Below are 47562 nucleotides of genomic sequence, written 5' to 3'. Positions count from 1 at the left end.
CACCGGCACCGGACGCATTCCCTCGTCCAGCACGTACACCCGCGTATTCCCCACCGGCTTCCCAATGGGCACCGTCAACCCCACGTCCTCCTCTGCTGCTACCCGGTGCACTGTCGTGAATGTCGTCCCCTCCGTTGGCCCGTACCCGTTGAGGAGGACGCCTCCACTCCTCACCCGCTCCTTCACCCGCCCCACCGACAGCACGTCTCCTCCCGCCAGCACCTGCCTCACTCCACTCAGCGCTTCCGGCTGGTACGTCTGCATCTGCTCGAAGAGGGCTGCCGTCAGCCACAGCGACGTCACCCCGGCCTCCTTCAGCCTCCGCCCCACCGCCTCCAACTCCAGCGGCCCCTCCGGGTACACCACCAGCTTCCCCCCGTGCAGCAGCGCGCCCCATACCTCCAACGTCGACGCGTCGAAGCCCGTTGGCGCCATTTGCAGCCACACCTCCTCAGGCCCGAAGTCCGCCACGCCGCTTCCCACCACCAGCCGCGTCACCGCACGCTGCGGCACCGCCACCCCCTTCGGCTTCCCCGTGCTTCCCGACGTAAACATCACGTACGCCAGGTTGCCTCCTCCCACTCGGACTCCCGGGTTTGTCTCCGGCTGCCTCGCAATCTGCGTGTCCCACTCCGTGTCCACGCACACCACCAACTCGCCACCCGACGCCACCTCGTCCGCCAGCCGCTCCTGCCCCACCAGCAGCGCCACCCCCGCCTCTCGCTTCATCCACCCCAGCCGCTCCAGCGGGTAGCTCGCGTCCAGCGGCACGTACACGCCCCCAGCCTTCAGAATCCCCAGCGCGCTCACCACCCACTCCAACGAGCGCTCCACGCACAAACCCACTCGTACCTCGGGGCCCACTCCCATCCCCCTCAGGTGGTGCGCCAACTGGTTTGCTCGGCGATTCAACGCCTCGTAACTCACCTGCTCCCCTGCCCACTCCACCGCCATCGCGCCCGGTGTCCTCTCCACCTGTGCTTCAAACAACTCCGCCAGCGACGCCTCCCTCGGGTACTCCTCTCGCCGCCCGCTCCACTCCTCCACCAGGACGCGTCGCTCCTCCACCGACATCAACGACAGCTCAGATAAAGTCCGGTGCTCCGAACGACACAGCTCGCGCAGGAGTTGCCGGGCCTGCGCGACCATCCGCTTCGCCGCCGACGCGTCGAAGCGCCTGGCGTCGTAGGTCAGGCGCAGCTGCCATTCACGCCCGGGGACGGCCATCATCGTCACCGGATGTGAGTCCACCTCGACGATGTACGGGTCGCGAACCACCAGCTCGTCCGACATCGTGGTGAGGCCCGCGTCCCGGGGGTAGTTCTCGAAGACGACCAGGCTCTCGAACAACGCGGGGCCAGGAGGAACCTCACTCCAGCGGCGCACCTCCACCAGAGGCGACGTCTCGTACTGCCTCGCCTCCTGGAGCCAGGCTTGCAGCCCCTTCAGCCAGGGGCCCACGGGGCTCGACGCGGGCAGGCGTACCCGCACGGGGATGGCGTTGATGAACAAGCCCACCATCGCCTCGATGCCGGCAAGCACCGGGGGCCTGCCGGAGACGGTCAACCCGAACAGGACGTCGTCCTCTCCGGTATAGCGCCACAGCAACAGGGCCCAGGCCGCTTGCAACAGCGTGCCTCCCGTGACGCCCTGCTGGCGCGAGAAGGCCTCCAGTGCCGCCGTCTCCTCCGCGCTCATCCGGAGCAGCACTTCCCCCAGGAGCGTCACATCACGCGGCGCCCTTCCGAGCTCCAAGCGGGTAGGCTCCGTGAAGCCCGCCAGCGCGGCGCGCCAGAAGTCCCGCGCGGCGCCCAGGTCCTGACGCCCCAGCCACGCGATGTAGTCGCGGTACGGCCGCACGGCGCTTCGTGCCAGCGTCACGCCTCGCCGCAGCGCCTCATACCGGGTGAGGACCTCCCGCAGCACCACCTGCGTGGACCACCCGTCCAGCAACAGGTGCGTCAGGCTGAACACCACGCGCCACACACGCGCTCCCGTGCGAAGCATCGTCAGCCGGAAGCCGGGCGCGCGGGTGAGCACCAGCCCCCTTCGGCGGTCCTCCTCGAAGAACGCGGCCAGTCGGGCCTTCTGGTCGGCCTCAGACAGGTGACGCAAGTCCTCGACGTCGACGGGAGGCAGCACCTCGCGCATCACCGCCTGGAGCGGCGTGTCCAGCCCCTCCCAGAAGAACGCGGTCCGGAGGATGGCGTACTGATCGGCGGCCTGCCGCCACGCTTCCACGAAGGCCCGCTCATCCAGTGGGCCTTCGAGCTCGAAGGAGATCTGATTGAAATACGGCTGGGTCTCGCTCTCCTGGAGATGGGAGATCAAGATTCCATGCTGGAGCGGTGACAGCGGGTAAAGGTCCTCGATGTCTTCCAGGTGGTAACCGTGCGCGGCCAGCCTCTTGGAGAACGCCTCCAGGCCGTCCGGGGAGAGACCCGACAACGGAAAGCCGGAAGCGGGCCCGGACGGAGGCTCCTCCGTGAGCTCGGGTTCAACGGTGGGAGCATCCCCCGCCACCGCCGCCAGCCCCGCCACGGTCGGGTGGTCGAAGAGCTGCTTCATCCGGAGGTGCAGCCCCGCCTGCTCAGCCCGCGAGATGACCTGGATGGCGATGATGGAGTCGCCCCCCAGCTCGAAGAAGTTCTCGTGGATGTCCACTCGCGGCCGGTCGAGCACCTGCGCCCAGATGGCCGTGAGTGTCTCTTCCTTCGCGTTGCGCGGCCCCTCGAAGACTCGCGCTGCTTCTTCGGGCAGCGCTGGCGGCGGCAGCGCGCGCCAGTCCACCTTGCCATTGGGTGTCAGCGGCAGGGCGTCCAGCACCATCAGCGCCGACGGCACCATGTGCCCAGGAAGCCGCTGCTGGAGGAACGCGCGCAGCGCCGCCGTGTCAGGCGCTGGCTGCGAGGTGGGCGTGGCATACGCCACCAGTCGCTTGTTTCCGGGCACGTCTTCGCGCGCCACCACCACCGCATCCCGGACCTCGGGATGCGCTCTGAGCACCGTCGCCACTTCCCCAGGCTCCACGCGGAAGCCCCGCACCTTCACCTGGAAGTCGACTCGGCCGATGAACTCCAAACGCCCGTCCGCCAGCCACCGCACCTTGTCTCCCGTGCGGTACATCCTGGCGCCAGGCTCCCCGCCGTACGGGTCCGGCACGTACCGCTCCGCCGTCAGCTCCGGATGCCCCAGGTACCCTCGCGTCACCTGGGCGCCTCCCGCGTACAGCTCCCCCGCCACTCCCACCGGCACGGGCCGCAGGCTCCCATCCAGCACGTACACCCGCGTGTTGCCCATCGGCCGCCCCAGCGGCACCACCACCGGCGACGTCGGCCGACGCGGCAGCTCCACGCGCCCCGCCAACACGCCCACCGTCGCCTCCGTCGGGCCGTAGTGGTTGTACACCTCGCACCCGGGCGCCAGCGCATGCACCTGCTCCAGTAGGCTCCATGACGCCGCCTCCCCGCCCACCACCAGCCGCTTCCTCGGCAGCACCAGCCCCGGCTCCGCGCCGCTCATCAGCGCCGCGAGGTGCGAGGGCACCAGCTTCACGCAGTCCACCCCATGCCGGGCGAAGTACTCCGCCACGCCCGACGGACTGCTCGCTCGCTCCTGCGTCAACACATGCAGCAGCCCTCCGGTGCACAGCGCCGGGAACAACACCGTGTTCCCCAGGTCCGCCGCCACCGTCGACACCAGCGCGAAGCTGGCGCAGTCGGCCAAACCCAACCTCTCAATGGCCGCCTGCACATAATTCGCCAACTGCCCGTGTGTGACCGCCACCCCCTTTGGCCGCCCGGTACTGCCTGACGTGAACAGCACGTACGCCAACTGCTCCGGGTGCACCGTCACGAGCGGCGGTGCCGCTGAAGGCCACTGCTCCAGCAGCGCGGCCTCTCCATCCACCACCACCCGGCGCGCGCGAGTCCCTTCGAAGATCGCGGCGTAGCGCGCCTGCGTCACCACCACCGGCGCGCCGACTTCTTCCACCAGCATCCGCAGCCGGGACTCTGGCTGCGAGGGGTCCAGCGGCACATAGGCGCCCCCTGCCTTCAGGATGCCGAGCATCCCCACCACCCACTCCACACCTCGCTCCAGGCACAGCGCCACGGGCACGTCCGCCCCCACGCCTTGCCCTCTCAACTGGTGCGCGAGCTGATTGGCACATGCGTCCAGCGCCCCGTACGTCACCTCCTTCTCCTCGCACCGGACCGCTGGCGCGTCCGCGTTGCGTGCGACCTGCGCCAGGAAGCGCTCCTGCACGCTGCCCCAGGGTGTGAAGCCGGTGCTCGTGTCGTTCCACGCCACGAGCACCTGGTGACGCTCGGCTTCGGAGAGCAGAGACAGCGTCCCCAGAGCACCGTCCGGCCTTGCCGCCATCGCCTCCAGCACGAGGCGAATTCGTTCGAGCTGTCCATCCGCGAAGGCCGCGGAGAAGCGTGCACGGTCGTACCGCAAGCACAGCGGAAGCTGGGAGCCGTTCGTCGAGATGAGCGTCAGCGGGAAGTGGTCCGCCTCGACCGCGCGAATATCCCGCACCGCCAAGGCCCTGGCGGAGGACGTGAGCTCGGCATCCAGCGGATAGTTCTCGAAGACGACCAGCGTCTCGAAGAGCGAGGTGCCAGCGGGCACCCCGCTCCAGCGCTGGACCTTCACCAGCGGCGCGTGCTCGTGCTGCCGCGCCTCCACCTGCATCTCCTGGATTTGCCGCAGCCAGGGCCCGAACGATGCACCGGGAGGCAACCGCACGCGCACGGGCTGGGTATTGATGAACAGCCCGACCATGTCCTCCACGCCCGCAAGTCCCGGGGGACGTCCGGAGACAGTGGTGCCGAAGACGACATCGTCCGCCCCGCACAGGTGACCGAGCACCAAGGCCCAGGCCCCCTGCACCAGGGTGTGCAACGTGAGCCCCTGCCTTCGCGCGAAGCGGCTCAGCTCCGAGGTGAGCGCCTCCGACAGGAACAGCTCCCGCGAGGCCTTGCCCTTCCCTTCCCCCCCACCGGGTTCGACGCGAGGATTCGTGGGCGCGTCGAAGCCTTCGAGCGCCTGCCGCCAGAACGACTCGGACACTGCCAGGTTCTGTTCGCCCAGCCACCCGATGTAGTCCCGATACGGCCGAGGCGCCGCGATGCGAGGCTGCTTCCCCGCGCACGCGCCCTCGTACAGGGCGAGGACGTCGCGGATCACCAGCGGCACGGACCAGCCGTCCAGGATCAGGTGGGAGTGGCTGAAGACGAAGCGATGCGCGTCTTCGCCGACGCGCAGCAGCGCCAGGCGCACCAACGGCGCCCAGGACAGGTCGAAGCCCTCGCGACGGTCCTGTGCCAGCAAGGCTTCCAGCCGGGACTCGCGTGCTTCGGGCGACAGGTCGCGCCAGTCCTCGATGCGGACCGGCAGGTCCACCTCGCGCAAAACGACCTGCATCGGCTCGTCCACGTCATCCCAGACGAACGCCGTGCGCAGCACCGGGTGCGCCGCGACGACCGTGTTCCACGCCTGGGTGAAGCGCTCCACGTCCAGGTGGCCGCGCAGCTCGCAGACGAGCTGGTTGAAGTACAGCCCCCGGCCGGGCTCTGCGATGGCATGGAACAGCATGCCGCCCTGCAACGGCGACAGGGGGTACAGGTCCTCGATGTTGTCGCTCATCGCGTCTTCTTTCCAAACCGTGCGGACAGCTTGTCGAGCTGCGCCTGTTTCACCTTCGCGAGCGGAAAGTCCGAGGGCGAGTGCCCTCCCGCATCCGGCGCGCGCGATGCGTGCACCAGCGCCTGGAGGCGCGCGAGGAAGTCCTCGGCGACACGCGTCACCGTCTCACAGCGGTGCACCGCCTCGCTGAACGTCCAGAGGACCACCAGTCGCCCGTCACGCACCATTCCCGTCACATCGAGCAGGTATGGCCGCCGCGCGCTCGGGGCTCGCTGCCGCAGGGCCGCCGCCTCGGGGGCGAGCACGAAGGGAGCCCCCTCGCCCACGACGCCATCGAGCTGCCCCAGGTGGTTGAAGCCCACCTCCGCCAACGGCAAGGCCGCCAGCGCCGCGTCCCTCGACACGTAACGGAGCAGCCCCCACCCCATGCCTCGTGACGGTACGGCGCGCAGCCCCTCCTTCACGGCGCGAAGTGCCTCGCCCGGCCCCGTCGTCCCCCTCAGGTCCAGCAGCGCGGGAAACACCCGGGTGAACCAGCCCACCGTGCGAGAGACGTCCACGCCCGGAAGCACCTCTTCCCGTCCGTGCCCCTCCACGTCCACCAGCACGACGGCCCCTCCCGCCCACGCGGTCAGTGCCTGCGCCAGCGCCGTCAGCAGGGGATCCTGAGGCTGCGTGTGCCAGGCCTTCGGGACATCCTGCAGCAACGCGCGCGTCTGCTCTGGCTCCAGCGTCACCTGTACCGTGCTCGCGGTGGCCTCCGTGTTGAGGCCCCCCGTGAAGTCCACGGGCAGCCGGGAGGCCTCGCGCCAGGGCCGCTCCAGCCACCAGTCCCGCTCCGCCGTCAGCGCCGGCGAGCGCGCCAGCGCCTCCAAGCCACGGGCCCACGCCTGGAACGACGTCGTCTTCGGGGGCAGCACCACGGCGTCCCCCGCCGCGAGCCTTGTGTACGCCGTCGCCAGGTCCTCCAGGAGGATGCGCCAAGACACCGCGTCCACCACGAGGTGATGCACCGCCAGCATCAGCCGCGTGGGATGGCCCGCGCCCCACTCCAGTAACACCGCCTGGACGAGCGGCCCTTCCAGCCGCAGCGCGCGTTGCGCCGCCTCCGCGTGCCGCGACAGCGCCGAGGGGCGCTCCGCCTCCGGCACGGCGGATAGGTCCGCGCGCGCCACCGTGACGCGCGCGCCTGGCTCGCAGATGGCCTGGTGCCAGCCGTCCTCCCCGCCCGCGAAGCTCGACCGGAGCGCGTCATGATGCGCCAGCAGGTGCGCCAGCGCGCGCTCCAGCAAGGCGGCGTCCAGGGAGGCTCTCGCCTCCAGCAGCAAGGACATGTTCCAGTGGTGTGGCGCCTCCAGTCCCAGCTCGAAGAACCAGTGCTGGATGGGCGTCAGCGCCACCGGCCCTACGACGGGGCCTTGCTCGGCCTGCACCGCCAGACGCGTTCCCGCGACCGAGGCGAGCCGCGCCACCGTCGGGTTCTGGAAGAGCTGCTTCGGGGACAGCTCGATGCCCTGCGCGCGCGCACGGGTGACAATCTGCAGTCCCAGGATGGAGTCGCCCCCCAGCTCGAAGAAGTCGTCGTGGATGCCCACGCGTTCGACGCCCAGCACCTCCCGCCAGAGCGACACCAGCGTGGCTTCCACCTCCGAATGAGGAGCGGCCGGCGCCGCCGCGGAGGCCGGGTCCGGCGTGGGCAACGCCCGGCGGTCCACCTTGCCGTGCCGCGTGCGCGGCAGCGCGTCCATCGCGACGAAGGCCGCGGGGACCATGTACGGCGGCAGGCGCGAACGCACCCACTCCTTCAGGGCCTGTGCGTCTGGTTTCTCACCTGGCCCCTCCGTCGCGAGCACCCCGTAGGCGACCAGGCGCTTCGGCCCCTTCCCATCCTCACGCGCGACGACGACGGCCTCCTTCACCGCCGGATGCGCGAGCAGCGCGGCTTCGACCTCACCCGGCTCGATGCGGAAGCCCCGCACCTTCACCTGATGGTCCACGCGGCCGATGAACTCCAGCGTCCCGTCCGCCCGCCAGCGTGCCACGTCGCCCGTGCGGTACATGCGCGCGCCCAAGCGGCCGTCGAAGGGGTCTGTCACGAAGCGCTCGGACGTGAGCCCAGGCTGGCCCAGGTAGCCTCGCGCCACGCCTGCGCCGCCCACGTACAGCTCGCCCGGTGCCCCCCGCGGCACCAGCCTGCGGTGCGCGTCCAGCAGGTACACGCGGGCCCCAGGCACCACACGCCCGATGGGCACGCGCCCCTCTTCGTCCACACGCACCCGGTGCACCGTGCTCCAGATGGTGGCTTCCGTGGGGCCGTACTCGTTGAACAGGGACACCGCGGGCAGTGCCTCATGATGCGCCCGCGTCAACTCCACGGGACACGGCTCACCTCCCACACTCACCGCGCGCAGGCCCCTCAGCCCTCCCACCGGCGCCGCCGCCAATATCTGCCCATAGAGCGAGGGCACGGAGACGAGGTGCGTGACGTGAGAGCGCGCGATCCGCTCGGCGAGCCGGCGCGGGTCCCCATGTTCCTCGGCGTCCGGGTAGCGCAGCGTGCCGCCTCCGAACAAGGACCACAGCAGTCCCGCGAGCGAGGCGTCGAAGGTGAAAGGTGCCAGGGACATCACCACCCCCGGCTCGCCGTACACGTCAGCGCGGGCCTGGGTCGCGGCCACCAGGTGCCGGTGCTCCAGCACCACGCCACGCGGCCGGCCGGTGGAGCCGGAGGTGTAGACGACACACGCCGCATCCGTCCCCTCCAGAAGGCAGCGCACGTCTTCGGACGCCTCGGGCAGGGAATCCAGGGGGATGACCGTCAGCCCCTCGCGCGAGGGAACCCGGGCACGGCACGACTCGGAGGCGACCAGCGCCTGGGCCCGTGTGTCCGCGAGGATGTCGGCCAGACGCTGCGCCGGGTGGTCCACGTCGAGCACCACCACGGCCGCACCCGCCCGGGTCACGCCCATCATCCCCGCGACGACATCCGCCGGCTGCGACACCGCGAGCGCGACGATGTCACCTCGCTTCACGCCTCGCGACACGAGGTGCCGGGCCAGCCGCCCCGACAGCACCTCCACCTCGCGATATGTGAGTGTCCGGACACCATCCTCCACCGCCACCCGGTCCGGCGTCCGTGACACCTGGGCCAGGAACCGCGAAGGCAACGTGTCCGCCAGAAGGTGCCCCGCCGTGGGCGCTGGATTCCACTCCACGAGCAACCGGTTTCGATCCGCGCGGTCCAGCAGGTCGAGCTGGGACAGCCGGACTTCCGGGCTGCCCGCGGCGGCCTCCAGCAAGCGCAGGAGCGAGCCCGACAGCCGGGCGATGGTCTCCGCGTCGAAGAGGCCGGTGTTGTACTCGATGCTGCCTCGCAGCCCCTCGGGCGTCTCGGTGACTTCCAGCGCGAGGTCCAGCTTGGTCGCACCCGCATGCACGGGACGACTGCGGAGCTGGAGCCCGACGAGCGACAACGCCGCGGCGGGCGTGTTGTGCAGAATCAGCATCGTCTGGAAGACGGGCGTGTGGCTGAGGTCGCGCGGCGCGTGCAGCACCTCCAGCAGCTTCTCGAAGGGCACCTCCTGGTGCGCGAACGCGTCCAGCGCCGTCCTTCGCACCCGCCCCAGGACCTCCGCGAACGAGGGGTCGCCGGACAGGTCGGCGCGCAGGGCCATGGAGTTGATGAAGCAGCCAATCAGCGGTTCGACCTCGGGCCGGTCGCGACCCGCCACCGGCGTGCCCACCGCGAAGTCATCCTGCCCGGTGTACGCATGCAGCAGGACCTGCCACGCGGCCATCAGCACCATGAAGGGGGTGGCGCCCTCCTTCCGCCCCACCGCCACCAGGGCGTCGGTGAGGGACTTCGGAACGGCGAAGGGCAGTTGCTCGCCCTCGTGCGTCTGCAACGGAGGACGCGGACGGTCCACGGGCAGTTGGAGCACGGGGACATCCGCCAGCACGTCGCGCCACCACGCCTGTTCGGCCTTCAGGGCGGCGCCTCGCATCTGCTCCAACTGCCAGAGCGCGTAGTCCGCGTACTGCACCGCCAGCGCGGGCAAGGAGACAGGCCGACCCGTCAGCTCGGCCTCGTACAGCCGAGCCATCTCATGCACCATCACCCCCGCGGACCAGCCATCCGAGATGATGTGGTGCAGCGTGATGAGCAGGACGTGCTCGGTACTCCCTAACCGCAGCAAGGTCGCGCGGAGCAGCGGTCCCCGCTCCAGGTCGAAGGGACGGCGCGCCTCTTCACGTGTCCAGCGGGCGACGTCCGCTGCACTGGCGCCCTCCGCCGCATCCAGGGAGATGGAGACCTCCAGCGACGGCGCGATGGTCTGCACCGCCTCGGTGCCCTCCATGGAGAACGTGGTCCGCAGGGCCTCATGCCGGCGCACCACCGCGTTCAACGCTCGCTCCAGGGCCGCGACATCCAGGGCGCCGCTCACGGTGAACGCGACGGCGTTGTTGTAGGCGACGTTGCCCGGCTCCAGCCGGTCCAGATACCAGAGCCGCTGCTGCGCGAAGGACAGCGGGAGCGGACGGCCACGGGGGACCCGGGTGATGGGCGCGGGTGCCTCGGGCTTCTTCGCCACGCCATCCCGAGCGCCCATCACCTTCGGGGGTGTCGGCCTGCCCTCCGGGACAGGCAGGGCGGGCAACAGCTCCAGCGAGCCATCCCGCTTGCGCCGCGCACGCCGTCCCGTGGCCATCCGCCTCGCGGCATCCGTGCTTCCAGCGAGGATGCGCACGGGGGTGGAGTCCGGCGCGTTCCAGAGCCCGCGAGGCACGCCCGCGCCCTTCATCACCAGCTCACCGATGACGCCCACCGGCACGGGCTGGCCGCGCCCATCCACGACGTCCCAGCGCGAGGCATCTCCTTGCGCGGAGGCGAGCGCCCAGGCACCCAGGCCCAGATGCCGGTGCGCGACACGCCAGGGCATTGCGCGCGCCAGGGATGCCGCCGCTTCTTCGGACGCGCCTTCCAGCCAGACGTGGCGGACGGGCCGGAGCGCCTCCGCCGCGTCGGGGAGCGCCAGCATCGAGCGCGCCAGCGCCGCGGTGCAGTGCAGGTGGGTGATGCCCGCCTCGCGCACGAGCGCCAGCAGGGCCTCCGCCGCACCCGGGCCTTCCCGCAGCGACGGCATGGGGACCGCGAGTCCAGGCTCCGGGGAATGGCGACCGCGCAAGGCGTCGAGGTGCCGCAACCCCTCCAGGGTCGCCTCCACCTCCACGCCGAAGTCCACCAGGCAGGCGATTTCGTCCACGTCGAGTTGCTGGACACGCTCCACCATGGGACCGCAGGAGTCCGGCGTACCGAAGAGGCCGCCGCTCTCCACGTACCGCTCCACGCCGTGCGCCAGCAGCACATCCATGTCCGCGGGCGTCAGCGAACGTGGGTCCATGTCGAGCCCCATGCCGGCCATGAAGCCCGTGGCGATGTCCACGGAGCTGCGGAAGTAGTCGAGCAGCGGCTGACGCGCCCTCCGCCGGACCTCGGCCGGGTCGTCGCCGAGATACGCATGCAGCATCAAGCTCACGTGTCCCCGTCCCGCATGGCCATGTTGCCGCCAGGCGTCGCGGTACAGCGCCACCTTCCCCTCCAGGTCCTCCAGGTGCTGGCCCATCAGGTTGGTGAGCACGTAGGCCCCCAGCTCACCCGCCAGCCGGAAGGTCTCCGGGTTTCCGGCAGCGGTGAGCCAGATGGGGAGCGTCTTCTGCACCGGGCGTGGCCGCAGTGAGAGCGCCACTTCGGCGCCCGCGCCGTTGCGCCGGCGCACCGTCCCGCCTCGCCACAGGGTGCGCACCTCCTCGATGCCGCAGTGCATGACCTCCTTCCGGCGCGCGTACCGGTCCGGCGCGAACACAAAGTCATTCGCGTGCCAACCCGAAGCGAAGGACACGCCCACGCGGCCATCGGACAGGTTGTCCAGCACGGCCCACTCCTCCGCGACGAGGATGGGGTCGTGCAACGGCAGCACCACGCTCCCCGCGCGGATGCCCAGGCGCTGCGTCACCGTGGCCACCCCCGCGCCCACCACCGCCGGCCTCGGGTACAGGCCGCCGAACGCATGGAAATGCCGCTCCGGCGTCCACACCGCGGAGAAGCCATTCGCATCCGCGAACTTCGCGGCGTCCAGCAGCAGGCGGTATTTGCGGCCGCCCAGCGAGTCCTCGTCGTTGGCGAAGAACGACAGGCTGAAGTCCAGGCGCCGTCGAGAAGGCTCCGCGCCAGCCCCCACCGGCGTGAAGCGCGCGCGCTCCGCCGGCAACACCACCCGCAGCCCGCGTGTCAGGGCCCAGAGGACCTCCAGCCCGGTGCCGGGGCCCTGCGGCTCCTCGGCCGCGAGCCAGACGCCTCCCTCCGTGGCGGCCTCCGCGTCCAGACGGCCGAACAGCTCCGCCACGGTGCGGTGTGTGTGGATGGCCTGGAGCTGCTCGCCCCGCGGCCCTGTCCACGGCTCGAGGCAGACCCGCTCCGAGTCAGAAGCCCGCCGCGGCTCCCCTGGGATGCCTCGGACGGAATCTCCTGTCTGCGCGAGCACCGTCTCCACATGGAGGACGCGCGCGGCATCCAGGGACACGCCCGTGCGGACCTTCGCGTGGGTCAACAGCAGCGGAGGCGGCGCGCCTGGAGGCGCGAGGTCCGGCAGCTCCATCAACCGAGGCACGGGCAGCAGGACATAGGCCGCGCCCGTCTCCTGGACCGCCCACTGCGCGACCACGCGCTCCAGCGACGGCTCCAGGCACACCGCCACCAACGCCTCGCGCCCTACGCCACGGTCCGACAGCACAGCGGCCAGACGCCCCACGGCCCCTTGCAACTCGCCCCACGTCACGCCCCGCCCGTCCGGCGCCGTCATCGCCACCTGGGACGCGTCCGTCATGGCACGAGCCCGAAGCAGCGCCGCGATCGGCGTCACCGCCGATGCGGATGTCTCAGGCTCCGAGGCCAGCGCCTGACTGGCCTGTGCGTGCTCCAGCGGCAGCGCGGAGAGGGCCAGGCCGGGCTCCGCCACCGCCGCTTCGAGCAGCGCGGTCCAGTGCGCCACCATCCGCTCCACGGTGTCCCGCTCGAAGCGCTCCTCCGCGTAGTCGACGGTACCGGAGAAGCCGTGCTCGTGCTCACCCAGGCCCACGGACAGGTCCGACAGGACGGTGCCGAACTCAGGTGGACCGTTGTCGAGCTCCGCCAGGCTCATGCGCAGCCCCGGCAGCTCCAGGTTCAGATTGAACCGGCTGTGCAGCACGAACATCGAGTCGAAGACCCGGCCGCGGCCGGTGTCCTTCGCGGGCTCGATTTCCCGCACCAGCGACTCATATGGCACGTCAGGGTGCGCGTAGGCCTCCATCATCACCTCGCGCACGCGCGCCACCAGCTCCTTGAAGGGTGGGTCCCCGGACAGGTCCGTCCGCAACGGGACGGAGTGCGCCACGTAGCCGATCAACGGCTCCAACTCCGGCCGGCTCCGGTTGCCAATGGGCGTCCCCACCACGACGTCATCCCGGCCCGTCCAGCGCGACAGCAGCGCCTTCCAGGATGCCAACAGCACCATGAACGGCGTAGCACCCTCTCGCTGCGCGAACGCCTGAACCGAGGCCGAGAGCGCGCGCGAGAAGCCCACGCGCAAGCACTGGCCACGGAGCGCGGGCCCATCCCCCTTCGGCCGGTCCACCGGCAGCTCGAGCGGACGCGGGAACGCCGCCAGACGCCCGCGCCAGGCCGCGACCTGGGAAGCGAACGCGCCGCTCTTCAGCGCCTGCTGCTGCCAGGCCGCGTAGTCCACGTACTGCACGGGCAAGGTGGACAGCGCCACCGGCCGCCCCTGCATGAAGGCGGTGTAGTGGTCCCCCAGCTCCTTCGCGAGCACGACCAGCGACCAGGTGTCACACACCACGTGGTGCACGGTGACGGCCAGCAGATGCTCCTCCGGCGCCAGCCGCCAGAGCCGAGCGCGGGCGACCGGCCCGTGCTCCAGGTCGAACGGCCGGGCCACCTCGTCGTGCACGCGCGGCTGCCACGCAGCGGGGTCCAGCGGTTCGGCGGCGAGCGGCAGCTTCAGCTCCGGGGCGATGCGGACGCTCGGAGCGCCTTCACCGCGCGGATAGGACGTGCGCAGCGCCTCGTGGCGCTGTGCCACCGCCTCCAGTCCCCGCTCCAGCAGCGCCACGTCCAGCGCGCCATGCAGCCGCAGCACCACATACATGTTCAGCGCCGGGTTACCGGGGAGCGTCTGCTCCAGCGCGCAGATGCGCTCCTGCACCACGGACAGCGGCAACGCGCCATCACGCGGGATGCGGACCAGTCGCGGCAAGACCGGGTCCGCGGACGCCGTCCCCGGCGTGCCCAGCCGCGCCTGGATGCGGGCCGAAATGCCCGCCACCGTGGGCGCATCGAAGACATCACTCAAGGGGAGTGAGACAGGGAATGCCTCCCGCAGGCGGGTCAACAACTGCGCCGCCATCAGCGAGTTGCCACCCAGCTCCAGGAAGTCGTCGTGGATGCCGAAGTCGGTCCGGCCCAGCCGCTCGCGCCAGATGGCCAGGACCTTGCGCTCCACGTCCGTGTGGGCCCCGGCCTGCTCCGCTGGCGCCTCCAGGTGGGGCGCGCTTCCGGCTTCCGCGGGACGCTCCACCACCACCGTGGACGTCTCCGGCCGGGCCACCACCGAGGTGGGCAGCGGGGTCCGGAAGGTCTGCCGCTGGAAGGGATAGGTGGGCAGCGCCACCTTCTGGCGTGACTCGTGCGCATAGACGCGCTGCCAGTCAATGGCGAGCCCCTGCGCCCAGACCGCTCCGAGCGCCTCCATCAACGCAGCGTGTGCATCCAGGGCCGAGCCCGCCCGAGGCAGCGAGGCCACGGCACGTCCTCGGTGCCCTCGCAGCCCCAGCCTCGCCAGGGCGGTCAGCGCCTGGTCCGGGCCGACTTCGATGAAGACGTCGCACCCGTCCGCCTTCAGCGTCTCCAGCCCGTCCCCGAAGCGCACCGGGGCCCGCATCTGGCGCAGCCAGTAATCCGGATCCGTCGCCTCCTCCGGGCGAATCCACGTCCCGGTGACACTGGAGATGTACGGACGCTGGGGCGCGGACAGGCGCAGGCCCGCAACCACTCGCCGCAGCTCCTCCATCACCGGCTCCACCGCCACCGAGTGGAACGCATGCCGCGCGGGCAGCCGCAGCACGCCCACGCCCCGCGCGCTCAGCTCGCGCTCCAACGCCTCCACGTCCTCCGAGGGCCCGGACACCACGCACCGGTCCGGCCCATTCACTGCGGCCAGCGACAACGCCCCCGTCAGCAGCGGACGCACCTCCTCTTCCGCGCAAGCCACCGCCGTCATGCTTCCGGGCGGCATCCGCGCCATCAGGCGGCCTCGCGCCGACACCAGCGCCAGCGCATCCTCCAGCGACAGCACCTCCGCGAGACAGGCCGCCACGTATTCGCCAAAGCTGTGCCCCAGCAGCGCGCGCGGGCGCACACCCCAGGCTTCCCACTGACGCGCCAGCGCGTACTCCACGGCGAACAGGGCGGGCAACGCGATGCCCGGGTCGGCCAACGTCTGCTCCGCGGCGGCCTCGGCTCCAGGCGAGGGAAACAGCACGTCACGCACCGCCGCCCCCAACCGGGCCCCCAGCCCCTCCAGGCAGTCCTCCAGGGCCTCACGGTAGACGGGCTCCGCTGCGTGAAGCGCGCGTCCCATGCCCACCGTCTGCGCGCCCTGGCCCGGGAACAGGAAGGCCACGCCCTGCTCGCGCGCCGCCACGACGTTCTCCACGACCTGGGGCTTCCCCGGGCCGCGCAGCTTCGCCAGCAGCTCCGCGCGGTCCTTCGCCACGAAGGCCCGCCGGTGCTCGAAGGCACGGCGGCCCATGTTGCGCGTGAAGGCCACGTCCTCCAGCGCCACGTCGGTCGGCGCGGCCTCCAGCCAGGCGGCCAGGTCCCGCACCGCGGCGTCCAGGGCCTCCGCCGAGCGGCCCGACAGCGTCACCACCTGGGTGGGCCGGACACTGGGCGAGGCAGGCTCCGGAAGCGGCGCTTCCTCCAGCACCGCGTGCGCGTTCGTCCCTCCAATTCCGAACGAGCTGACGCCCGCGCGGCGAGGCACCGGGCCCCGGGGCCAGGGCCGCAGGCGGTCGACGACGAAGAACGGGCTGTTCGCGAAGTCGATGGCGGGATTCGGCCGCTCGAAATGGAGCGTGGGCGGCAGCTCCTCATGCGCCAGGGCCAGCGTGGCCTTGATGAGCCCCGCCAGACCGGCGGCCGTGTCCAGGTGGCCTACGTTCGGCTTCACCGACCCCAGCGCGCAGTAACCCTTCCGGTCCGTGTGCCGCCGGTACGCACGCGTGAGCGCCGCGACCTCGATGGGGTCTCCCAACGAGGTGCCCGTGCCGTGCGCCTCCACATAGCCAATGTCGCCCGCGTCCAGGCCCGCGAAGGCCAGCGCCTCGCCGATGACGTCCGCCTGCCCCTCCACGCTGGGCGCCGTGTAGCCGACCTTCAGGCTGCCGTCGTTGTTGATGGAGGAGCCGCGGATGACCGCGTACACGCGATCACCGTCCCTGCGCGCGTCCTCCAATGGCTTGAGCACCACCACCGCCACGCCGTTGCCCGGCACTGTTCCCGCCGCGCGCGCGTCGAACGCGCGGCAGTGCCCGTCCGGCGACAGGATCATCCCCTCCTGGAACAGGTAGCCCGAGCGCTGCGGCATCGCCAGGCGCACCGCGCCCGCCAACGCCACGTCCGACTGGCGCATCAGCAGGCTCTGGCAGGCCATGTGGACGGCCACCAGTCCCGTGGAGCAGGCGGTGTAGAGCGACAGGCTTTCGCCCCGCAGGCCCAGCTTGAAGGACGCCCGCGTCGCCAGGTTCTCCGCGGAGGTGCTCATCAGCTCGTAGAACGAGGCCGGGTCCAGATTCCCCTGCCCCAACATCGCCAGGCCGTGCAGGGATGCGCTCGCGCCCGCGTAGAGCGAGATTTTTCCCGCGAAGCGCTCCGGGTCGAGCGCCGCATCCTCCAGCGCCGTCCAGGCACACTCCAGGAACACGCGCTGCTGCGGATCCATCCACTCCGCCTCGCGCGGGGCCATGCCGAAGAAGGCCGCGTCGAAGCGGTCGCCGCCTTCCAGCTCCGCCGCCACCGGCACGAAGTCCGGATGATGGCGCACCGCCTCGGACATCAGCGGAGAAGGCTCCAGCGCCTCGGCGGGCACTCGGGAAATGGACTCCACGCCTTCGCGGAGGTTGCGCCAGAAGGCCCGTGCGTCCGCGCTCCCGGGGAAGCGGCTGGCGATGCCGATGATGGCGATGTCGCTACCCGCGCTGCCGTTGTTCTCGCTCATGGTGTCGTGCTCACTCCTGTCCCCGGGGGTTCCTTCCGCGCCGCTGGAGCGCCTGCCGGCGGGCCTCCGCGCGCGACTGGTGCTTCACGTCAGAGGTGGGCTCGGGGCGTGCCTCGGCCTGCAGCCTGCGGGCGAGTTCGTGGATGGTGGGATGTTCGAAGAAGTGGGTGATGGGGACGTCCTGGCCCAGCGCCTCGCCCAGCCGCGAGCACGCACGCACCGCGGACAGCGAGCTGCCGCCCAGGTCGTCGAAGAAGTGGGCATGCACGTCCACGGCGGGCAGCCCCAGGGCCTCCGCCCAGGCGCGCGCCACGGTCTCTTCCAGCGGCGTGCGAGGCTTGCCCGCTGGTGACACGACGAGCGACGGCCGCGGCAGCGCCCGCACGTCCACCTTGCCCGTGGCCAGCAGCGGGAGCGCCTCCACCGGGACGATGTCGACCGGAATCATGTGCTCGGGGAGCTGCTCGCGCAGCCGCGCCCGGAGCTCTCCCGGTGGAAGGATGTCTCCGGGCGGTGGCACGACGTACGCGACCAGCCGCGGCTCACCGTCCACGGAAGGACGCCACGCGGTGACGTGGGCCTGGCGCATACTGGTCAGCTCGCGCAGCGCCGTCTCCACCTCGCCCGGCTCGATGCGGAAGCCGCGAATCTTCAGTTGCGCGTCCGCGCGCCCCTGGAAGTCCAGCCTTCCATCCGCGCGGCGGCGGGCCATGTCGCCCGTGCGGTAGAGCCGGGCCCCGGGCTCGCCGCCGTGGGGGTCGGGGATGAAGCGCTCGGCCGTGAGGTCCGGCCGGTCCAGATAGCCACGGGCCACCGACGGCCCGCCGACGTACAGCTCGCCCGCGACCCCCACCGGCACCGGCTGGAGCGCCTCGTCGAGCACATAGGTGTCCACGTGGGGCATGGAACGCCCGATGTTGGGCGGCCCCACTTCATCCGGAGCGATGACGCCCCAGGTCGCGCCCACCGTCACCTCGGTCGGGCCATAGCCGTTGTAGAAGGCGCGACCCTCGGCGAAGCGGGCCACGAGGCTCGCCGGACACGCCTCCGCGGCCACCATGAACATCGACAGGTCCGGTAGCGGCCCCTCCGGAAGGAGCGCGGCGACAGGGGGAGGCAGCGTCGCCGAGGTGATGCGCTGCTCGCGCAACATCCGGTACAACGCCTCACCCGCAGGGGGACCACCGGGCGACAGGTGCAGCGCGCCTCCCGAGGCCAGCGCCAGGAAGTAGTCCCACGCCGACATGTCGAACGCGGGCGAGGCGAACTGCAACACCCGCGAGCCGGGCCCGACAGGCAGGTCCGACACCATCGACTCGCACAGGTGCGCGGTGCCGCGGTACGGCACCATCACGCCCTTGGGCTTGCCCGTGCTCCCGGACGTATAGGTGATGTAGGCCGCGCAGTCCGGAGGTGGCTCGCCGGCGTCCCACAGGGACGTGTCCGGCATGTCGTCGCCTTCGCCGTGCGCCTCCCATGGCAGCAGCGTCACCCCTTCGGGCAACGCCAGGCGCTGCGCGTAGCGCTCCTGGGCCAGCAGCACGCGCGCGCCGCAGTCCGCCAGCGTCCACGCCACGCGCGCGGGGGGATACGAAGGCTCCTGGGGCACCACCGTGCCCCCGGCCTTCAAGATCGCGAGGAAGGCGACGACCTGCTCCGGGCTGCCGCGCTCCAGCAGCGTGCCGACACGAACCTCCGGCCCGACACCATGGCGCCGCAGGCGCGCGGCGAGCCGGGCCACCCATGCCGCCAACGCACGATAGGACCAGCTCGCCGCGCCCGCGACGAGCGCAGGCGCCTGCGGCGTCTTCGCGGCCCAGTCCTCGATTCGGTGAACGATGCCGGGCACGGGCGCGCCCCGCGTGTCCTGTGTCCTCCGCCCCAGCGCCAGCAGGGTGCGGCGCTCATCGGGAGCGAACAGGGGCAGGTCACCCAGCGGCACCTCCGGCTGCGCCACGGCGGCATCCAGCAGCGCCCCCAGGTGGCGCGCCATCCGTTCGGCGGTCGTGGCGTCGAAGAGGTCGGCGCAATACTCCAGCCTCGCCACGAAGGTCCCTTCCAGCTCCGCCATCATCAGCGCGAGATCGAAGGCGGCGCCGGGATGGCTCAGGGGGACGGACTCGACGTTCAGGTCATCGCCCAGCCGGGCGCTCGCGCCCGAAGCCCCGACGGCGAACGCGCCCAGGAGCTCGTTCTCGGGACGGGGGGACTGCAGGGCGAACATCGTCTGGAAGATGGGCGCGCGCGATGGGTCTCGCCGCGGCTGGAGCTGCTCGACGAGCCGCGTGAAGGGCAGCTCCTGGTGATCCAGCGCCTCCAGCACGGTGGTCCGGACCTGCGCCACCAGACCCGAGAAAGACAGCGCGCGCGGCACCCGGGCGCGCAGGGCCACGGGGTTGACGAAGTAGCCCACCTGTCGCGACAGGTCCGCTCGCGGGCGGCCCGTGGTCGGCGTACCCACGATGAGGTCCTCCTGCCCCGAGTAGCGCCGCAGGAACGCCAGGTAGCCGGCCAGCAGCACCATGAACGGCGTGGCGCCGTGCGTCCGCGCCAGGGCCTTGAGCCGCGTGGACGTCTCGCGCGGCAGACGGAAGGCCACCTGCGCCCCTCGGAACGACTGGAGCCTGGGTCGAGGGAACGACGTGGGCAGCTCCAACACGGGCAGCTCGCCCCCCAGGCGCTCACGCCACCAGGCCAGGAGCGCTTCGCCCTGCGCTCCCGTGGACCGCCGCGCCAATGACAGGAGGATGGGAACCACCGGTGGCGGCGGTGGCGACAGGCCGGACGGCGTGCCTCGGACTTCCGCTGTGTAGAGCGCGCCCAGTTCCTCCGCGATGACCTCCAATGACCAGAAGTCCGTGACCAGGTGGTGCATGGCGAGCAACAACACGTCCCCGCGTGCCGCACCGGTGTAGAGCCGGGCGCGCACCAGCGGGCCCCGCTCCAGGTCGAAGGCCTCCCGCGCATCCGCCTCGAGCCGCTCACGCAGCGCCTCATCCGCCCAGGTGGACGCCTCCACCCGCGCCAGCTCCGGCGGCGCGACGCAGGTTCTCCTCGCTGGCGCCCCTTGCACCTCGGGGAACGCGGACGACAACGCGGGGTGACGAGCAACGAGCGCGGAGAACGCGCGAGCAAGCGCTCCGGCGTCCACTGGCGTGACGAAGCGCACCGCTTGGGACACGTGGTAGGCCTTGCTGCCCGGAGCCATGCGCTGGAGGAACCACAACGCCTGCTGGCCATCGGAAACGAAGGCCGCGGGGTCGCCGGGCATGACGGCCGGATCCTCGGCTCGCGCCTCGGCGCCCTCGGTCCGGGCCCGCTCGACCCACCGCGCCAGCTCGCGGAGGCTCTGCCCCTGGAGCACTGCCGTGATGGGTGGAGACACGCCCCATGCCTCGTCCACGGCGTGCAACACCTCCAGCGCTCTCAACGAGTCGAGCCCTTGGTGCGTCAGGGGCACATCCACGCTCAGCGCCGGCCCATTCGCGCCAAGCAGTGACGCCAGCCGGGACCGGAGCACCGCGAGCACGTCCGCCGCTTCGGGTGCCGCGTCAGGCCTGATGTCCAAGGACGCCGCCGCGGCGTCCTCCTTCCATGCGTGCACCTCGTCCAGCGCCCCCGCCAGGAACGCCTCACGCGTGGCGCGCCGCTGCACCTTGCCGCTCGACGTCTTCGGCAATGTCCCGGCGGCGATGAGCACCACGGCATGGACGGCCAGGCCATGCGCTTCGCCCAGCGCCGCCCGGATGCTCGCGACGACCTCGGCCGCCGCTTCCGGCGTGGCGACCTTCGCGGCGACCTCCTGCACGATGACCAGCCGCTCTTCGTCACCAGCGTCCACCGCGAACGCGGCACCGCACCCGGGACGCACGCCGGGATGGCAGCGATCCGCGGCGTGCTCCAGGTCCTGCGGGTAGTAGTTGAGGCCGCGCAGCACCAGCACGTCCTTCAAGCGGCCGGTGATGAAGACCTCGCCGCCGTCGATGACCGCCAGGTCTCCGGTACGCAGGTACGGGCCCTCCCCCGAGCCCGCCAGCCGGCCATGGAACGTGCGCTCCGTTTCGTCGGGGCGCTGCCAGTACCCATCCGCCACGCTCGGACCGCGCACCCAGAGCTCACCCACGCGGCCCGGCGCACATGGACGGCTGGTTTCCGGGTCCACCACCCGCACGTCCTGGCCGCCCAGCACCTGCCCGCATCCCACCAGCGCCGTCGCTGGAGCGTCCATCTCGGGGGGCCGCGCCTCGCCGCGCAGCAGGCCGTCACGAGCGAAACGCCGCACCACCGGCACGGCCGAGCGCGTCCCTCCCGAGACAATCAGCGTCCCCTCCGCCAGCCCGTAGCAGGGATAGAAGGCCTCGCGCCGGAAGCCCGCCGGGGCGAACGCCTCCACGAACCGCTCCAACGTGTCCGCGCGTACGGGCTCCGCGCCGCTGAACGCCACCTCCAGGCGGCTCAGGTCCAGCGCCGCGCGCTGTTCGGGCGTGGTCTTGCGCACGCACAAGTCGAACGCGAAGTTGGGCGCGCCGCAGACCGTCGCACCGAAACGCGACATCGCCTCCAGCCACCGCAGCGGGCGCTGGAGGAAGGACATGGGAGGCAGCAGCACCGACGGGATGTCGCGGTACAGCGCCTGGATGAGCCCTCCAATCAGCCCCATGTCGTGATACGGCGGCAGCCAGTGGGCGGCCACCGGGTGGGGGCGGGTGTCGAAGCCCCGGGCAATCAACCACGAGTTGTGCAGCAGATGACGGTGCCGCAGCACCACGCCTCGTGGCGTCCCCGTCGAGCCCGAGGTGTATTGCAGGAACGCCACCGAGTCGCCCCGCAGGACGGGCGCGCGCCAGGCCTCCGCTTCGTGCTGAGACACGGAGTCCGTGGCCAACCAGCGCAACGCCCGCAAGTCGGGCGCCCCTTGCGTGAGGGGCTCCACCATGTCCGCGATGCCAGAAGTCGTCAGCGCTACCCGGGCGCCACAGTCCGCCACCAGCGCCTGGAGCCTGGGCAAGGTGCGGCCCAGCCGCATCGGGTCCGGTGGATAGGCGGGCACCGCCACCACGCCCGCGTAGAGACACGCCAGGAAGCCCAACGTGTAGTCGCGGCCCGGCGGGTACAACAGCAACGCGCGCTCACCGGGCGCCAGGTGTCGTTGTAGCAGCGCCGCCACCGCGCGGGCGCTCGCGTCCAACGCCGCGTAGGAGAGGGTCTGCTCCCCCGCATCGTCGAGAAACGTATAAATCCAGTCGTCTGGCTGCGCGGCGGCGCGAGCCCGACACATTTCCACGAGGGTGACATCCTCTGGGCAGACGAATTCGGAGGCGGGGTCGGCGCGGGTCGGAAGATGCATGTCGAGAGTCCCGAAGCACTGCCTGGAGGCACCGCCCGGAACGCCGCCTCACATCCCCTGCTGGAAGCACGAGGGGCACGCTCCGCATTGCTCCGAACAGCGCCCCTTGGATTCCGGCTCTTTCTACCGGATTCCAAGTAACCAGAAAAGGCCCGGTACGCGCGCGCCTCGGTCTTCCACGGTATGAGCCATGACACGCCCAGTGACACAACGAGGCGTGCCGCCATCCACGCTGAATGAATGAGGAACCAACGGAATGAAATACACCAACCTCGGACGCACGGGTCTTCGTGTGTCTCGTCTCGGCCTGGGCTGCATGAGCTACGGCACGCCCAAGTGGCGCCCCTGGGTGCTGGATGAAGAAGCCGCGCAGCCGTTCTTCCGCCGGGCGGTGGAGCTGGGCATCAACTTCTTCGACACCGCGGACATGTATTCACTGGGCGCGAGCGAGGAAATCACGGGCCGTGCCCTTCGCCGTTACGCGCGCATGGACGAGGTGGTGCTGGCCACCAAGGTCTACTTCCCCATGGGGGACGGGCAGAACATGCGGGGCCTGTCGCGCAAGCACATCGTCCAGGGCTGCGAGGCCAGCCTGAAGCGGCTGGGCGTGGAGGCCATCGACCTCTACCAGATTCACCGGATGGACCCGAACACGCCGCTGGAGGAGACGCTGGCCGCCCTGGACCAGCTCGTGCGCCAGGGCAAGGTGCGCTACCTGGGCGCGTCCTCCGCGTATGCGTGGCAGTTCGCGCGGGCGCTGGGGATCGCGGACCTGCGCGGCTGGACGCGCTTCGTGTCCATGCAGGGCCACTACAACCTCGTCTACCGCGAGGAGGAGCGGGAGATGCTGCCCCTGTGCGAAGCCGAGGGCATTGGCGTCATCCCCTGGTCGCCGCTGGCCCGCGGCCTGCTCGCGGGCTCTCGCAAGTCGCTGAAGGACCGGGACGCCACCACGCGGGCGAAGTCGGACACGCTGTCCCCCATGCTCTATGACCAGGCCGGTGACTGGGACGTGGCGGAAGCGAACCGGAGCGTCGCGGAGAAGCGCAACGTGCCGCCCGCGCAGACGGCCCTGGCCTGGCTCCTCTCGCGCCCCGCGGTGACGGCGCCCATCATCGGCGCCACGAAGCTGGAGCACCTGGAGGACGCGGTGCGCGCGGTGGACCTCAAGCTGACCGCCGACGAAGTGAAGGCCTTGGAGGCCCCCTACCAGCCTCACGCCGTGCGCGGACTCTGAGCGCACGGCCGCGTCGACGGGGCGCTGACACCGGCGAACCTGTCACGGCGCAAGCCTCCTGCGCTCCGGCGAGATGCACCCGGGCCCGCGGCGTCATGGACCCTCCATGCGCCGGGCCCGCGCTTCACCCGTGAGCCGCTGCCGCAGCCACGCCGCCGCCGACCGGAGATCCGCTTCGAAGTGGATGCGCGCCTCCGCCCGCGCCCGGCCTTCTGGAAGCCGCAGCACCGCTTCGGGGTCAAACGTGGCCATCCAGCCCTCCGCCCACCGCGTGTCCAGCAACTGCCCCCGGCTCAGGTGCATGCGGAACCCCACACCCAGGAAGGCCTGCGCCGCCACGGGCCCCAGCGCGATGATCATCCGCGGGCGGACCTCCGCCACCACGCCCTCCAGCCCATGACGGCAGGTGCGCCCTTCCCCCCGCGCCGTCGGAGGGAGCCCCCCGGGCCGAGAGCGGCATCCGTCCCCGCACGGCCGCACCACCCGGCGACTGGAACGCGTGAGCCCCGCGCGGCCCAACACGACCTCCAGGAGCGCTCCCGCGGAACCCGCGAATGGCGGCTCCGCGATGTCCACGGGGGATGCCCCCACCAGCAGCAAGGACGCGCGCTCCGCGTCCGCCCGTGGTGGGGGCGAATGGGACGCCGCCAACCCTACCCGGGCGCGTGCCCACTCCGGCAGCGCCCCGCCCTCCTCGAAGGTCAACCGCTCCCGGTCCCAATGCGCCCAGGTGTCCGGCGTGAACAGGCTCCAGGAGAAGTGCGGGAAGCGGCGCACGAGGAACGGCGCCACGTCCCGGACGATGAGGTGTTCGGGCCGGTACCACGCGACATGGTGTTCGCGCCCGTCCCGCCACACCCGGCGGAAGCGCAAGGCCGCCATCAGCGCCTGCGTGTCCCGCCGCACCGCCTGCTCCAGCCACCGCAGCCGCCGCACGTCCGCGTCGTCGTGACACTCCAGCAGCGCCGGCTCTCCATGGGTCAGCCGCCACAGCACGCGGTACAGCAGCGCCCAGCGCGCCGGCTCCCGGTGGCACACCACCTTCTGCGCCAGCCCCACGAAGTCCCGAGGCACCCCGGACGCGGCGCGCCCCCAGGCCTCCCAGCGCGCGGCCTCCATCCACAGGCCCTGGCGTCCACGCGTTTCCTCGAAGTGCACCCGCTCTGGAGGTTCGCCCCGCGCTAGCAGCCCCCGCGCCACCACCCGGAAGGACGCCAGGTCCGGCGCCACGAAGACCCGCGTCAGCCCACCGTCCCGGTGTCTAGCCGCGAGCCGTTCCCCCTGCGCGCCCCGGACCTGCGACCACCGGGCACCGATGACAGGCCTCAACTCCTGATGGACGTCCATCCGGGCATTCCTACCTGTCCGGTCTGACATCCACCGTCCCGCCCGTGACGTCCTGCCGGCCCCTGGCGGCTCACGGGTCGCGCGCCAGCGCGTCCACCTGTTCCTGGACCTTCACGGCGTCAGAGAAGAAGTCATCCAGGGGCGCGGTGCCCACCAGCCGGAAGGCCGGCGGCAGGAGCGACCGGCGGAAGCCCAGCTCCGTGCTGAAGGACTCGTTGCCCAGCCATTCATCCGCCCGCGACAGCGCGCCAAATGACAGCGTGACGACGGCGATGACCCGGATGAGCCGCTCCGGCTCCCAGCGCGTCACGTAGCGCAGGTGCCAGTAGAGCCCCCAGGCCATCAGCGACAGGAAGGCGACGTGGTGGGCCCAGGCCAGGTTGCCGCTCACCCCCAGGCTGAAGCCCACCAACGTGAGCAGCGGCTGGATGACGACGGAGCCCAGCAGCACCAGCGCGGCCACGGTGGCATGCGTGCGGTAGTGGAACTGGCGCCGGGCGATGCGGCTCGCCACCGACCAGCCCCCCGCCCACAGGAAGGTGATGCCCAGCGGCACCACCAGCGCCACCGTCAGCTCCCCCCAGTCCGTGCGCCCGTAGTTGGCCAGGTAGCCTTCCAGCAGGCTGGCGCCCAGCAGGGCCTGCAGGGCCAGGGAGAAGTAGCGGGGCTGCTCGAACACGCGCGGCCTCGGCGCGGTGGGCGCCGCCGCCACGACGGTCTTCTCCACCGGGTGACCGCGCGCGCGGAAGCGCAGCACCGTGTCCCCCACGGACACGCGGGTATCCGTGACCAGCTCCAGCTCGGCCAGCTGCGCCCAGGGCTCCACGCGGTAGGTGCCGTTCTGGCTGCCCACGTCGCGCAGCACCAGCGTGCCGTCCTCGCGGCGCTCGATGCACAGGTGCTCGGCGGAGACCTTCGGGTCATCCAGGATGACGTCGTTGCCGTAACCCCGGCCGACGTTGACGGGGAAGCGCTCCAGGCGATGACGGGCCTGGACGGAGTCCCCTTCCAACACCTCCAGGAAGATTACTTCGTCCACGACAGCCCCTCCAGGTAGCGGCGCGCCAGCTTGCGGCCATTGTCCGCGGTGAAGCCCGCCAGCGTGAGCGACGTGTCCACGCCGCTGGTGCTGGCATTGAGCGTGGCCGCGCGCAGCACCAGGTCGTAGAGGCCGGGGAACTTCCGGTAGGCACGCATGCACAGCGCGGCGCGGACGGGCAGGCCCGCCACGTCCACGAACTCCGACTGGCAGCGGTAGTTGGTGACGTCCTGCCGCGTGGCCTCCACCGCGTCCGGGTCCTGTGAGAAGAGCGCGCTGTAGAGCGCGGAGAAGCGCAGCGCTCCCAGCTTCTGGCTGGTGGCGTGTTGATGCAGGAAGGCCACCACGCCCGTCCGGTGGCGCGAGGACACGAAGATGTCCTCCTCCGACGAGCACTGATAGTTCGTCACCGTGTACGGCACCTCGGGGTCATGCGGCGTGTCCCCCCAGCACTTGAGGAACGTGCCCCAGCGCCCCGGCACGCGGTAGCTGCCCAGCGTCTGCTGCGGCATGGGCGCGCCCAGCAGCCTTTCGGTGACGCGCTGCTGGTTGTCCAGGAGCTGCGCGCGCACGGTGTCCAGCAGCGCCTGCGCGCCGGAGTCCTTGGCTGCCAGCGCGCGGGACAGCAGCGCACGCGCGTGCTTCACCGGCACCAGGAAGCCCACCTGGTTGCCCATGGTCGCCACGTTGACGCCCACCACGCGGCCCTCGCCCGTGAGCGTCGGGCCGCCGCTCATGCCCGGATTGATGGCCCCGCTGAAGTGCAGCCGCTCATAGAGCGCGTCGTGGATGAAGCCGTTGTACGTCCCCTCCACGATGGTAGTGCCCAGGTCGCGCGGATTGCCCATGGCGAACAGGCGCGCGCCCTGCGGCGGCTCGCGGTCGTCCAGGTCGAAGAAGCTCTGCACCGGGGTGGCCGTCTGGATGATGGCCAGGTCGTGCACCACGTCCACGTCCACCAGCCGCACCGGCACGGGCTCTGCGCCACCCTTCAGGACCAGCTCCGCCGTGTAGTCCTCCGGGTGGATGACCACGTCGGAAATCACGTGGTAGTTCGTCACCGCGTGCCCGGCGGCCGACACGAAGAAGGCCGAGCCGATGGACGAGCGCGTGCCGGAGCGCCGCTCGATGATGCGCACCTGCGCGACCTGCCCCTCGATGCGCTGGAACAGCTCGTGCGTGGCGGGTGGCAGCGTGCTCGAGGGCACGGCGGGCACGGCTTCGGGGGTGCCAGGTGCGGGAGGCGGGCTCGGCTCCGCCGGCACGACCGGCGACTGCGTGAGCACCGCTGCGAGGATGAAGGCGAACATGGATGCGGCGCACCCTACCCCACCGCGCCCTCCGACGGACGTGCAGCCTCAAGTCCCGCGCCAGGCAGGCGACCGGGCGGTCCGTCTACCCACCGACGCGGGCCCGCGCCGCCGGTCCATGGTCGCACCGCGCGCGGGGTCCCCATCTTCGCCCTTCGGGTGGGGGAGCCGGCATGCGTCACAGCCAGCGGTGCGGCCGGCGCGGACCCGCGGCGCGGTGGCGGAAGGTGGCGCTGCTGGTGTCCCTGCTGCCCTCGCTCGCCCAGGCGGCGGAGCTGCCCGCGGATGCGCCACGCGTCGAGGACGAGGACGAGGAAGGCGCCGCCCTCCCTCCTCGGCCCCGCCAGTTCTGGTGGGCCCTGGGTGAAGTGACGGCCATCAACCTCACGGTGTGGGGCTTCAACCGATACATCATGAACAAGGACTTTGCTCGGGTCGGCCTGGACGCATGGCGAACGAACCTCGAGAGAGGGTTCGTCTGGGACAAGGATGATTTCAGTACCAATCAGTTCGCGCACCCCTACCACGGCAGCACGTACTTCAACGCCGCCCGGGACCACGGCTTCAACTACTGGGGCGCCATGGGCTTCACCCTGGTGGGCAGCCTCCAGTGGGAGTTGTTCGGCGAGAACCACCTGCCCTCCTACAACGACCTCATCAACACCACGATGGGTGGGTGGGCCCATGGAGAGGTCATCTACCGGCTGTCCTCCATGCTGCTGGACCAGCGCGCCACGGGAACCCGGCGCGTCGCCCGCGAGGTGAGCGCGGGGTTGCTCAATCCCATCCGAGGCGTCAACCGCGTGGTGCGCGGGGATGCCTGGCGCAGCGCGCCCACCCCGGAGGACTGGCAGCCGCCCGTGTTCGCCGTGCTGACGCGCACCGGCTACCTGAACATCGACGCGGGCACGACGCTGAACCAGTTCTTCGCGGAGCTGGACCTGCGCTACGGCGACGCCCTGCGCTTCCCGGTGGACGCGCCCTTCGACGCCTTCAACATGGGCGTGCAGTTCACCACCGGCGAAAACCGACTCATCAGCCGCGCCGAGGTGAAGGGCGCGCTGGCGATGCTCCCGCTGGAGAACGGTGGGAACGAGCGCGTGCTGCTCGGCGCCTTCCAGCACTTCGACTACAACGACACGCAGGCCTACGAGCTGGGCGGTCAGTCGATCGGCGCGGGGCTCGTGTACCGGTACCTGACGCACGAGGGCCGTGAGCTGCGCCTGGCGCTTCATCTGCGAGGCGTGGTGCTCGCGGGCATCACCTCCGAGTACGCGGACAAGGTGGGCCGCGACTACGACTACGGCCCGGGCCTGGGCTTCCACTTCGAGGCGTCCTACGGGCGCTGGCCCTGGGAGTACCTCAAGCTGCACGCGGGCAGCACGTGGCTGCACACGCTCAACGGCGCGGACGGCAACCACCTGGTGCATGAGGGCACCTTGCTGCTGGACGTGCCGTTGTTCGCCAACCTGGGCCTGGGCGCCAGCTTCACCTTCTTCGAGCGAAACAGCTTCTTCCGCGACTTCGATACCGTCTCACGCGGAATCCCGCAGGCCCGGGTGTTCCTCTCCGTGCACTGACCGTCCACGCGGGGCTACGACGTGGGGTTGCCGGCCGCGTGACGCAGCCGCCGCCGGCGCCACGCCGTGTACGAGACGACCAGCGCCCCGGCCAGGGTTCCCGCCAGCGCGCCCAGCACCCGGCGTGGGACGGGGCCCCCCGCGCTCGGCGGCTCGTGGCGGAAGGTCTCCAGCGAGGCGCGCACTTGCGGCTCCAGCGCCTGCCATCGCACCGCGGGCGCGCTGACCATCACCACGGCGTGCTCGCCCTCCGAGGCCAGTCCCGCGACGAGCACCGTGCGGACCTGCCCCGCCTCGCGCAGCGTCCCCAGCACCTCCACACGCGGTGTCACCCCGCCCAGGCGCTCCACGCGTTCCGCGGCAAGCGAGAGCCCCAGCTCGCGCTGGTAGTGCTGCATCACCGCGGACGCGAACTCTTCCCGGTCAGAGGGGCTCGCGCTGAAGCCGCGCCCCACCACGGACACGAGCAGCGTGGCGGCGTCCGGGCCCTCTCCGTCGGTGAGGGCCGCCGACAAGGCGCGCGGCGCGTCCGGGTCCAGCGCCACCGCTCCCACGCGCGAGCCGGCGTACTGCTCCCACCGCACCATGTGGAAGCCCTTCGGCGGGCGAAACGAATAGCCATCCCGGCGCAGCTCCGTTCCGAGCGCGCCCGGCAGCGTCAGCAGTCCGACGGCCAGGAAGGTGGCGTGCACCGGGGCATCATAGTCATCCCCCCACGCCCGCGCCCGCCCGGCAGCCGGGGGCCTCGCGACCTCAACGCACGGCGTGTGGCCCTGCGGGGCTGAGCTGACGATGGAGACGGACTCGGCGTGCCGAATCCGGCTGTCCGAAAGCGCTCGCTCGCAAGGACATTCGTGCGATTCGCATTTCGCGCGAGACCTGAATAATCAGCCTATCCGTTCCCGAAACAGAACTGCCCCCAGCCCTGGGAGACCGCGCATGAATGGCATTGGCGGAAGTCGGACGCGTCGAATGACCTGGGTCCTGGCCGGATGGCTGATGTCATGCGCGCCGGGGCTGGACAGTGGCGCCTTGGAGGGGAGCGCGTCGCCCCCGGAAGGTCCGTCGCCCGTGGGAGCGCCATCGGAGGGGGCCGCGGCGCCGCCACAGGACAACTGCTCCGGCCATGTGCTCGCGACGAACAACGGCGTGTATGCAGCGGGGGCGCTCCTGACGCTGGCCTGGGCCGCGCCCGCCAACCGGCCCTCGGGGGATTGGGTCGGCCTGTTCAGGAAGGGCGCTCCGGACTCCGCGCACCTGACCCGGCAGGACGTGCCCCCTGGCGCGGTGGGCCTGCTGTCCTTCTCCGCCCCCAGTCGCGGAGGGACCTACGAGCTCCGGTACATGACGGCCGGCGGTTCCACGTCCGTCGCCGTCAGCAACACCTTCACGGTGAACGCCGAGCCGGGGCATGTCCTGCTGCTCAGCAACTACGACGGAGGGACCTACACCCTGGTGATGGATGAGAACCTCCCCAACATCCAGATTGGCATTGTCTCGTACAAACCCTCGCACGTGACGGTGACCGGTCCCTACGCCAGCAACGTGAGCATCCTCCGGCTGGTCAGCTATTCGAGCCAGGCGTCAACCGTCCAGGGTGTGGATCCCAGCAAGGTGCAGGTGGTTCCCCCCCAACCCGCCACACATCATCAGCCGTACGCCAGCACCACGCTGGGCTGCGCGACCGGCGCCCGTGTCTTGTCGTGGCCTGGCGGTGGCTGCAACACCATGACGCAAGTGGAGGAGTACTTCCTGTCCCAGTTCGGCGAGGTCCCCTTCCTGTCCCACCTGAGCCGCTCCGAGCCGTTCAGCGGAAGCATTCCACTGTCCCACGCGCGGCTGAACCTCGTGATCGCTCGGGAGACGACCCACCTGGACGTCGCGCAGGCGGTGGGGCGTCCCAGCTATCCCGTGGTGGTCAGGGTGGACGTGAACGCCAACCTGGGGGCGCTCTCACCTCAGGCGCCAGCGCTCACGACGGGCGCGCTCCCTTCGGGTTCAACGGTCCGCATCAACAACCATGCGAACATCGTGGGCGCCGGAGGCAACGGCGGCTCGGGAGGCAATGGCGGAAGCGGAGGCCGTCCCCGCTCGTGCAATCGCGACGGGCTGCCGGGAGGCACGGCCATTGAGCTCACGGTTCCAGCCATCCTCACCAATCGCGGCAACATCTGGGGCGGCGGCGGTGGTGGTGCCGGCGGGTCCGGGTGCAACCGAAACGCGGGCGGTGGCGGCGGCGCAGGCTTCGTCGGAGGCGCGGGGGGCGAAGGCGCCAGCTCCCTCAGCGGTTCGGAAGAGCTGGCGTATTGCGGCCAGGACAACGGCGTGCGCACCGGCGAACCAGGCAGGGCCGGCGGCACCGCGGGAGGCCAAGGCGGCCGGACGGGTGACTACAGGGGCGATGGCTCGTACGACATGCTCGGCGGGGATGGCGGGGGCTTTGGCCAGCCCGGCGAACCCGCGGGAGCATGTGGTGGACTCGGTGCGTCGACTGGCGGCGCCGCCGGTGCCGCGATCAAACGCCGGGGGCATTCGGTGAACGTGCCGGATGGCCGCTACGACACCGGCGGGGGGCGCATTCGCGGCCCCGTCATGCCTTGAGGTGCTGACACCGCCGCTACTGGCAGGTCGCCGGTCCTTGCAGGAGTACGTCAGCTGCAAGAGCGCGTAGTGGTCGCCATACGGCGTCTGCTCGCAGCGCAACTCCTGCTCCACCGCGTTGCAGTTCCCCGCGGGGCATGCGGCCGAGGCCGCCGGTTGGAACCCGCATCACGCTGGCGCCTCGGAATTCCGACGCGATACTCTTGCAGCGTGAGCGACACTCCCTCCGGGCCTTCTCAGCGCAGAAGCGGATTCATCGCAGGGGCCGCCATCGCCCAGTCGCTGATGGTCCCCTACCTGGTGCTTGCCGGGCTCATGGCCGCCGAGGTGTCAGGGGCCCTGTCCGCGGCGCTGCTGCTGTACGGGCTGACCTTGGCTGTCGCGACGGTGTTCCTGTTCCGTCACAAGCGCTGGGCCTGGCGCCTGTCTTCCGCGCTCGCGGTGGTGGCGTTCCTCGCTGGAGCTGGCGTGGCGTGGATGCCTCCGTCATGGGTGGGAGGTATCCACGCCCTGGGCGCAGCGGCGATCCTCGGCGCCCTGTTCGCGGGCCGCCCTGCCATCCCGGCGCCACCGGCGCTCGCGGCCGGTTAGTCACGACGCCCCCTGATAGCCATGCTCCAGGTATTTCAGCACATCGCCACGGAACGCCTGCTGCTTCGCGCCGTGCGCGACAGCGATTTGGACGATGTGTTCGCCCTGCATGCGGATCCGGAGACGAACCGGTTCAGCGTCTCCGGCCCCATGCCCTCGTTGGAAGTCGCGAGGAAGCAACTGGCGCTGTGGCTGGACGACTGGTCCCGTCACGGCGTGGGCTACTGGGTGGTGGCGCGGCGCGAAGCACCTGGTGACGTCGTGGGCTTCGGTGGCGTGCGCCACAAGGCGCTCGAAGGACGCACGGTGCTGAACCTCGCCTATCGCTTCACGCCCCGGACCTGGGGCACCGGGTATGCGACGGAGATGGCCCGCACGGCCCTGATGCTGGCCCAGCGTCACCTGCCCGACGTGCCCGTGGTCGCCATCATCCACCCGGACAATGGGGCCTCCCTCCGCGTCGCGGAGCGCAGCGGAATGCGCTTCGAGCGCGTCATCGACTACGAGGGCACGCCCAGCCGGCTCTACGTGCCCGCCCCGCCGTAACGCCCTGCCCCGCGCACCCAGCCCGAGCGGGCGGCCAGGCTCATCGACTTCCGCCAACACTTAAGCATCGGCTTGACAATTACCCCCGCATCTCAATACTTAAGTCCGTGCCTAACCAATCGGACATCGACCGGGTCTTCCACGCCCTGGGGGACCCCACGCGCCGAGCGATGGTCGAAACCCTGGGCAATGGACCCGCCTCGGTGAGTGCGCTCGCCAAGCCGCTTGGCATCTCGCTCGCGGCCGTCGTCCAGCACCTTCAGGTGCTCGAGGAGAGCGGCCTCGTGACGACCGAGAAGGTGGGCCGCGTGCGCTCGTGCCGGCTGGAGCCCAAGGGCTTCCGGGTGGCCGAGCAATGGATTGCCGCTCGAAAGAGCCTCATCGAGCGGAAGTTCGATCGGCTCGAAGCCCTGCTTTCCGAAGAACCCACCCCACCCTCTGGAGACAAACCATGACCGTCGTTCACAGCACCTTCACCATCGACCGCGCCTTCAACGCCCCCGTTCCCCGCGTGTTCAACGCGTTTGAGAACCCTGAAATCCGCCGCCGCTGGTTCGTCGAGGGCGAGGGCTGGGAGGTTGGCCACTACAAGCTCAACTTCCAGGCGGGAGGCCGCGAGGGCGGTGTCTTCCGGTTCCAGGGAGGCCCGGAGGTTGGCAACGACACGCTCTACACGGACATCATCCCCAACGAGCGCATCGTCTTCGCCTACACGATGACCATCGCAGGCAAGCGCATCTCCTCGTCGTTGGTCACGGTGCAGTTCACCGCCGAGGGCGACAAGACGCGCATGTCCTATACCGAGCAGGGCGCGTACTTCGAGGGCGGACAGGACGCGATCCGCGGCCGCGAAGCGGGCACGAAGGAACTGCTGGAGAAGCTGGCGCTGGAGTTCACGCGCTGAGCATGGGCGCTGGCCTCACTCGAGCGCCGCGATCCGGTACTCCCCCTCTTCGAGCACCAGCCGAACGGCGCGTTCGTCGCCCAGCGGGAACACGGCCTCACCCGCGCCGACGCGGACATGCGTATTGAGTGCGAGCCGGGCACGGCGGAGACGCTCCTTCGCAAGCGGTTCGCGCTCGAAATCCTCGCGAAGGCGCTCCGGTGTGTAACGCGCGCGCAAGGGCCCGGCGAGCTGGCCCCAGGCGGCCTTCCAGTCACGGGCCTCCACGCTGTCGATGAACTGGCGAAGGGCAGCCCGAGGCACATCCGCGGGCCGGGCCTCGACGACACGCCACCCCTGGGTGGACTGCGCGACCGTCAGGGAGGGCGCTCGCGCTTCCAGGAGCGGCGCGCCGGCGCGGACGTCGGCGGCCCTCGCGCTGCGAGCCCCGGGATCCGAATAGCGCTCCAGGAACGCCGCCTCCTCCTCGGGCCCACCCACCGTCAGCGCGAACGCGTCCCCGACACGTCCTTCATCGAGGGCGCGGGCATACGCCTCCGCAACGGAGGCGGGTTCGCGCGGCGTGGTCGCGCAGGCGGTCAGCAGGAGGCAGAAGACCAGGGAACGGTTCATACGCATCGCGGGGAGAATACCTGCCCGGACACGCCGGCCAATCGCTGTCTTCGACCAGGCACGGTGCCTCACCCAGGCGTGCCTGGCCGAGCGCCGCGGCGCTGCGCCCTCTCCGCCTTCGTCACCTGCTCCAGCAGGTCATGAAGCCGTGGCTCCTCCACGGGCTCGATGAACTGGACGGTATGCCGCCGCCCCTCCTCCTCCACGGTCAGGGTGAACCGGCGGGCATCCGCGGCGCCTGGAGGCAGGGTGCCCACAACGGGAGGCAGTTCGAAGAAGCGGGCGGCCTGGACGCTTTGCCGCAGCGCCTCCGCCTGCTCTGGTGGCAGGCTTGTCAGGTCCACGACTCTTGGCCGAGCCAGCCCAGGGAAGTAGGCCGGCCCACCTTCGCGTTTGAGTTCGATGCGCATGGCAGCCGCGACGCAGCCCTTACGCCCTGGGGGCGCGCCCCGCTTGTGCCGAGGGCTGGGTGACGGCGCCGACGAACGCGGGCATGCGGACACCCGACCGGGTGACGCGGATGCCCACCTGCTCCCAGGCCTCCCGGACCGCGTCCTCCTCCTCTCCCGCGCCGAACAAGCGCGTCGCGGACATCACGGTGATGCGCGCGAAGTCGAGGAAGCCCATGTCGGGCTTGATGTGTGAGTCGCGAATGGCGTCGTACCAGATGCGCCCCGCCCGCTCCCAGGCGTAGCCGCCCAGTTGCGACGCAACCAGGTAGAACGCCCGGTTGGGGATTCCGGAGTTGATGTGCACACCCCCGTTGTCCTCCCACGTACGGACGTAGTCCTTCATGTGCCCGGGCTGAGGGTCCTTGCCCAGCACGTCATCATCGAACGCCGTCCCCGGATTCTTCATGGAGCGCAGCGCGACCCCCTCCACGTTGCCGGTGAAGAGGCCCTTGCCGATGAGCCAGTCCGCCGCATCCACCTTCTGATTGAGCTTCATCTGGCGCACCAGGGAGCCGAAGACGTCGGACATGGACTCATTGAGCGCGCCCGCCTGGCGGAAATACCAGAGCGGTCCCTCGTCCTCGGTGACACCGTGCGCGAGTTCGTGCGCGATGACGTCCAGGCAGATGGTGAAGCGGTTGAAGAGGTCGCCGTCCCCATCCCCGAACACCATGCGCCGCCCATCCCAGAAGGCGTTGTCGTAGTCGTTCCCGTAATGGACGAAGGCCTGCAGCGGCATCCCATCCCCGTCGATGGAATTGCGCCCGAAAATCTCCCAGAAGAAGTTGTAGGTGTCTCCCAAGCCGTCATAGGCCTCAGTGACGGCGATGTCGTCCGTCGCCTCCTGTCCCTCGAAGCGAACGGGCGTGCCAGGAAACGCTTCACTGTTCCTCAAATCGAAGATGGTCCGATGCAGCGCGGATTCCACCATCATGGCCCTGGGACGGGTGACGAGCGTCGATGGCGTCGTTCTGCTTCCCGCGAGCCGGAGCGCACGGAACGTCGAATCCGTGGAAAGCGTCCGCAGGACACGCTCACGTTGATCGCTGGTGCCGTTCTGCGCGATGGAGCGAGCCAGGTAGGGCGGCAGGATGCAGTGGATGGAGTGCCGGTGTCGTGCTGGGTGGAACATGACGAATCCCTCTGCTGAATGGGTTCAGCCAAGAGGGTAGGAACGCCGGACGTCCCTTCGGGCGACTCGAACGCGCACGGGCTCCGCCGTCCTGAAGGAGCACAGGCACGCGAACGGGCCGGGGCTGCCAGCTTCCCGTCAAGGCATCCCATGGCGAACTCGCCCCTCCTTTTCCAGGGCATCTCCCTGTTCGCCATTTCCATGCGAACAGCGCCCCCGTTCAGTGACACCACACGTGGCCAGCGCCTATTCCTCCGCCTCGCCTTTGGTGAGAGGGGGACGGGGAACATGGCGAGCGCGATGAGCCGATGTCTCAGGGGTGTGCTGTTCGGAACCGTGCTGCTCTCCAGGAGTGCGGCGGCTCAGGAAGTTCCGGCACGATTCCAGGAGACCTTCGGTCCGGTGCTGAATTTGAGCGGGACGCCCACCTTCAACTTCGAATTCCAGACAGCCGTCGCCGACAGCAATGTCTACATCGTGTGGAGTGATACATCGTCCCTGGACGTCACCCACGTCTACCTGCGCAGGAGCTCGGACCAGGGAAAGAGCTTCGAGCCGCCCCTGAGGCTGAGCAACAACACCGGGTCCGCCTACCTCCCCACCGTGGTCGCGGAGGGAAAGAAGGTCTACGTCGCCTGGCGCGAACAGGGCATCCAGTTCCGCGTGAGCCACGACAACGGAAGGAACTTCGCCCCCGCGGTGACCCTGGCCGCGCACGGATTTTCGCCCCGGCTCGCGGCCGAGAACAGCGATGTGTACGTGACATGGACCGAGCTCACGGGCCCGCGGTCCGCGACCCAGCAATTCCGCGCGAGTCACGACAAGGGGCGGACCTTCGGCCCCACACTGGCGCTGGACGACCGTCATGGCACCGGGGTGACGGAGATGACCGCGTCCAACAATCGCGTCTACATGGTGGGTGACAACATCGACGCGGATGACCGGCCCGACGTGTACATGAGGACCAGCCCCGACGAGGGAACGGCCTTCGCACCGCGTCTCAACCTCAGTGCCGGCGAAGGCCCGGGGCAGCCGTCACTGCTCGCCCGCATCGCCGTCAAGGACCAGAAGGTCCACGTGGTCTGGGAGGAATGCGACGACCTCTTCCCGGACACCTGCACCATCCTCTACCGCCGCAGCACCGACCGGGGGGCGAGCTTTGAGCCCACCCAAGCCATGAGTGGGAGCCAAGGCTTCGCGCTCGCGCCGGACCTCGAAATCTCGGGTCAGCACGTCTTCGTGGCGTGGCAGGACGACAGCCCCGGCAACTTCGACATCCTCCTGCGCGCCAGCAACGACCAGGGGGCCACGTTCTCCGCGCCACGCAACCTGAGCCTCACCCCGGGATACTCCGGCTCCGTCAGCCTCTCCGCAGCCCAATCGCATCTGCGCGTCGCGTGGGAGAACACCACCGCCGGCTCGGTCGACATCTTCTACCGGGCCAGCGATGACCTGGGCGCGTCGTTCACGCCCGTGACGAACCTGAGCAACACGCCGACGCGCTCTTCCGCGCCACGCGTCTTCGCCTCCAGCGGCGGAGGACATGGCTATGTGGCCTGGCTGGAAGACCTGACCAACGAAAACACGGACGTGTTCTTCCGCCGCACCGAGGCGAAATAGCCCGGGGCACCCCGTCTCCTCGCAGTCGCGGTGGCCGCCCTCGCCTCGGGCGTCTGCGCGCGCGACATGCACCGCACATCCAGCCTTCTGGAATCCGTGCCTGAGTGTCGGCCACTCCGACACAGCGTGTGGCCTCCCGGAATCCGAGCTTTGTCGCGGCGACTCCCTGCGTGTTCGTTGTGACATCCCCGCGCAGCGCGGGTAACCTGCCCGGGAGATGAACCCCGCCGCCAGGGCCGACATGGAGTCACGTGCCGATCGCGCCCTGCGCCGCGGCGAGCTCACCGAAGCGCTCGGCCTGTACGAGTCGCTGGTGCGGGCCTTCCCGCACGACGAGGCGCTCGCCCTCAAGCTCGCCAACGCGCGCGAGCTGCTCCAACCCGCGGAGTTGGAGGTGCTCGAAGCCGCCCGGGCCAAGGCCAGCATCCCCCTCCCCGTGGGCCCTTCCTCCCCCGTCCAGGAAGGCGAGCGCCTCTTCGCGCTGGGCGACTATGCGGGCGCCGCGGCTTGCTACCGGCGCGCGGTCCAGGAACGCCCGGACAGCGAGCTGCTCAAGGAGCGGCTGATCGAGCTCTATGGCCTCGCGAAGGCCATGCCCCTACAGTCACCGACAGATAGGGCACTTCCCGACAAGCCGGAGCCTCGGCTCCAGGCCCTGCTGGACCGGGTGGCCTCGCGCCGCCGCCTGAAGCGGGACTGAGGAAAACGCCCGTTTCCACTCGCGAATCAGCCCTGGCTGGTGATTCACGCGTTGCACCCCCGGGGGGCCCCCCCTACAATCAGGTCCGACGTTTCTGTCATGGTGAAGCACCCTCCCTCTGACACCCGCGTCCGACCTGTATGCCCCGTCCCATGAGACTTGGAGTCCTGACCGGCGGTGGCGACTGCCCCGGCCTCAACGCACTCATTCGCGGCCTCGTGAAGCGGGGCACGCACGAATTCGGCTACGAGTTCGTGGGCATCGAGAACGGCTACATGGGGCTGGTGGAGCCAGGGCTCGCCCACCCGCTCACCGAGGAGGACACCCGCGGCATCCTCCCCAAGGGCGGCACCATCCTGGGCACGTCCAACAAGGCCAACCCCTTCAGCTACGCGACCCGTGAGGATGGCCACTGGGTGGAGCGGGACGTGTCCGATCAGGTCCTGCTCCGCTGCGAGGAGCTGGGCCTGGACGGGCTCATCGCCGTGGGCGGCGACGGGACGCTGTCCATCGCCCACCGGCTCGTGGAGAAGGGGCTCAAGGTGGTCGGCTGTCCGAAGACCATCGACAACGACCTGTCCGGGACGGATCAGACCTTCGGCTTCGACACCGCGCGGCTCATCGTCACCGAGGCGCTCGACCGCCTGCACTCCACCGCCGAGGCCCATGACCGGGTGATGGTCGTGGAGATCATGGGCCGCCACGCCGGCTTCCTCACCCTGGAGAGCGGCATCGCCGGGGGCGCGGACGTCATCCTGATCCCGGAGATTCCATACAGCGTGGAGTCCGTGGTGGAGAAGATCCGCCGCCGCTCCACCCGCCGTCGCAGCTTCTCCATCATCGCCATCTCCGAAGGCGCGTTCCCCCAGGGCGGAGAGCTGGCCGTGCTGGACACGGCGGAGGCCATTCCCGGCCGGGGCGTGGTGCGGCTCGGCGGCTCGGGGAAGGTGCTGGCGGACCTGCTGGCCCGGCACATCGAGGCGGAGATTCGCGTGACGGTGCTGGGCCACCTCCAGCGCGGGGGCAGCCCCAGCGCGGCGGACCGGGTACTGGCCACTCGCTACGGGTGCAAGGTGCTGGACCTGGTGAGCGCGGGCCAGTGGGACCACATGGTGGCCCTGCGCGCGGGCGAAATCATCGCGGTCCCCTTGAGCGAGTCGCGCAAGGAGCGCCGGGTGGATCCGGGGGGTGAGCTGGTGCGCTTCACCAAGAGCATGGGCATCAGCTTCGGGGACTGAGGGGACCGCCAAACCGCCATGACGACGCTCGTCGGCCGCCATATCGGTCGCTACCGCATCCTCGAGCAGCTGGGCTCGGGGGGCATGAGCGTCGTGTACAAAGGGCTCGACACCGCCCTGGACCGTGAAGTCGCGGTGAAGGTGCTGCACCCGCACCTGGCCGGCAAGGATGAGTCCCGCCGGCGGCTGGCCCGCGAGGCCCGCGCGGTGGCGAAGCTGCACCACCCCAACATCCTGGAGGTCTTCGACTTCTCCGCCGCGGACGCCCAGGACGCGTTCATCGTCACCGAGTACATCCGCGGGCAGACGCTGAAGACGTTCCTGGACGAGGGGCCCATGGACCCGCCGGAGCTGGCGGCCATGGTCATCCACGAGCTGGCCGCGGCGCTGGCGCACGCGCACGAGTCCGGCGTCATCCACCGCGACCTCAAGCCGGAGAACGTCATGGTGCGCGAGGACGGCGTCCTCAAGCTCATGGACTTCGGCATCGCGCGGCTGATGGACATCGAGGAGCGGATGACCGTCACCGGCACGCTGGTGGGCTCGCCGGCCCACATGGCCCCGGAGATCATCGAAGGCCTGGAGGCGGGCCCCACGGCGGACGTCTTCAGCGTGGGCATCATGTTCTACGCGGCGATGACGGGACGGCTGCCCTTCAGCGCGCCCAACACCACCGCCACGCTCAAGCGCATCCTGGACGGGGACTACGAGGACGCACGCCGGCGGGTGCCCGCGCTGTCGGACGAGCTGGCGGACATCTGCGCCATCTGCCTCCAGCGCGACCCGGAGCGGCGCTACCCCGACGCGGCCCGGCTGCGGGACGCCCTGGCGGACTACCTGGCCGGCCTGGGCTTCGCCCGCGTGGGCGAGGAGCTGGTGTCGTACTTCGCGGACCCGCCGTCGTACCGGAAGCTGGCCCGTCAGCGCATCGTCGCCACCCTGCTGGAGCGCAGCGAGCGGCAGCTCGCGGAGAAGCGCACCCCGCGCGCCCTGGCCAGCCTCAACCAGGTGCTGGCGCTGGACACCACCAACGCGCGAGCGCTGGCGCTCCTCAAGGGCATCCAGCGCGCCCAGCGCATCAAGACGTGGCGCCGCCGGGGGCTCCGTCTGGGCGTGGGCGTGGCCGCCGCCGGACTGCTGGGACTGGGCGGCTGGAAGGCTCGCCATGCGAACGACGCCGAAGCCCCCACCCCGCCCGACGCCACCACGCCCGGACAGGTCGCGGCCACGCTGCCTCCGGCCCCACCTTCCGAGCCGCTCGCCACCGTCGCGCCTCCCGACACCACCCCGGCCCCGAAGGAGAGCGCCGGGCGTCCCGGCCCTGGCACATCGCAGCCGCCCCGCCCGGCCTCGCGCGCGGGCAAGGGCACGACGGCACCGGTAGGCCTGTCGCCGCGGACGGATGGCACGCCGGCCGTGGGCGGCACCGTTCGCAGCATGGGCACACGCCCCGCGGGCGAGGACGAGGAAGCACCGCGCAAGCCGCTGGTGCGCAAGCTGCCTGTGTCCATCCTGGTGCGCCCCTATGGCAGCATCCGCGTGGATGACGGCGCGGCCAGCGCCCAGCCGCTCCAGAAGCATGACGTGGAGGTGACGCCGGGCCGGCACACGGTCACCATCTCCTGCGACTACTGCGAGGACGTGGTGGACACCATCGACGTGCAGCCGGACGGCGACAACGTCTTCCACCTGCGCGCCCAGCCCAAGGCGTCCCGCCTGTCGGTCGACTTCGAGCCCGCGGGCGCGCTGGTGCGCGTGGGCGACGAGTTCCGCTCCGCGGAGGACAGCGTGAAGACGCCCTTCGAGGTCCGCTCTCCGCGAGGCCCCGCGGGCTTCCAGCACACCGTGGTGGTGGAGGTCTCCCACCCGGGCTACGTGCCGGAGCGCCGGGTGGTGCATCTGCGTCCGGGCGAACCCACCACCCTGCGCGGGAGCCTCCGCCCAGAATGAGCCGCTGCCTCCCGCTCTTGCTCACGGCGATGATGCTGCTCGCTCCGGGCGCCACGTTCGCCCAGGACGCCGGTGACCCGGAGGTCGCCGCGCTGCGCGCCAGCTTCGAGTACGGCAAGTACGCGGAGGTGATGGACCGCGCGGCGTCGCGCATCGACCGGGGCGGCCTGGACGAGGACGACCTGGCGGAGCTGCACAAGCTCGCGGGCCTGGCGGCCTTCAACCTGGGCCGCACCGACGACGCCCGCCGCCACCTGCGCGCGCTGCTCCGGTTGGATCCGGACTTCAGCCTGGACCCCTTCGTCGTCCCGCCGCCCGCGGTGGCCTTCTTCGACACGCTCAAGGAGGACATGGACACGGAGCTGGACTTCCTGCGCCAGGAGCGGCGGCTGCGTCAGGAGCGCGAGAAGGCAGAGGCCGAGCGCCGCGAGCGCGAGCGCCTGGAAGCCGAGGTGCAGCGCCGCCGCGCCGAGGAGCTGGCGTCCCAGGTGACGGTGCGCACGGTGGAGAAGCGCAACTTCCTGGTCAACTTCGTCCCCTTCGGCGCCGGCCAGTTCCAGCAGGGCCGCACCAGTCTGGGCATCGTCTTCGCCGCCACCGAAGGTGTGCTGGCGGTGACGAGCATCATCTCCTTCTTCGCCTACGAAGGGCTCTTCGAAGAGCGCACCATCGACCTGGACAACGTGCTGGACCCGGACGGCCGGGCCTCCGTCACCGTCCGCTACATCCCCACCAACCGGGCCAGGCAGCGCGACGCGTGGCAGTTGCTCAAGCTGTCGTCGGCCGCGGGCTTCTACGCCGTCTACGCCGTGGGCGTGGTGGACGCGCTGTTCCACCACGAGGACCAGGTGGTCCGCAGCACGGTGGAGCCTCGCGCCGAACAACCCGCGGAGCCGCTCCCTCGCTCCACTTCCGCCCGCGCGACGGCACCGAAGACGTACACGCGCGTGGGCATCTACCCGACCTCCGGCGGACTCGGCGCCGGTCTCACGCTCTCCTTCTGACGGAGACTCCCTCCAGGTACGTGAAGCCATGGCCAGCCTCACCGTCCGCACCCCCGATGGCAAGGTCCGCGCAGTCTCCCTGCACAAGCGCCTCACCAGCATTGGCCGGGGCCCGGACAACGACATCCCGCTGGAGGACACCTCCGTGCCCGCCAGCGCCCTGCACGTCACCTTCGACGGCACGCGCTACGAGGTGGGCAGCCTGGGCGCCACCTTTCACGTCAACGGCAAGAAGCGTGACGCCCATGCGCTCTCCACCGGCGACGTGGTCCGCGTGGGCCACACCGAGCTGATCTTCGCCCGGGACGACGCGCCCCGTGCACCGCCGCTCCCCGCGTCCCCTCCGCGCGAGCTGATTCACACGTCCAACCCCGACTCGCACACCTCGGAGCTGCCCGGTGTCCCCGGCCGCGAGCTGCTGCTGCTGCGCCGGCTCACGGCGTTCAGCGAGCGGCTGCTGGGGCTCTACGACTTGGAGCGCCTCCTGGAGGGCCTGATGGACGAGGCCATCGAGGTGACACGCGCCGACAAGGGCTTCCTCATCCTGATGGAGAACGGGGACCCGCGCGTGAAGGTGGCGCGCAACGTGTCCCGGGAGAACATCGAGGACGCGGTGGAGAAGGACAAGATCTCCGACTCCATCATCGCCAAGGTGGTGAAGGAGCAGAAGGCGCTCATCGTCGCGGACGCGCTGGACTCGCCGGAGTTCAACAAGAGCGAGTCGGTGGTGAACCTGCGCGTCCACTCCGTCATGTGCGTGCCGCTGATGCAGAAGGGCGACCTCTTCGGCGTCCTCTACGTGGGCAATGACCGGCTGGTGAACCGGTTCGAGCCCAAGAGCGCGGACATGCTCACCATCTTCGCGGCGCAGGCGTCGCTCATCCTCCAGAACGCGATGCTGGTGAGCGACCTCAAGCTCGACAACACCGAGCTGCGCCGCAAGCTGGAGGACCAGCGCTATGGCGACATCGTCGGCGCGTGCCAGGGCATGCGGGACGTGTACAAGCGCATCGACAAGATCGCGCCCACGGACATCTCCGTGCTCATCACCGGTGAGACGGGCACCGGCAAGGAGCTCATCGCGCGGGAAATCCACCGCCGCTCGACGCGCGCGAAGGGCCCCTTCATCACCATCAACTGCGGCGCGATTCCGGAGAACCTGCTGGAGAGCGAGCTGTTCGGCCACGTGAAGGGCGCCTTCACTGGCGCGGTGGCCACCAAGGCCGGCAAGTTCCAGGCGGCCATTGGCGGCACGCTCTTCCTGGACGAAATCGGGGAGATGCCGTTGCAGCTCCAGGTGAAGCTCTTGCGCGCGCTCCAGGAGAAGATCGTCTACAAGGTCGGCGACAACCGCGGCGAGCCGGTGGACATCCGCGTGGTGGCGGCCACCAACAAGGTGCTCGAGGACGAGGTGAAGAAGAACACCTTCCGCGAGGACCTCTACTACCGCCTCAACGTCGTCACGCTGAAGCTGCCGCCCCTGCGCGAGCGCGGCGAGGACGTGGTGGTGCTGGGCCGCTTCTTCCTCCAGAAGTACGCCCGCGAGTTCAGCTCCAAGGCCCGCGGCTTCACCCCCTCCGCCACCGTGTCCATGCGCAAGTACGGCTGGCCGGGCAACATCCGCGAGCTGGAGAACCGGCTCAAGAAGGCGGTGGTGCTCGCGGACAAGCCGCTCCTGGGGCCGGATGACCTGGACCTGAAGCCGGAGAACCTGGAGCCCATCATGCCGCTGCTCCAGGCCAAGGAAGAGTTCCAGAAGCGTTACATCAACGAGGTGCTCGCCCGGAACAACGGGAACCGCACCAAGACGGCCAAGGACCTGGGAGTGGACCCGCGCACCATCTTCCGGCATCTGGAGAAGCTGGAAGCGGAGAAGTCAGGGCGGCCCCTGCCACCCGAGGAGGGAGACGAGCTGCTCTAGGAGAGCAGCCCGTCCGAACGATGGAAGCGACGACGCGGCGATACTCCTGGAGACGAGAGCTGTGGCTGCTGATGGCCGCGGGCTGCGCCGCGTCCGGCTGCCTCATCCCCCAGGACGACACGCTGCTGGACGCCGTGCCGGAGTTCATGAACCGGCCGCCGCGCATCATCGACAGCCTGGTGGCCCCCCAGCAGCGCTTCATCTCGGACTTCGGCGCGGACGGCTGCGACCTCACCTTCGAGGTGGCCGTCGAGGACCCGGACGTGGACGACCGCATCGTCGTGCACTGGTACGTGGACTACAACCCGCAGGACCCGCGCGGCCCCTACCGTCAGTACGAGTTGGCCAGCACCCGCGAACCCCGGCGCACGGACCGGGGCACGCTGCTCATCAGCCTCGCGTCCGCCAACAACCCGCTGAGCACGCCCGGCCCCCACCTGGTGGAGGCGCTGGTGACCGACGCGGAGCTGGTGGACCGTGTGGTGCGGCCCCGGCCGGTGCAGCTGCCGGATGGCACCACCATCAACAACCCGGGCTTCGTCGTCACCTATTCATGGGTGGTCAACACCGTCCAGGGAGACTGCCGGTGAGGCGGGTGCGGCGACTCGCGTGGACGGTCCTGCTGTCGGGCCTGCCCAGCGCCGGCTGCGTGCTGCTGGAGGAAGCGCCCGACCCCAGCCAGTTGGTGTGCCGCGCGGACAGCGACTGTGCCATCAACGAGGTGTGCTTCCCGGACGGCTGCGGCGACCCGGGCCGCGACATCGTGGTGGAGGTGACGCCCAACCCCCATGACGGCCTGCACGCGCAGGACTTCCAGGTCGACGCCATCCGGCCGGAGCTGAACCTGGCGCTGTTCGGGCCCGCCACCGTCCAGGGAAGCACCGTGCGCGCCACGAGCCCTGGTGGCAGCGCCCCGCGTCCCTACAACGAGCCGCTCCACCTCACCGCCCGCGGGGAGAGCGCGCTGCTGCCGGGTGTGGCGCGCCTCTTCACGGCCGACCTGGTCCCTCTCAACGGCGCCTGGGTGCTGCCCGTGGGGACCGGGACGTACACGGTGACGTTGGAGCCGGAGGACCTGGGGCTGCCACCGGTGCGAGGCGAAGCCACCGTGTCGCCCGGCGGCGCCGTGCCCCTGCAACTGGTGCTGCCCTCCCCCAACCAGGTGGCCCGGCTGGAAGGCCGGGTGGTGCGCCAGGGCGCGCAGCTCGTGGACGCCGCGCTGCAGGTCCAGGCGCTGGACGCGGACCTGACACCCCTGTCCCAGCGCGTGCCGGTGGCGCGCGGCTCAGGCGCCTTCTCCCTGGCCCTGCCGCTGGAGGCCTCGCAGCGCACCAGCCTCCTGGTGCGCGTGACGGCGACAGGCGACGTGTGGGTTCCGCAAAAGACGTTCACCGTGGATCCCCGCGAGCCGCTCACCGCGCCGCTGGAGCTGGGTGACTATGGCGAGCCGGTCCAGGTGTCCGGCCGCATCCTGGGACGGGACGGCCGGCCCGTGGTCCAGGCCTCCGTGTCCCTGCGCGGTCCCGTGGGCGGCGGCGGCACGTACCAGGGGCCCCTGGGCACCACCGACTCGGAGGGCCGCTTCACGGTGGAGACGCTCCCGTCGGGGCCGGGCGGCAACCTGTCGCTGGTGGTGGTGCCGCCGTCAGGCTCCACCGCGGGCCTGACGGTGCAGTCGGTGGAGGTGCCTCGCACCGGCGCGGTGCTGCCGGACGTCGTGTGTCCGGACCGGCGCATCATCCGGGGGACGATTCTCCAGACGGACAACACCTCACCGGCGCTGGGCGTGAGGGTGCTGGCGGATCCGGTGGGACAGGTGCCCGGCTGGCCGCGTCCACCGGCGGGCAGTGAGTCCCTGGGCACCACCGACGACACGGGCGCGTTCCGCCTGGGGTTGGATCCGGGCATCTACCGTGTGGACTTCATCCCCACGGAGAACCTGCCCCGCGTCAGCCGCGTCATCACCGTACTCCCCGGCGACGACGCGTCCGAGCAGGTGCTGGCCACCTTCCCGCTCCAGCGCGGCCGCACGGTGCGGGGCATGGTGACCGAGGCCGGAGCGCCCTCGCCCTATGCCTCCGTGCGCTTCTACCGGGTGGCGGACCTGGGAGGGCGCCCGTCTCCGGTGCTGCTGTCACAGACGGTGTCGGACCACCTGGGCCGCTACACCGCCCTGCTGCCGGTGCGCTGACTCAGGGCAGCCGGCCGGCGCCGGGGTTGCGGCCCGCGGTGTTCATGGCTTCGTGCAGCGCATCCACCTCGCCGCCCACCTCTCCCGCGTACTGCACCGCGTGGATGGCGTAGAGGTCCTGCACGCGCATCAGGCGGCGGAACACCTCGCGCAGGGGGGCCCGCTCCCGCGAGTCGAGCGCGCATTCGGCCTCACGGACGCGGAGCTTCTGCAGCCACTCGGTGCGGAAGCGCATCCATTCCTGGTCGACGCTCTTGGCGGGAGACACGTTCACCAGCTTCTCGCGCCCGCTCTCCAGATCCGTCCACAAGGCGCGCGCGCCATCCAGGCACTCGCGGAACGTGAGCGCCACGGGGGCGGGAGGCAGCTTCTCCGGCGTCATGGCCAGGACAGAGCGGCCGACACTCCAGATGAGCCACAACGAGAACAGCGTGGTGACGAGGATGTAAATCCCATACGCGGCACCACGAAAGCGGCGGTAGCGGGGATCTTTCCGGGGGTCGGGAGCGGACACGGGGCCCACGTCTTATGACCGTGGACCCCGTGTGGCAACGCTTCCGTGTAGCAATGCTTCCGGTAGGTGGGGTTCCGGACCCCACGGGCGGCTACTGGCCGGGCTGGCTGGTCGCCTGGGCCGGAGCCGCGGGCGCCGCGCTCTCCGGGTTCATCAGGCGCTTCACCGCGGCGATGCGGCCCCGGAACTGCGACTGGTACGGGCTGTTGAGGTAGGCGCCAGCCGCGTCACGGGCGACTTCCAGCGCCTTATCGTACTGGCCGACCTCCTGGTAGGAGTGCGCCAGCATCAACATGGCGTAGTCCCGCGTCTTCGACTTGCGGTCCCCGTCCACGAAGCGGGCGAGCAGCGGCACCGCCTTCTCGTGGTTGCGGGTGTTGTTGTAGGCCGTGCCCAGGAAGAAGGACGCGTCCAGCGCCTGGTCCTGCGGCGGGTTCATGGCCAGGAACCGCTCCATGTTGGAGATGACGCTGGCCATCTCGTTCTTGCGGAAGGCGATCTTGCCCTGCTCGAACGCGGCGTCGCCCGTCTCCCGGCGCAGCACGGCGGCGCGGTCATTGAGGGCCTGGCGCTCCAGGTTGCTCAACCGCGACGTGTCCAGTTTCACCAGCGCGTCGATGCCCTTGAGGCGCTCGTCACCGGGCAGGCTGGTCATCATCTTGTAGACCTTGTTCGCCTCCTGCTGGACCGACTGGTGTGCCGCGGTGTCCGCGCGCTGCTTCTCCAGTTGGCCGGTGAGGT

General features: G+C 70.5%; 27 protein-coding genes (1 of these 27 cut by a window edge). 15 read left to right on the top strand and 12 right to left on the bottom strand.

From position 1 onward, the window contains the following. From FMP39_RS12485 to FMP39_RS12475, 3 genes are all read right to left on the bottom strand, one after another. Positions 1-5652, bottom strand: a 5652-nt coding sequence (locus FMP39_RS12485; RefSeq protein WP_141590129.1) for a non-ribosomal peptide synthetase, incomplete at its 3' end; no start/stop codon positions are given. Then, on the bottom strand, positions 5649-16985 hold the full coding sequence (locus tag FMP39_RS12480; RefSeq protein ID WP_141590128.1) for a non-ribosomal peptide synthetase/type I polyketide synthase: 11337 nt from the start codon (positions 16983-16985) through the stop codon (positions 5649-5651). The genes FMP39_RS12485 and FMP39_RS12480, both read right to left, overlap by 4 nt. Positions 16986-16995: 10 nt before the next feature. Continuing rightward, positions 16996-22332, bottom strand: a complete 5337-nt coding sequence (locus tag FMP39_RS12475; protein WP_141590127.1) for a non-ribosomal peptide synthetase — start codon at positions 22330-22332, stop codon at positions 16996-16998. A 256-nt stretch (positions 22333-22588) separates the two neighbouring features. On the opposite strand from FMP39_RS12475, the gene FMP39_RS12470 reads away from it, so the two are divergent. After that, positions 22589-23569, top strand: coding sequence for an aldo/keto reductase (locus tag FMP39_RS12470; protein ID WP_141590126.1), 981 nt, complete (start codon positions 22589-22591; stop codon positions 23567-23569). A gap of 93 nt (positions 23570-23662) precedes the next feature. Here the strand turns inward: FMP39_RS12470 and FMP39_RS12465 are convergent, their stop codons facing one another. The 3 genes from FMP39_RS12465 to FMP39_RS12455 all read right to left on the bottom strand — a co-directional run bounded on the left by FMP39_RS12465 (position 23663) and on the right by FMP39_RS12455 (position 27265). Next, positions 23663-24916, bottom strand: coding sequence for a DUF4130 domain-containing protein (locus FMP39_RS12465; RefSeq protein WP_141590125.1), 1254 nt, complete (start codon positions 24914-24916; stop codon positions 23663-23665). A gap of 70 nt (positions 24917-24986) precedes the next feature. Further along, the gene (locus FMP39_RS12460; RefSeq protein WP_141590124.1) at positions 24987-25955 is read right to left on the bottom strand and encodes an FHA domain-containing protein; all 969 of its coding nucleotides are present in this window, start codon (positions 25953-25955) and stop codon (positions 24987-24989) included. Then, complete coding sequence (locus FMP39_RS12455) at positions 25943-27265, bottom strand: S1C family serine protease (RefSeq protein ID WP_141590123.1); 1323 nt, start codon at positions 27263-27265, stop codon at positions 25943-25945. The genes FMP39_RS12460 and FMP39_RS12455 overlap by 13 nt, the downstream gene beginning before the upstream one ends. Positions 27266-27438: 173 nt before the next feature. Between FMP39_RS12455 and FMP39_RS12450 the strand changes: the two genes are divergently transcribed. Beyond that, positions 27439-28845: a DUF3943 domain-containing protein gene (locus tag FMP39_RS12450; RefSeq protein ID WP_141590122.1), complete on the top strand. Its 1407-nt coding sequence runs from the start codon at positions 27439-27441 to the stop codon at positions 28843-28845. Between the two features lie 14 nt (positions 28846-28859). Here FMP39_RS12450 and FMP39_RS12445 read toward each other — a convergent pair whose 3' ends face one another. Then, positions 28860-29537, bottom strand: coding sequence for a hypothetical protein (locus tag FMP39_RS12445; RefSeq protein WP_141590121.1), 678 nt, complete (start codon positions 29535-29537; stop codon positions 28860-28862). Positions 29538-29916: 379 nt separating this feature from the next. Here FMP39_RS12445 and FMP39_RS37925 point away from each other — a divergent pair, with 379 nt between their 5' ends. The 5 genes from FMP39_RS37925 to FMP39_RS12420 all read left to right on the top strand — a co-directional run bounded on the left by FMP39_RS37925 (position 29917) and on the right by FMP39_RS12420 (position 33487). Continuing rightward, on the top strand, positions 29917-31446 hold the full coding sequence (locus tag FMP39_RS37925) for a hypothetical protein (protein WP_228557929.1): 1530 nt from the start codon (positions 29917-29919) through the stop codon (positions 31444-31446). A 210-nt stretch (positions 31447-31656) separates the two neighbouring features. Beyond that, on the top strand, positions 31657-32037 hold the full coding sequence (locus FMP39_RS12435) for a hypothetical protein (RefSeq protein WP_228557927.1): 381 nt from the start codon (positions 31657-31659) through the stop codon (positions 32035-32037). Positions 32038-32058: 21 nt separating this feature from the next. Further along, complete coding sequence (locus FMP39_RS12430) at positions 32059-32583, top strand: GNAT family N-acetyltransferase (RefSeq protein WP_228557926.1); 525 nt, start codon at positions 32059-32061, stop codon at positions 32581-32583. A 107-nt stretch (positions 32584-32690) separates the two neighbouring features. Next, on the top strand, positions 32691-33038 hold the full coding sequence (locus FMP39_RS12425; protein ID WP_141590119.1) for a metalloregulator ArsR/SmtB family transcription factor: 348 nt from the start codon (positions 32691-32693) through the stop codon (positions 33036-33038). Continuing rightward, entirely contained in the window at positions 33035-33487 is a 453-nt protein-coding gene (locus FMP39_RS12420) for an SRPBCC family protein (RefSeq protein ID WP_141590118.1), read from the top strand. Before FMP39_RS12425 ends, FMP39_RS12420 begins: the two co-directional genes overlap by 4 nt. A 15-nt stretch (positions 33488-33502) precedes the next feature. Here the strand turns inward: FMP39_RS12420 and FMP39_RS12415 are convergent, their stop codons facing one another. Genes FMP39_RS12415 through FMP39_RS12405 form a run of 3 tightly spaced genes read right to left on the bottom strand, consistent with a single transcriptional unit; the run spans position 33503 to position 35683 of the window. Beyond that, positions 33503-34171 carry a hypothetical protein gene (locus tag FMP39_RS12415; RefSeq protein ID WP_141590117.1) on the bottom strand — a complete coding sequence of 223 codons (669 nt, stop codon included), beginning with the start codon at positions 34169-34171 and terminating at the stop codon, positions 33503-33505. Next, positions 34168-34509: a protealysin inhibitor emfourin gene (locus FMP39_RS12410; RefSeq protein ID WP_141590116.1), complete on the bottom strand. Its 342-nt coding sequence runs from the start codon at positions 34507-34509 to the stop codon at positions 34168-34170. The genes FMP39_RS12415 and FMP39_RS12410 overlap by 4 nt, the downstream gene beginning before the upstream one ends. 19 nt (positions 34510-34528) lie before the next feature. Next, positions 34529-35683: a M4 family metallopeptidase gene (locus FMP39_RS12405; protein ID WP_141590115.1), complete on the bottom strand. Its 1155-nt coding sequence runs from the start codon at positions 35681-35683 to the stop codon at positions 34529-34531. A gap of 402 nt (positions 35684-36085) precedes the next feature. On the opposite strand from FMP39_RS12405, the gene FMP39_RS12400 reads away from it, so the two are divergent. The 8 genes from FMP39_RS12400 (at position 36086) to FMP39_RS12365 (ending at position 46307) form a co-directional block, all read left to right on the top strand. Continuing rightward, positions 36086-37303 carry a sialidase family protein gene (locus FMP39_RS12400; RefSeq protein ID WP_228557924.1) on the top strand — a complete coding sequence of 406 codons (1218 nt, stop codon included), beginning with the start codon at positions 36086-36088 and terminating at the stop codon, positions 37301-37303. A gap of 217 nt (positions 37304-37520) precedes the next feature. Then, positions 37521-38003, top strand: coding sequence for a tetratricopeptide repeat protein (locus FMP39_RS12395; RefSeq protein WP_141590113.1), 483 nt, complete (start codon positions 37521-37523; stop codon positions 38001-38003). Between the two features lie 152 nt (positions 38004-38155). Continuing rightward, complete coding sequence (locus tag FMP39_RS12390; RefSeq protein WP_194858373.1) at positions 38156-39241, top strand: 6-phosphofructokinase; 1086 nt, start codon at positions 38156-38158, stop codon at positions 39239-39241. 18 nt (positions 39242-39259) lie between these two features. Next, entirely contained in the window at positions 39260-41191 is a 1932-nt protein-coding gene (locus FMP39_RS12385; protein WP_141590111.1) for a serine/threonine-protein kinase, read from the top strand. Further along, positions 41188-42195 (top strand): hypothetical protein, encoded by a 1008-nt coding sequence (locus tag FMP39_RS12380; protein ID WP_141590110.1) that lies wholly within the window; start codon positions 41188-41190, stop codon positions 42193-42195. The genes FMP39_RS12385 and FMP39_RS12380 overlap by 4 nt, the downstream gene beginning before the upstream one ends. A 28-nt stretch (positions 42196-42223) precedes the next feature. Continuing rightward, positions 42224-44116: a sigma 54-interacting transcriptional regulator gene (locus FMP39_RS12375; RefSeq protein ID WP_141590109.1), complete on the top strand. Its 1893-nt coding sequence runs from the start codon at positions 42224-42226 to the stop codon at positions 44114-44116. 20 nt (positions 44117-44136) lie between these two features. Further along, positions 44137-44706: a hypothetical protein gene (locus FMP39_RS12370; protein WP_141590108.1), complete on the top strand. Its 570-nt coding sequence runs from the start codon at positions 44137-44139 to the stop codon at positions 44704-44706. 5 nt (positions 44707-44711) lie between these two features. Beyond that, on the top strand, positions 44712-46307 hold the full coding sequence (locus tag FMP39_RS12365) for a carboxypeptidase-like regulatory domain-containing protein (RefSeq protein ID WP_228557923.1): 1596 nt from the start codon (positions 44712-44714) through the stop codon (positions 46305-46307). A gap of 1 nt (position 46308) precedes the next feature. Here the strand turns inward: FMP39_RS12365 and FMP39_RS12360 are convergent, their stop codons facing one another. Together FMP39_RS12360 and FMP39_RS12355 are read right to left on the bottom strand one after the other, a co-directional pair. Then, positions 46309-46821: a hypothetical protein gene (locus FMP39_RS12360; RefSeq protein ID WP_194858372.1), complete on the bottom strand. Its 513-nt coding sequence runs from the start codon at positions 46819-46821 to the stop codon at positions 46309-46311. 91 nt (positions 46822-46912) lie between these two features. Further along, positions 46913-47562, bottom strand: the 3' portion of a protein-coding gene (locus tag FMP39_RS12355) for a tol-pal system YbgF family protein (protein ID WP_141590105.1). It continues 337 nt past the right edge of the window; only the last 650 of its 987 coding nucleotides appear in the window; its start codon lies beyond the right edge, outside the window; its stop codon occupies positions 46913-46915.

It is taken from the genome of Myxococcus sp. AB056 (genome assembly GCF_006547365.1).
GTDB lineage: Bacteria > Myxococcota > Myxococcia > Myxococcales > Myxococcaceae > Myxococcus > Myxococcus virescens.
The sequence above is the reverse complement of the archived record's forward strand: the minus strand, read 5'-3'. Positions and strand labels throughout refer to the sequence as shown.

Excerpts from the sequence above, each read along its gene's own strand:
- FMP39_RS12410 (WP_141590116.1), bottom strand. The coding sequence starts at position 34,509 with ATGCGCATCGAACTCAAACGCGAAGGTGGGCCGGCCTACTTCCCTGGG.
- FMP39_RS12385 (WP_141590111.1), top strand. The coding sequence starts at position 39,260 with ATGACGACGCTCGTCGGCCGCCATATCGGTCGCTACCGCATCCTCGAG.
- FMP39_RS12465 (WP_141590125.1), bottom strand. The coding sequence starts at position 24,916 with ATGGACGTCCATCAGGAGTTGAGGCCTGTCATCGGTGCCCGGTGGTCG.
- FMP39_RS12420 (WP_141590118.1), top strand. The coding sequence starts at position 33,035 with ATGACCGTCGTTCACAGCACCTTCACCATCGACCGCGCCTTCAACGCC.
- FMP39_RS12455 (WP_141590123.1), bottom strand. The coding sequence starts at position 27,265 with ATGTTCGCCTTCATCCTCGCAGCGGTGCTCACGCAGTCGCCGGTCGTG.
- FMP39_RS12370 (WP_141590108.1), top strand. The coding sequence starts at position 44,137 with ATGGAAGCGACGACGCGGCGATACTCCTGGAGACGAGAGCTGTGGCTG.
- FMP39_RS12475 (WP_141590127.1), bottom strand. The coding sequence starts at position 22,332 with ATGCATCTTCCGACCCGCGCCGACCCCGCCTCCGAATTCGTCTGCCCA.
- FMP39_RS12405 (WP_141590115.1), bottom strand. The coding sequence starts at position 35,683 with ATGTTCCACCCAGCACGACACCGGCACTCCATCCACTGCATCCTGCCG.
- FMP39_RS12390 (WP_194858373.1), top strand. The coding sequence starts at position 38,156 with ATGAGACTTGGAGTCCTGACCGGCGGTGGCGACTGCCCCGGCCTCAAC.
- FMP39_RS12480 (WP_141590128.1), bottom strand. The coding sequence starts at position 16,985 with ATGAGCGAGAACAACGGCAGCGCGGGTAGCGACATCGCCATCATCGGC.
- FMP39_RS12470 (WP_141590126.1), top strand. The coding sequence starts at position 22,589 with ATGAAATACACCAACCTCGGACGCACGGGTCTTCGTGTGTCTCGTCTC.
- FMP39_RS12375 (WP_141590109.1), top strand. The coding sequence starts at position 42,224 with ATGGCCAGCCTCACCGTCCGCACCCCCGATGGCAAGGTCCGCGCAGTC.
- FMP39_RS12380 (WP_141590110.1), top strand. The coding sequence starts at position 41,188 with ATGAGCCGCTGCCTCCCGCTCTTGCTCACGGCGATGATGCTGCTCGCT.
- FMP39_RS12395 (WP_141590113.1), top strand. The coding sequence starts at position 37,521 with ATGAACCCCGCCGCCAGGGCCGACATGGAGTCACGTGCCGATCGCGCC.
- FMP39_RS12430 (WP_228557926.1), top strand. The coding sequence starts at position 32,059 with ATGCTCCAGGTATTTCAGCACATCGCCACGGAACGCCTGCTGCTTCGC.
- FMP39_RS12450 (WP_141590122.1), top strand. The coding sequence starts at position 27,439 with ATGCGTCACAGCCAGCGGTGCGGCCGGCGCGGACCCGCGGCGCGGTGG.